Annotated in this window: 50 protein-coding genes and 1 tRNA gene (1 of these 51 only partly in view); 22 read left to right on the top strand and 29 right to left on the bottom strand. The window is 66.6% G+C overall.

What is annotated here, in order from left to right:
• The 10 genes from AC3WRR_RS28255 to AC3WRR_RS28210 form a co-directional block, all read right to left on the bottom strand.
• Positions 1 to 23: the 5' end (the start) of a hypothetical protein gene (locus AC3WRR_RS28255; protein ID WP_058698896.1), read on the bottom strand. Its footprint begins 367 nt before the window's first position; the window shows 23 of its 390 coding nt (coding positions 1–23); its start codon is at positions 21 to 23; its stop codon lies off the left edge, out of view.
• A gap of 211 nt (positions 24 to 234) precedes the next feature.
• Positions 235 to 639: a hypothetical protein gene (locus tag AC3WRR_RS28250; RefSeq protein WP_011615072.1), complete on the bottom strand. Its 405-nt coding sequence runs from the start codon at positions 637 to 639 to the stop codon at positions 235 to 237.
• Between the two features lie 280 nt (positions 640 to 919).
• A complete protein-coding gene (locus tag AC3WRR_RS28245) occupies positions 920 to 2818 on the bottom strand; it encodes a potassium transporter Kup (RefSeq protein ID WP_058698894.1) in 1899 nt (632 codons plus the stop codon).
• A gap of 319 nt (positions 2819 to 3137) precedes the next feature.
• The gene (locus AC3WRR_RS28240; protein ID WP_011615070.1) at positions 3138 to 3863 is read right to left on the bottom strand and encodes an ABC transporter ATP-binding protein; all 726 of its coding nucleotides are present in this window, start codon (positions 3861 to 3863) and stop codon (positions 3138 to 3140) included.
• A complete protein-coding gene (locus AC3WRR_RS28235; protein WP_058698893.1) occupies positions 3860 to 4630 on the bottom strand; it encodes an ABC transporter ATP-binding protein in 771 nt (256 codons plus the stop codon). Before AC3WRR_RS28235 ends, AC3WRR_RS28240 begins: the two co-directional genes overlap by 4 nt.
• On the bottom strand, positions 4627 to 5724 hold the full coding sequence (locus AC3WRR_RS28230; protein WP_011615068.1) for a branched-chain amino acid ABC transporter permease: 1098 nt from the start codon (positions 5722 to 5724) through the stop codon (positions 4627 to 4629). Before AC3WRR_RS28230 ends, AC3WRR_RS28235 begins: the two co-directional genes overlap by 4 nt.
• Position 5725: 1 nt before the next feature.
• The gene (locus AC3WRR_RS28225) at positions 5726 to 6592 is read right to left on the bottom strand and encodes a branched-chain amino acid ABC transporter permease (RefSeq protein WP_018310382.1); all 867 of its coding nucleotides are present in this window, start codon (positions 6590 to 6592) and stop codon (positions 5726 to 5728) included.
• 197 nt (positions 6593 to 6789) lie between these two features.
• Positions 6790 to 7992, bottom strand: coding sequence for an ABC transporter substrate-binding protein (locus AC3WRR_RS28220; protein WP_011615066.1), 1203 nt, complete (start codon positions 7990 to 7992; stop codon positions 6790 to 6792).
• Between the two features lie 120 nt (positions 7993 to 8112).
• Entirely contained in the window at positions 8113 to 8949 is an 837-nt protein-coding gene (locus tag AC3WRR_RS28215; protein WP_058698891.1) for an alpha/beta fold hydrolase, read from the bottom strand.
• A 35-nt stretch (positions 8950 to 8984) separates the two neighbouring features.
• Entirely contained in the window at positions 8985 to 10640 is a 1656-nt protein-coding gene (locus AC3WRR_RS28210; RefSeq protein WP_011615064.1) for a benzoate-CoA ligase family protein, read from the bottom strand.
• A 268-nt stretch (positions 10641 to 10908) separates the two neighbouring features.
• Between AC3WRR_RS28210 and AC3WRR_RS28205 the strand changes: the two genes are divergently transcribed.
• The 15 genes from AC3WRR_RS28205 to AC3WRR_RS28135 all read left to right on the top strand — a co-directional run bounded on the left by AC3WRR_RS28205 (position 10909) and on the right by AC3WRR_RS28135 (position 25600).
• Positions 10909 to 11865, top strand: coding sequence for a helix-turn-helix transcriptional regulator (locus AC3WRR_RS28205; protein WP_492298710.1), 957 nt, complete (start codon positions 10909 to 10911; stop codon positions 11863 to 11865).
• A 107-nt stretch (positions 11866 to 11972) separates the two neighbouring features.
• A complete protein-coding gene (gene boxC, locus AC3WRR_RS28200; protein ID WP_492298708.1) occupies positions 11973 to 13676 on the top strand; it encodes a 2,3-epoxybenzoyl-CoA dihydrolase in 1704 nt (567 codons plus the stop codon).
• A 35-nt stretch (positions 13677 to 13711) separates the two neighbouring features.
• Complete coding sequence (boxB, locus tag AC3WRR_RS28195) at positions 13712 to 15136, top strand: benzoyl-CoA 2,3-epoxidase subunit BoxB (protein ID WP_492298706.1); 1425 nt, start codon at positions 13712 to 13714, stop codon at positions 15134 to 15136.
• Positions 15137 to 15178: 42 nt separating this feature from the next.
• A complete protein-coding gene (gene boxA, locus AC3WRR_RS28190) occupies positions 15179 to 16429 on the top strand; it encodes a benzoyl-CoA 2,3-epoxidase subunit BoxA (RefSeq protein ID WP_011615060.1) in 1251 nt (416 codons plus the stop codon).
• Positions 16430 to 16518: 89 nt separating this feature from the next.
• Positions 16519 to 16908, top strand: a complete 390-nt coding sequence (locus AC3WRR_RS28185) for an MbcA/ParS/Xre antitoxin family protein (protein ID WP_035815700.1) — start codon at positions 16519 to 16521, stop codon at positions 16906 to 16908.
• Positions 16868 to 17620 carry an RES family NAD+ phosphorylase gene (locus AC3WRR_RS28180; RefSeq protein WP_011615058.1) on the top strand — a complete coding sequence of 251 codons (753 nt, stop codon included), beginning with the start codon at positions 16868 to 16870 and terminating at the stop codon, positions 17618 to 17620. The genes AC3WRR_RS28185 and AC3WRR_RS28180 overlap by 41 nt, the downstream gene beginning before the upstream one ends.
• A gap of 122 nt (positions 17621 to 17742) precedes the next feature.
• Positions 17743 to 17818, top strand: a tRNA-Met gene (locus AC3WRR_RS28175).
• Between the two features lie 213 nt (positions 17819 to 18031).
• Positions 18032 to 18616 (top strand): NUDIX hydrolase, encoded by a 585-nt coding sequence (locus tag AC3WRR_RS28170; RefSeq protein WP_011615057.1) that lies wholly within the window; start codon positions 18032 to 18034, stop codon positions 18614 to 18616.
• A 40-nt stretch (positions 18617 to 18656) separates the two neighbouring features.
• Positions 18657 to 19409 (top strand): leucyl/phenylalanyl-tRNA--protein transferase, encoded by a 753-nt coding sequence (gene aat, locus AC3WRR_RS28165; protein WP_011615056.1) that lies wholly within the window; start codon positions 18657 to 18659, stop codon positions 19407 to 19409.
• 68 nt (positions 19410 to 19477) lie between these two features.
• The gene (locus tag AC3WRR_RS28160) at positions 19478 to 20266 is read left to right on the top strand and encodes an arginyltransferase (RefSeq protein ID WP_011615055.1); all 789 of its coding nucleotides are present in this window, start codon (positions 19478 to 19480) and stop codon (positions 20264 to 20266) included.
• An 89-nt stretch (positions 20267 to 20355) separates the two neighbouring features.
• A complete protein-coding gene (locus tag AC3WRR_RS28155) occupies positions 20356 to 21390 on the top strand; it encodes a quinone-dependent dihydroorotate dehydrogenase (RefSeq protein ID WP_492298705.1) in 1035 nt (344 codons plus the stop codon).
• A 32-nt stretch (positions 21391 to 21422) separates the two neighbouring features.
• Entirely contained in the window at positions 21423 to 22481 is a 1059-nt protein-coding gene (locus AC3WRR_RS28150; protein ID WP_058698899.1) for an aldo/keto reductase, read from the top strand.
• Positions 22482 to 22753: 272 nt separating this feature from the next.
• The gene (locus tag AC3WRR_RS28145) at positions 22754 to 23731 is read left to right on the top strand and encodes an ABC transporter substrate-binding protein (RefSeq protein WP_035815710.1); all 978 of its coding nucleotides are present in this window, start codon (positions 22754 to 22756) and stop codon (positions 23729 to 23731) included.
• Between the two features lie 176 nt (positions 23732 to 23907).
• A complete protein-coding gene (locus AC3WRR_RS28140; protein ID WP_492298702.1) occupies positions 23908 to 24804 on the top strand; it encodes an ABC transporter permease in 897 nt (298 codons plus the stop codon).
• 1 nt (position 24805) lies between these two features.
• Positions 24806 to 25600 (top strand): ABC transporter ATP-binding protein, encoded by a 795-nt coding sequence (locus AC3WRR_RS28135; protein WP_492298700.1) that lies wholly within the window; start codon positions 24806 to 24808, stop codon positions 25598 to 25600.
• Positions 25601 to 25664: 64 nt separating this feature from the next.
• On the opposite strand, the gene AC3WRR_RS28130 is transcribed toward AC3WRR_RS28135, so the two are convergent.
• From AC3WRR_RS28130 to AC3WRR_RS28120, 3 genes are read right to left on the bottom strand one after another with little or no spacing between them, the layout of a single operon-like run.
• Complete coding sequence (locus AC3WRR_RS28130; RefSeq protein ID WP_011615049.1) at positions 25665 to 26711, bottom strand: tripartite tricarboxylate transporter substrate binding protein; 1047 nt, start codon at positions 26709 to 26711, stop codon at positions 25665 to 25667.
• Between the two features lie 56 nt (positions 26712 to 26767).
• The gene (locus AC3WRR_RS28125; protein WP_011615048.1) at positions 26768 to 27604 is read right to left on the bottom strand and encodes a phosphate/phosphite/phosphonate ABC transporter substrate-binding protein; all 837 of its coding nucleotides are present in this window, start codon (positions 27602 to 27604) and stop codon (positions 26768 to 26770) included.
• Positions 27601 to 28602 carry an ornithine cyclodeaminase family protein gene (locus AC3WRR_RS28120; protein WP_011615047.1) on the bottom strand — a complete coding sequence of 334 codons (1002 nt, stop codon included), beginning with the start codon at positions 28600 to 28602 and terminating at the stop codon, positions 27601 to 27603. Before AC3WRR_RS28120 ends, AC3WRR_RS28125 begins: the two co-directional genes overlap by 4 nt.
• Positions 28603 to 28753: 151 nt before the next feature.
• Here AC3WRR_RS28120 and AC3WRR_RS28115 point away from each other — a divergent pair, with 151 nt between their 5' ends.
• Positions 28754 to 29641 (top strand): LysR substrate-binding domain-containing protein, encoded by an 888-nt coding sequence (locus AC3WRR_RS28115; protein ID WP_011615046.1) that lies wholly within the window; start codon positions 28754 to 28756, stop codon positions 29639 to 29641.
• An 18-nt stretch (positions 29642 to 29659) separates the two neighbouring features.
• On the opposite strand, the gene AC3WRR_RS28110 is transcribed toward AC3WRR_RS28115, so the two are convergent.
• The 3 genes from AC3WRR_RS28110 to AC3WRR_RS28100 are packed head-to-tail and all read right to left on the bottom strand — an operon-like array spanning position 29660 to position 32093.
• On the bottom strand, positions 29660 to 29929 hold the full coding sequence (locus AC3WRR_RS28110) for a hypothetical protein (RefSeq protein WP_058698886.1): 270 nt from the start codon (positions 29927 to 29929) through the stop codon (positions 29660 to 29662).
• Positions 29926 to 31338, bottom strand: a complete 1413-nt coding sequence (locus AC3WRR_RS28105; RefSeq protein WP_011615044.1) for a LutB/LldF family L-lactate oxidation iron-sulfur protein — start codon at positions 31336 to 31338, stop codon at positions 29926 to 29928. The genes AC3WRR_RS28110 and AC3WRR_RS28105 overlap by 4 nt, the downstream gene beginning before the upstream one ends.
• Before the next feature lie 29 nt (positions 31339 to 31367).
• Entirely contained in the window at positions 31368 to 32093 is a 726-nt protein-coding gene (locus AC3WRR_RS28100) for a (Fe-S)-binding protein (protein ID WP_011615043.1), read from the bottom strand.
• A 235-nt stretch (positions 32094 to 32328) separates the two neighbouring features.
• Here AC3WRR_RS28100 and AC3WRR_RS28095 point away from each other — a divergent pair, with 235 nt between their 5' ends.
• The 3 genes from AC3WRR_RS28095 (at position 32329) to AC3WRR_RS28085 (ending at position 35431) form a co-directional block, all read left to right on the top strand.
• Positions 32329 to 33114 (top strand): IclR family transcriptional regulator, encoded by a 786-nt coding sequence (locus tag AC3WRR_RS28095; RefSeq protein WP_013956405.1) that lies wholly within the window; start codon positions 32329 to 32331, stop codon positions 33112 to 33114.
• 139 nt (positions 33115 to 33253) lie between these two features.
• Positions 33254 to 34003, top strand: coding sequence for a FadR/GntR family transcriptional regulator (locus AC3WRR_RS28090; RefSeq protein WP_011615041.1), 750 nt, complete (start codon positions 33254 to 33256; stop codon positions 34001 to 34003).
• Between the two features lie 15 nt (positions 34004 to 34018).
• The gene (locus AC3WRR_RS28085) at positions 34019 to 35431 is read left to right on the top strand and encodes an FAD-binding oxidoreductase (RefSeq protein ID WP_011615040.1); all 1413 of its coding nucleotides are present in this window, start codon (positions 34019 to 34021) and stop codon (positions 35429 to 35431) included.
• Positions 35432 to 35500: 69 nt separating this feature from the next.
• Here the strand turns inward: AC3WRR_RS28085 and pbpG are convergent, their stop codons facing one another.
• The 5 genes from pbpG to AC3WRR_RS28060 all read right to left on the bottom strand — a co-directional run bounded on the left by pbpG (position 35501) and on the right by AC3WRR_RS28060 (position 40108).
• Positions 35501 to 36724: a D-alanyl-D-alanine endopeptidase gene (gene pbpG / locus AC3WRR_RS28080; protein WP_492298699.1), complete on the bottom strand. Its 1224-nt coding sequence runs from the start codon at positions 36722 to 36724 to the stop codon at positions 35501 to 35503.
• A 283-nt stretch (positions 36725 to 37007) separates the two neighbouring features.
• On the bottom strand, positions 37008 to 37730 hold the full coding sequence (locus tag AC3WRR_RS28075) for a nitroreductase (protein WP_081050391.1): 723 nt from the start codon (positions 37728 to 37730) through the stop codon (positions 37008 to 37010).
• 17 nt (positions 37731 to 37747) lie between these two features.
• Complete coding sequence (locus AC3WRR_RS28070) at positions 37748 to 38206, bottom strand: acyl-CoA thioesterase (RefSeq protein WP_011615037.1); 459 nt, start codon at positions 38204 to 38206, stop codon at positions 37748 to 37750.
• Positions 38207 to 38264: 58 nt separating this feature from the next.
• Positions 38265 to 39191 (bottom strand): DMT family transporter, encoded by a 927-nt coding sequence (locus AC3WRR_RS28065; RefSeq protein ID WP_058698885.1) that lies wholly within the window; start codon positions 39189 to 39191, stop codon positions 38265 to 38267.
• On the bottom strand, positions 39188 to 40108 hold the full coding sequence (locus tag AC3WRR_RS28060) for a histone deacetylase family protein (protein ID WP_041687266.1): 921 nt from the start codon (positions 40106 to 40108) through the stop codon (positions 39188 to 39190). The genes AC3WRR_RS28065 and AC3WRR_RS28060 overlap by 4 nt, the downstream gene beginning before the upstream one ends.
• 357 nt (positions 40109 to 40465) lie before the next feature.
• Between AC3WRR_RS28060 and phaP1 the strand changes: the two genes are divergently transcribed.
• Positions 40466 to 41044, top strand: coding sequence for a TIGR01841 family phasin PhaP1 (gene phaP1, locus AC3WRR_RS28055; protein WP_011615034.1), 579 nt, complete (start codon positions 40466 to 40468; stop codon positions 41042 to 41044).
• A gap of 259 nt (positions 41045 to 41303) precedes the next feature.
• On the opposite strand, the gene AC3WRR_RS28050 is transcribed toward phaP1, so the two are convergent.
• Positions 41304 to 42428: a helix-turn-helix transcriptional regulator gene (locus tag AC3WRR_RS28050; RefSeq protein WP_439668731.1), complete on the bottom strand. Its 1125-nt coding sequence runs from the start codon at positions 42426 to 42428 to the stop codon at positions 41304 to 41306.
• 371 nt (positions 42429 to 42799) lie between these two features.
• Here AC3WRR_RS28050 and AC3WRR_RS28045 point away from each other — a divergent pair, with 371 nt between their 5' ends.
• Positions 42800 to 44914: a hypothetical protein gene (locus tag AC3WRR_RS28045; RefSeq protein ID WP_058696918.1), complete on the top strand. Its 2115-nt coding sequence runs from the start codon at positions 42800 to 42802 to the stop codon at positions 44912 to 44914.
• A 128-nt stretch (positions 44915 to 45042) separates the two neighbouring features.
• On the opposite strand, the gene amrS is transcribed toward AC3WRR_RS28045, so the two are convergent.
• From amrS to aceE, 7 genes are all read right to left on the bottom strand, one after another.
• The gene (gene amrS / locus AC3WRR_RS28040; protein WP_058696844.1) at positions 45043 to 46131 is read right to left on the bottom strand and encodes an AmmeMemoRadiSam system radical SAM enzyme; all 1089 of its coding nucleotides are present in this window, start codon (positions 46129 to 46131) and stop codon (positions 45043 to 45045) included.
• Positions 46128 to 46322 (bottom strand): hypothetical protein, encoded by a 195-nt coding sequence (locus tag AC3WRR_RS28035; RefSeq protein WP_011615032.1) that lies wholly within the window; start codon positions 46320 to 46322, stop codon positions 46128 to 46130. Before AC3WRR_RS28035 ends, amrS begins: the two co-directional genes overlap by 4 nt.
• A gap of 94 nt (positions 46323 to 46416) precedes the next feature.
• Positions 46417 to 46854, bottom strand: coding sequence for a universal stress protein (locus AC3WRR_RS28030; RefSeq protein ID WP_011615031.1), 438 nt, complete (start codon positions 46852 to 46854; stop codon positions 46417 to 46419).
• 315 nt (positions 46855 to 47169) lie between these two features.
• A complete protein-coding gene (gene lpdA, locus AC3WRR_RS28025; RefSeq protein WP_492298696.1) occupies positions 47170 to 48954 on the bottom strand; it encodes a dihydrolipoyl dehydrogenase in 1785 nt (594 codons plus the stop codon).
• 33 nt (positions 48955 to 48987) lie between these two features.
• A complete protein-coding gene (locus AC3WRR_RS28020) occupies positions 48988 to 49665 on the bottom strand; it encodes an MFS transporter (RefSeq protein ID WP_492298694.1) in 678 nt (225 codons plus the stop codon).
• A 73-nt stretch (positions 49666 to 49738) separates the two neighbouring features.
• Positions 49739 to 51415, bottom strand: coding sequence for a dihydrolipoyllysine-residue acetyltransferase (gene aceF, locus AC3WRR_RS28015; RefSeq protein WP_058696846.1), 1677 nt, complete (start codon positions 51413 to 51415; stop codon positions 49739 to 49741).
• 167 nt (positions 51416 to 51582) lie between these two features.
• Positions 51583 to 54270: a pyruvate dehydrogenase (acetyl-transferring), homodimeric type gene (gene aceE / locus AC3WRR_RS28010; protein ID WP_010813072.1), complete on the bottom strand. Its 2688-nt coding sequence runs from the start codon at positions 54268 to 54270 to the stop codon at positions 51583 to 51585.
• Between the two features lie 423 nt (positions 54271 to 54693).
• Between aceE and AC3WRR_RS28005 the strand changes: the two genes are divergently transcribed.
• Entirely contained in the window at positions 54694 to 57279 is a 2586-nt protein-coding gene (locus AC3WRR_RS28005; protein ID WP_037024292.1) for a PAS domain S-box protein, read from the top strand.
• Positions 57280 to 57351: the final 72 nt, after the last annotated feature.

Genomic DNA, 57351 nt, shown 5'->3' with positions numbered 1-57351 from the left:
GTCTTGGCAAGATTCTTATGCATTGCTATCTCCAACAGGGATGCCGGCGGCATTGCCGCGACGGCACTCCTCATGCAGGCGATCGGCTACGAAACGGCACGGGCCGCACGGGATCGCCTCGACCGTGCCAGCCGTTGCCTGGCGCAAGCCGCTGCCATCCCATCATGGGGCTGCGGCGCAGCGCCTGACTCCTGTATCAGTGGTATGCGGATGCGGGGAAGCGGCCGCCGTGCCTCAGTGCAGCCATGCGAGCATCGCGAACAGCGGTGCCAGCGACGGCAGCAGCCGCGCCGGACTGTGCCCGAGTGCCGCCAGGCACGCCGACCCGCGGTCGGCGGCCAGCAGCACCGCGGCGTGCCAGGCAACCGGATCCGTTGCCTGGCGTCCGCGCAGGGAGCGCGCCAGCGACAACGCGCGTCCCAGCTCGCGCGCCGGCGTGCCGTGATCGTGATTCAGCTCACGCAGTGAGGCGAGGCACGATTCCCAGTTCGCATGTGAATGACAGAGGACGTAGAGCAGCAGGAGCGCCGGCAGCAGCGATGGCAGCCACGGCGGCAACGCCCGTTGCAGTCGACGGATGCGACGGGTACCGTCGGCATGCCGGCTGGACTGGCGAGACCACTGCTGCAACGCGCACATGGCACAGGCTCCTTCTGGAAGGGACCGCCATGAAGGCGGTCAGTGACAAGCTGAGGGTTGCATTGTGTGGCGAGGGGCGGTGCGTACGCATGAGGCCGGTGTCCCGGGTCAGCGTCAGCAATGCGCGACTTCCCGGGACAAGCGCCCCGAGGGACGGGCTGCGGGTGGCGCATGGCAGGCAGGCGGCGCAAGCCGGGCAAAAGCAAAACCCCCGGATCGCCTGGCGGCGTGTCCGGGGGTCGCTGAGGCTCGACGGGAGCGGGCGCCGGGGCCCGCGCGTTCAGATCTCGACCTTGGTGCCCAGCTCCACCACCCGGTTGGCCGGGATCTGGAAGAAGTCCGACGGCTTGGCGCCGTTCTGGTGCATCCAGGCGAACAGACTCTCGCGCCACATCGGCATGCCCGGCAGCTTGGACGGAATCACCGATTCGCGCGCGATGAAGAATGAGGTCTCCATCAGCTCGAAGTGCATGCCAAGCTTGCGGTCGGCCAGGTCCAGCACCCTCTGCACATCGGGCGTTTCCTTGAAGCCGTATTCGGACTTCAGGATAAAGACGCCGCCGCCAACGTCCTTGCAGCTCAGGCGATGGTCGTCGTCAACGTAGGGGATGTCGCGCGTGACGAAGGTCAGGAACACCACGCGCTCATGCAGCACGCGGTTGTGCTTCAGGTTATGCAGCAGCGACACCGGCACGGACTCGGTATTGCCGGTCAGGAACACCGCGGTGCCCTCAACCCGGTGCGGCGGATGCGCCAGCAGCCCGGCGATAAAGGGCTCGAGCGGGATGCCGTCTTCCAGGCTGCGCGCGCGCAGCAGCTTGCGGCCGCTGTACCAGGTCATCAGCAGGAAGAACGCGGCGCTGCCCAGCAGCAACGGGAACCAGCCGCCTTCGGCAACCTTGAGCAGGTTGGCGGCAAAGAACGACAGGTCCACCACGATGAAGGCCAGCCCGACCACGGCAACCAGCGCGGGGTTCCACTTCCAGACGCTGCGCATGCACACCGCGGCCAGGATGGTGGTGATGACCATGGTGGTGGTCACGGCGATGCCGTAGGCAGCGGCCAGGTTCTCTGACTTCTTGAACGAGATCACCACGCCGATCACCAGCACCAGCAGCAGCCAGTTGATCACCGGCAGGTAGATCTGGCCGATCTCTGCGGCCGAGGTGTAGCGCACGCGCATGCGCGGCAGGAAGCCCAGCTGGATCGCCTGGCTGGTCAGCGAAAACGCGCCGGAGATCACCGCCTGCGAGGCGATCACGGTGGCGCAGGTGGCCAGCAGCACCATCGGAATCTGCAGCGGCTCAGGCACCATCAGGTAGAACGGGTTCTCGGCACCGGCCGGGTTGTGCAGCAGCATCGCGCCCTGGCCGAAGTAGTTCAGCATCAGGCAGGGCATCACCAGCACGAACCAGCCGATGCGGATCGGGCGCGCGCCGAAGTGACCCATGTCGACGTACAGCGCCTCGGCGCCGGTCAGCACCAGGAATACCGAGCCCAGCACGATAAAGGCCTGCAGCGCGTGCTCCACCAGGAAGGTGATGGCGTAGTACGGGTTGATCGCCTTCAGGATCTCCGGCGCCTGCACCAGGTGGAAGATCCCCAGCGCCCCCAGCGCCAGGAACCAGGCGGTCATGATCGGCCCGAACAGCTTGCCCACGGTGGCAGTGCCATGGCGCTGGATCAGGAACAGCGCCGCCAGGATCACCAGCGTGATCGGTATCACGAACTGCGACAGCTGCGGCGCGGCGATCTCCAGCCCTTCCACCGCCGACAGCACCGAGATCGCCGGCGTGATGACCGCGTCGCCGTAGAACATGCAGGCGCCGAAGATGCCCAGCATCATCAGCACCCTGGCCCTGCCCGAGCGTGGCGCCACGGTGCGCAGCACCAGCGCCATCAGCGCCAGCACGCCGCCTTCGCCGTCGTTGTCGGCCCGCATCACGAAGACCACGTACTTGATCGAGACCACGATGATCATGGCCCAGAACAGCATCGAGATGACGCCCAGCACGGCCTCCGGGCTGAACATGATGCCGTGCTCCTTGCTGAAGCACTCCTTGAGGGCATACAGCGGGCTGGTGCCGATGTCGCCGAAGACGACGCCTACCGCGCCGAGCACCAGGGCGCGCGTGCTCGGGCTCTCGACAAAATAATGGCTGGTTGTGGATTGGGTCATGAAATTGGGTCTGCTCGACCAGGTCGCCGACAGGTTTGTTGGCTCTGCCGCGGCCCGGTCCCATCCAGCGCAACAGCTTGCTGCGCCCGTTTCCGGTTCTGCTTGCGGTTCTTATTGCATTGCACAAACGCGCGCAATTCTAGATGAACTGTCGACTATCGACCACTGCGGCAAACAGGGATGCCGCTTTCGTGACTTCGCAAGGATGGGAGGGAAGCGGCGGATGGTCAAGCCCTGGAAGAGCAAAACAGAGTGTCCTTGCGCCCGCAAGCGGCGTTGCGGCAGGACAACATGAGCGCCTTATGCGGCGCTTTTCATCTCAAACGCCCAGGTAGCGGTCCAGGGCTTCGGGCTTGCCGGCAAGGTCCGACGCGGGGCCGGCCATCACCACCCGGCCCTTCTCCAGCACCACGGCACGGTCGGCATGCGCCAGCACCGAGCGGAAATTGCGGTCGACCACAACCGAGGCGATGCCAGTGCCACGCACGGTGGCGATGACCTCCCAGATCTCGCGCACGATGCGCGGGGCCAGCCCTTCGGTGGCCTCGTCCAGCACCAGGCAGTCGGGATTGGTCATCAGCGCGCGGCCGATGGACAGCATCTGCTGTTCGCCGCCGGACAGCTGCTGGCCGCCATGGGACAGGCGTTCCTTGAGCCGCGGGAACAGGTCGAGCACGCGCGCCTCGTCCCAGTCGTTGCGGCCACTGCAGCCCTTGCGCGCGGCCATCAGCAGGTTTTCGCGCACCGACAGGCTGGGGAAGATGCCGCGGCCCTCCGGCACGTAGGCCACGCCCAGGCGCGCCACCTCGAACGGCTGCGCGCGCGAGACGTCGCGGCCGGCCACGCGGATCTGCCCCTGGCGCTGGCGCACATGTCCCAGCAGCGTGCGCAGCAGCGTGCTCTTGCCCATGCCGTTGCGGCCCAGCAGCCCGACCGTTTCGCCCACGCCCACGGTAAAGTCGACGTCGCGCAGCACGTGGCTTGAGCCATACCAGGCGTTGATGCCGGTGGCCTCGATCATCGGTGAATTGATCGGTGCGTTCATGCGGCCTCGCTCTCTTCCTCGCCCAGGTAGGCGACCTGGACCTCGTGGTTGGTCCGGATCGCCTCGGGGCTGCCCGTGGCAATCACGGCGCCGTTGACCATCACGGTGATGCGGTCGGCAACCGAGAACACCGCGTCCATGTCATGCTCGACCAGCAGGATGGCGTGGCCCTCGCGCAGGCCGCGCAGCAGCGCCAGCATCCGCGCCGACTCTTCCGCGCCCATGCCGGCCAGCGGCTCGTCCAGCAGCAGCGCGACCGGCTGCGTGGCCAGGCACATTGCCACCTCCAGCTGCCGCTTCTGGCCATGGGCCAGGTCGCTGGCAAGCCGGTCCGCCAGCGGCGCCAGGCCGGCCCGCTCCAGCGCCTCGTCGGCCAGCGTGGCGCTGGTGCGGCAGCCCTGGGCGCTTTCCCACAGCCGCCACGCCCGCTGCGCGCGCGATTGCGCGGCCAGCCGGCAGTTTTCGCGCACCGTCAGAGGCAGGAAGATATTGTTGCGCTGGTAGCTGCGCCCCACCCCATGGCGCGCCAGCCGCGGCTGCGACCAGCCGGTCACGTCCTCGCCCTTCAGGTACAGGCGGCCGGACGACGGCGCCAATTCGCCGGACAACATATTGATCAGCGTGGACTTGCCCGCGCCGTTGGTGCCGATCACGGCATGGATCTCATGCAGTGACAGCGACAGGTCGACGCCCGCCACGGCGGTCAGGCCGCCGAAGCGCCGGGTCAGTTGCTGCGCCTGCAGGATCGGCGTTCCTTGCGATATCATGCGGCCTCCGTATTGCGGCGTCCTTCGCTGCGGCTGTCCGCAGTGACCGCGGCCTCATCCGTGCCGGTGCCGGCATCGCCATTGCGGCGCCCGCGGCGGCCGTGCCGCAACACCGACGGCAGGCTGACCAGCCCGCGCGGCAGCAGCGCCACCGCGACGATGATGAAGCCGCCCATCAGCAGCTGCCAGTGCTTGGTCAGCGTACTGAACCACTCGGCCAGCAGCACGAACGAGAACGCGCCCAGCACCGCGCCGGCCAGGCTGCCCACGCCGCCCAGGATCACCATCAGCATGGCGTTGCCGGACTGGTGCCACGACGCGATCTCCGGATTGACGAAGCCAAACTGGATCGCATACAGAAACCCAGCCAGTCCCGCCAGCATCCCGCCCGCGACAAAGGCGCCAAGCTGGTAGCGGTAAGTGGCATAGCCCGCCGCGCGCATGCGCTGTTCGTTGTGGCGGATGCCGACCAGCGCGTGCCCGAAGCGCGAGCGCAGCACCAGCGCCAGCACCGCCACCGTCAGCACCAGCCCGAGCCATACCAGCCAGTAGAAATGCGTGGGATCGTTGACCGTCAGCAGGTGCTCGCCGGGCACCGGGAATTCCGGCCGGAAGTAGATATAGGTGCCATCGCTGCCGCCCGCGATGTTGGTGTCGTGGAAGACGAAATACACCATCTGCGCGAACGCCAGCGTCACCATGATGAAATACACGCCGCGGGTGCGCAGCACCAGCGCCCCCACCACCAGCGCCAGCAGCGCCGATGCCGTCAGCGCACCAGCCAGCAGCAGCCAGCCGTTGCCCGGGCCGGCCTGCGGCGCCAGGATTGCGGTGGCATACGCCGCCATGGCGAAGTACGCGGCATGGCCCAGGCTGACCAGCCCGGTGTAGCCGATCAGCAGCTGCAGCGACAGCGCGAAGATCGCCATGATCATCACCTTGCTGAGCAGCTCGATGTAGAACTTGTTGCTGTCCGCGGTCAGCAGCAGCGGCAGTGCCGCCAGCACCGCGAACGCCGCCAGCCAGCCCAGCCCGGTGGCCAGCGTGGCGTTGCGCGAGGAGTGCCGGCGCGCCGGCAATGTCGTCGGAGTCATGTCATCCTGCCTTGAACAGTCCCTGCGGCTTCCACAGCAGGATCACCGCCATCAGCAGGTAGATCAGCACGCCGGCCGCCTCCTGCCAGAACACCTTGCCGAAGGTATCGACGAAGCCCAGCAGCAGCGACGCCACCAGCGCGCCCTTGACCGAGCCGATGCCGCCGATCACCACCACCACGAAGCAGACGATCAGCACCTGCGCCCCCATGCCCGGATAGACCGACGACACCGGCGCGGCGATCATGCCGGCCAGCACCGCCAGCGCCACGCCCAGCGCGAACACGAAGCGGTACAGCACCGTGATGTTGATGCCCAGCGACTGCACCATCTCGCGGTTGGTGGCGCCGGCGCGGATCATCATGCCCAGCCGGGTGCGCCGGATCACGTAGTACATCGCCAGCGCCACCACCAGGCATATCGCGGAGATAAAGAGGCGGTACACCGGATAGGTCATGTCGTTGCCGATCGCCAACGCTCCGTCCAGCAGCGCAGGCACCTGCACGCCGTGCACGTCATCGCCGACCAGGATGCTGCGCAACTCCTCGAACACCAGGATCAGCCCGTAGGTCATCAGCACCTGCTGCAGGTGGTCGCGTTCATACAGGTAGCTGAAGAAGGCCCATTCCAGCACGTAGCCGAATGCCACCGCCAGCACGATGCCGAGCGGGATGGCGATAAACAGGTTGCCGGTCAGGCCGGCGAGCGTGAAGGCCAGGTAGGCGCCCAGCATGTAGAAGCTGCCGTGGGCGAGATTGATCACGCCCATGATGCCGAAGATCAGCGTCAGGCCGCTGGCCACCAGGAACAGCAGCAGGCCGTACTGGACGCTGTTCAGGCACTGGATCAGGAAGGAGACGATATCCATGCGGGGTAATGCATCAAATTACCTACAGCGCCACACATGCCGGTGGCAGGCCCCCCTCTCCCGCGCGCGGGAGAGGGGTTGGGGAGAGGGCCGGGCTTGCGGGATGCGAAGGCCTTCACTTCGTGGGGACTCCTGCCCTCTCCCCCGCCCTCTCCCGCAGGCGGGAGAGGGGAGCAAACCGACTGGCCGGGATGGCCTTACAGCCGGCAACCGCGCGCAGGATCAGCCAGCGCCTTCACCGCCACCGAGCTGACCTTGTTCTCGCGTCCGTCGACCTTGCGCAGGTAGAAGTCCTGCACCGGGTTATGCGCCTTGGACAGCGTGAAGGCGCCGCGCGGGCTGTCGATCCTGGCGGCGCCCATGGCCTTGTACAGGTCGGCCTTGCGCGTCATGTCGCCCTTCACCGCCGTGGCGCCGGCCGCCAGCAGCTGGGCGGCATCGTAGCCCTGCACTGCGTACACGTCGGGCTGCAGCTTGTAGGTCTTGGCGTAGTCCAGGCGGAAATTCTTGTCGCGCGGGTTGGTCAGGCCATCGGCGTAATGCAGCGTGGTTTCCAGGCCCTGCGCGGCAGTGCCCTGTGCTTCGAGCGTGCCGTCGGTCAGGAAGCCCGAGCCGTACAGCGGGATCTTGTCCTTGAGCCCGGCCGCCGCCCAGTCCTTGACGAACTTGACCGCGCCGCCGCCGGCAAAGAACACGAACACGGCGTCAGGCTTGAGCGACGCCACTTCGGTGATCAGCGCCTGGAACTCGACATTGGGGAACGGCAGGTTCAGTTCCTTCACCACCTTGCCGCCCTTGGCCTCGAACGCCTCCTTGAAGCCCTTCACCGACTGTTCGCCTGCGGCGTACTTCCAGGTCAGCGTCACCACCTTCTTCAGGCCGCGCTCGCCCAGCACCTGGCCCATGGCGTAACCCGGCTGCCAGTTCGAGAACGAAGTGCGGAAGATATTGGGGCCGCACAGCGGACCGGTGGCCTCGTCCACGCCGGCATTAGGAATGATCAGCAGCGTGTTGTTCTCCTTGGCCACCTTGACGATGCCCATCTGCACGCCCGAATGCACCGTGCCGACCACCACGTCGACCTGGTCGCGCTTGACCAGCTTGGTGGCGTTCTCCGGCGCCTTGGCCGGATCGGATTCATCGTCGACCTTGAAGTACTCGATGTCGCGTCCGCCGAGCTTGCCGCCCTGCTGCTGCACGTACATGCGGAAGCCGTTTTCGATGGCCGTACCCAGGGCCGCGTAGGTGCCGGTGTACGGCAGCATGAAGCCGACCTTGATCTTGCCCCCCGGCGCAGCGGGTGCGGGGGCCGCCGGCTGCGCGGACGCGCCGGCCATGGCAAAGACGGTGGCGACGGCAAGGCAGGCAGGCGCAAGCCTGCGCGAGGTGAAGCGACGCATGGTGTCTCCTGGTGGTCAAGCCGGTGGCTCGCTGGACCGTTGCCGGTCACCCCTGCCCTTGCCGTGTCCCGCGCCGGCGCATGCACCGTGAGGACCCTTCGCAACAGGCGGGAAGCCGAATTATTTTAGGTTTGAAGTATATGCGTTTATATGCCGAACCGCGGCCAACGTCAACGGATCTTTTTGGTCGCGATGTGGCGAATGTCCACATCGCGCGAGTTTAAGCAAGGTGGTCTGGGGGGCATATCGATGGATACCCTCGATCTGCGCCATGGTGCCGTATTCGTCGTCCTCGCCCTGCACCGCCAGTACCGGGCAGCGCAGCCCGGACAGCAGCGGACGCAGGTCCCACTGGCGGAATTCGGGGTCGAGCCAGATATCGTTCCAGCCCCAGAAGGCCGAATCGACGTCGTCATGATGGCGCGCCAGCCGCTGGCGCAAGTCGGTTTCCAGGTAAGCCTGGCGCGTGCCCGCGATGCTGCGCACCGACAGGTCTTCCACCACGATATGCGGCGCCAGCACGGTGATGCCGGCAACCGCCTGCGGAAAGCTGGCGGCGTGGATCAGCGCGATCGAGCCGCCGTCGCTGTGGCCCAGCAGCCAGGGCATGCCATGCGCGCGGCCGGGACCGACGTCGAGTGCGTCGAACAATGCGGGCATCGCCTCGCGTGCCTGGCGATGCATGAAGTCGGGACGCCATTTTTCCTCGTGCGGCCGCGGCGTCGAACGTCCGTAGCCATAGCGCGAGAACACCAGGCCGCGATAGTCGCCGGCTTCGCAAAATTCGCGCGGAAAATCGCGCCACATGCTGACCGAGCCCAGCCCCTCATGCAGGAACACCACCAGCGGGCGCCGCGCGCGTTCAGGCCGCAGCCACTGGTACTCGATCCGGATACGGCGGTTGTCGAAGGGAATTTCCACCAGGCTGCTTTGCATGGGCACGTTGTTGTCTTGCATCGGTTCAGAAGGAATGTCCAGAAGCTACGGGCGCTTCATTGCGCCGCCTCCCGCGCGGCCTGCTCGCGCTGGCGCAGGCGGAAGCGCTGGATCTTGCCGGTCGCGGTCTTGGGCAGTTCGGGCACGCATTCGATCTGGCGCGGGTACTTGTACGGCGCGAGGCGCGACTTGATAAAGGCCTGCAGTTCCGCCGCCATGCCGTCATGCCATTGCTGGCCGGGCCGCAGCACGACAAAGGCCTTGGGCTTGACCAGTTCGTCGGCATCGGTGACGCCGATCACCGCCGCCTCCAGCACGGCCGGGTGCTGCGCCAGCGCGGCCTCGACCTCGAACGGCGACACGTAGATGCCGCCGACCTTGAGCATGTCGTCGCTGCGGCCGGCATAGGTGTAGTAGCCATCGGCATCGCACAGGTACTTGTCGCCGCTGCGCGTCCACTCCCCGACAAAGGTATCGCGGCTCTTGTCGCGGTTGCACCAGTACATCAGCGCGGCACTGGGGCCCTTGATATAGAGGTCGCCGATCTCGCCGGGCGCGCACGGCTCGCCGCGCTCGTCCAGCAGCTTCAGCGCGTAGCCTGGCACCGGCTTGCCGGTGGTACCGTAGCGCACCTCACCCGGCCGGTTCGACAGGAAGATATGCAGCATCTCGGTGGAGCCGATGCCATCCAGGATGTCGCAGCCGAAATGCGCCAGGAAGCGTTCGCCGATATCGCGCGGCAGGGCCTCGCCGGCAGAGGTGCATACGCGCAACGCCACCTCGGCGCGCGGCGGCAGCTCAGGCGCCGCCAGCATGCCCGCAAACAGCGTGGGCACGCCGCAGAACACCGTGGGCCGCTGCTCGCGCAGCCGCCTGAACACGGCCGCCGGCGTGGGCCGTTCGGCCATCAGCACGGTGGTGGCGCCGACCGACATCGGAAAGGTCAGCGCATTGCCCAGCCCGTAGGCAAAGAACAGCTTGGCGGCCGAGAACACTACGTCGTCCTCGCGGATGCCCAGCACCTGGCGGGCATACAGGTCAGCCGTATGGAACAGGTTGCCATGCGTGTGCACGGTGCCCTTGGGCCGTCCGGTCGAGCCCGACGAATACAGCCAGAACGCCATGTCGTCCGGGCCGCTGCGCACGGCCTGCGCGGGAGAACGCGTGCGCGCCAGCATCGCGCCCACGCTGCATGCCGGCGCGCCGTCGGCATGCGGCGCCGCCTGGATCACCATCGGCGCCAGCCCGCTCTTGTCGATGGCGGCCTTCATCACCGGCAGCAGCGGCTCCGACACCACCACGGCGCGCGCGCCGCTGTGGCCAAGCATGTAGGCGTAATCGTCCGCGGTCAGCAGGGTATTGACCGCCACCGGCACCACGCCCGCCAGCAGGCAGCCGAGAAATACCGTGGGGAAATCAATGGTATCGAGCGCGCACAGCAGCAGCCGCTCTTCCTGGCGCAAGCCCGCGTCGCGCAGCGCGCCGGCAAAGCGGCGGGCACGGGCATCGAGCTCGGCGTAAGTCAGCGAGGCGGTGTCGTCGATGTAGGCTGTCCTGGCCCCGCGCCCGGCCGCGAGATTGCGCGACAGCAGGTCCTCGGCGGCGTTGTAGCAGGTGGGCAGTGCCGCCACGGCATCGGTAGCGGGTGGAACAGCCGGCGGCACGGGCGATGCTGCCGCTGGCATGCCGGCGGCGGTATTGGGGGGCGTCATTGTCTCCACTCCTTGGGGTCGCGCCGCGGGCCATGGGCGCCGCGCCAGCGTCAGTCCAGTCGCTGTTCTGCTTGCCGATGTCCGCCAACGTGCATGCCGGCATCCGCTTGTTGATGCATTTTATTTCATATCAACTATTATGCAAGCGAGGGGATGCACTATAGGACAGGCTTTATCGAAGCGACTGCCTGCCGCGCCACTTGGCTCACCAAGGCTGCTCGTATAATGCGCCCTTGCTTTTTCTGCCGGTCAACCCGAAACCACCACCATGCGCCGCGATCCCGCCCCGCTGCCCACCAACGAGACCGAAGCCGACACGCGCCCCGCCGGGGATGCGCCCGCAGCCGCCAACGCCGAGCGCGACCCCTACCTGACCCTGCTGGGCGAGCGCATCCGTTCGCTGCGGGCCTCGCGCGGCATGTCGCGCAAGGACCTAGCGCGCGGCGCCGGCGTGTCCGAGCGCTACCTGGCTAACCTGGAAACCGGCACCGGCAATGCGTCGGTGCTGCTGCTGCGCCAGGTGGCGCGCGCGCTCGACGTGCCGCTGCCGGTGGTGCTGGCCGAAGTGGACGGCCTGAACGGCGAGCAGGCCACCGAGTTTGCGCAGATGGTGCAATGGCTGGCGCAGTTGCCCGCGGGCGACCTGGCGCGCGTGCGTGAAGCCTGCCGCCATGCACTGGCCCCCGCAGAGTCCGGCGATGCGCGCCACCGCCGCATCGCGCTGATCGGCCTGCGCGGCGCCGGCAAGTCGACCCTGGGCCGCGCGCTGGCAGCGGCCAGGGACGTGCCCTTTGTCGAACTGAACACCGTGATCGAGCAGGAGGCCGGCGCCAGCCTGTCGGAAATCCATTCGCTCTACGGCCAGGCGGCCTACCGCCGCTACGAAATGCGCGCGCTGGAACGCACCCTGCGCGAGCACGACCGCCTGGTGCTGGCCACGCCGGGCAGCCTGGTCTCTGAACCCGCCACCTTCAACCTGCTGCTGTCGCAGTGCTACACCATCTGGGTGCGCACCTCGCCGGAGGAACACATGGCGCGCGTGGTGGCCCAGGGCGACATGCGGCCGATGGAAGGCAACCGCGAGGCCATGGCCGACCTGCGCCGCATCCTGCAGGCTCGCGCGCCGCTCTATGACCGCGCCGATATCTCGATCGACACCAGCGGCCAGGACGCCGCCGCCTCGCTGCAACAATTGCGCGCCCAGCTCCAGGCCGCCGGCGCGTGACTACCCCGCCGGCCGCGCGCGGGTGACAAAGACATTGCGCCAGCCGTCTCCATGCACTATATTTCATCAAAAGCCGCAAGGCACTATAGTGCACTCAGGAGACAGCCATGTCCGCGCCGGCAACCGCCCCACTGCGTCCTGACCAGTCAGCCGCCCCGTCAGACGCACCCATCACCTTCGAGCGTCATCCCGACCAGTATCGCCACTGGAAACTGAGTTTCGACGGCCCCGTCGCCACGCTGGCGATGGACGTCGACGAGGAAGGCGGACTGCGCCCCGGCTACGCGCTGAAACTCAATTCCTACGACCTTGGCGTCGATATCGAACTGCACGACGCGCTCCAGCGCATCCGCTTCGAGCACCCCGAAGTGCGCACCGTGGTGCTGACCAGCGCGCGCGACCGCATCTTCTGCTCGGGCGCCAATATCTTCATGCTGGGGCTGTCGTCGCATGCGTGGAAGGTCAACTTTTGCAAGTTCACCAACGAGACCCGCAATGCCATCGAGGATGCCAGCCGGCACTCAGGGCTGAAGTTCATTGCCGCCTGCAACGGCACCACCGCCGGCGGCGGCTATGAACTGGCGCTGGCGTGCGACGAGATCGTGCTGGTCGATGACCGCTCGTCCGCGGTAAGCCTGCCCGAGGTGCCGCTGCTGGGCGTGCTGCCCGGCACCGGCGGCCTGACCCGCGTGACCGACAAGCGCCACGTGCGCCGCGACCACGCGGATATCTTCTGCACCACCACGGAAGGCGTGCGCGGCCAGCGCGCCAAGGACTGGAAGCTGGTTGACGAAGTGGTCAAGCCGGCGCGCTTTGCCGAGCATATCGCCGAGCGCGCGGCGGCGCTGGCGGCCACCAGTGACCGGCCGCAGGGCCACCACGGCATCACGCTGACACCGCTGTCGCGCACCATCGAGCCCGACGGCTACCGCTACGAGACCGTGCGCGTGCATGTCGATGCCGCGACGCGCAAGGCCACGCTGACCGTATTCGGGCCCGACAAGCACCAGCCCGCGGATCTCGCCGGCGTGGTCGCGGCCGGCGCGCAATGGTGGCCGCTGAAGATGGCGCGCGAGCTTGACGACGCCATCCTGACGCTGCGCGCCAACCATCTGGATATCGGCATCTGGGTGCTCAAGACCGATGGCGACGCGGCCGCGGTGCTGGCGGCCGATGCCCTGCTGCAGGCGCATGCCGGCCACTGGTTCGTGCGCGAGACCATCGGCATGCTGCGCCGCACGCTGGCGCGGCTGGATGTATCGTCGCGCAGCCTGATCGCGCTGATCGAAGCCGATTCCTGCTTTGCCGGCACGCTGCTGGAACTGGCGCTCGCCGCCGACCGCAGCTATATGCTGCACCTGCCCGACGCTCCGGACGACGCGCCGCGCGTGTTTGCCTCCGCGCTCAACTTCGGCCACTACCCCATGCCCAACGGGCAAACCCGGCTGGCGGCGCGCTTCTATGGCGACGAGGCCGCGCTCACCGCGGTGCGCGAGCATATCGGCGCGCCGCTGGATGCGCTCAGCGCCGACTCGCTCGGGCTGATCACCGCCGCGCCCGACGATATCGACTGGGAGGACGAAATCCGCATCGCCCTGGAAGAACGCGCCAGCCTGTCGCCGGATGCACTGACCGGGATGGAAGCCAATTTGCGCTTCGGCGGCGCCGAGACCATGGAAACGCGCATCTTCGGCCGCCTGACCGCATGGCAGAACTGGATCTTCCAGCGCCCCAACGCCGTCGGCGAGAACGGCGCGCTGAAGGTCTTCGGCAGCGGCAACAAGGCACGCTTCGACTGGGACCGGGTGTAGCGCCCGCCCCGCGCCAGACAACAAGGAGACAGCACGTGAGCATCGACTACAGCCAGAAGATCCCCAACAACGTCAGCCTGTCCGACGACCGTGCGCTGCAGCGCGCGCTGGAACACTGGCAACCGGCGTTCCTCGACTGGTGGCGCGACATGGGGCCGGACGGCTCGCACAACTTCGATGTCTACCTGCGCACCGCGGTGTCGGTCGATCCATCGGGCTGGGCGCACTTCGACCACGTCAAGATGCCGGACTACCGCTGGGGCATCTTCCTGCAGCCGGCCGACCCCGAGCGCAGGATCCACTTCGGCGAGCACAAGGGCGAAGCCGCCTGGCAAGATGTGCCGGGCGAGCACCGCGCCAACCTGCGCCGCATCATCGTGACGCAGGGCGACACCGAGCCCGCCTCGGTCGAGCAGCAGCGCCACCTGGGCCTGACCGCGCCGAGCCTGTACGACCTGCGTAACCTGTTCCAGGTCAATGTGGAGGAAGGCCGCCACCTGTGGGCGATGGTGTACCTGCTGCACCGCTATTTCGGCCGCGACGGCCGCGAGGAAGCCGAGGCGCTGCTGGAGCGCCGCTCCGGCGACCAGGACAACCCGCGCATCCTCGGCGCCTTCAATGAGCGCACGCCGGACTGGCTGGCGTTCTTCATGTTCACCTACTTCACCGACCGCGATGGCAAGTTCCAGCTGTGCGCGCTGGCCGAATCCGGCTTCGATCCTCTGGCGCGCACCACGCGCTTCATGCTGACCGAGGAAGCGCACCACATGTTCGTGGGTGAATCGGGCGTGTCGCGCGTGCTCCAGCGCACCTGCGAGGTGATGCGCGAACGCGGCATCGAAGACCCCGCCGAAGTGCGCGCCGCCGGGGTGATCGACCTGGAGACCATCCAGCGCTACCTGAACTTCCACTACAGCGTCACCATCGACCTGTTCGGCGCCGACCAGTCGTCCAACGCCGCCACCTTCTACAGCGCCGGCCTGAAGGGCCGCTTCGAGGAAGGCAAGCGCGCCGACGACCACGTGCTCAAGAGCGATGTCTACCGCGTGCTGGAAGTGCGCGACGGGCACCTGGGCGAGCGCGAGGTGCCGATGCTCAATGCGCTCAATGAAGTGCTGCGCGACGACTACATCAAGGACAGCTTGGGCGGCGTGGCGCGCTGGAACAAGGTCATCGAAAAGGCCGGCATCGCATTCCGACTGACCGTGCCGCACAAGGCCTTCAACCGCAAGATCGGCACGCTGGCCAATGTGCATGTCTCGCCCGAGGGCCAGCTGATTTCCGAAGCGGAATGGCAGGCTAACGAACGCAAGTGGCTGGCCACCGACGAAGACCGCGCCTTTGTTGCCTCGCTGATGGGCCGCGTGGTGGAGCCCGGCAAGTACGCCAACTGGATCGCGCCTCCGGCGGTGGGCATCAACCGCCAGCCGATGGATTTCGAGTACGTGCGTTTCAACTGAACCAGAAGCACAGGACAGGCCAGGAGCCACCGGAGACACGCCATGGGCGCCCCCGACATCATCAAGCAGCACCTGATCGATCCGGAAATCTGCATCCGCTGCAATACCTGCGAGGACACCTGTCCGATCGACGCCATCACCCACGACGACCGCAACTACGTGGTCAGGGCGGACGTGTGCAACGGCTGCAACGCCTGCCTGTCGCCCTGTCCGACCGGAGCCATCGACAACTGGCGCACCATGCTGCGCGGCCAGGCCTACCCGATCGAGGCGCAACTGCTGTGGGACGAGTTGCCGGCCGAGGTGCCGCTGCCGGAACTGGCCGACCTGGGCGAGGCGCCGCAGGCAACCCTCGGCACCGGCACGGCAAGCGGCGCCGCACCCGACGCCGCCATCCAGTCCGTGGAAACCAGCCGCCACACCTCGCCGCGTGCGCCGTGGTCGGCGGCCCATCCCTATGTGAACCTGCATGGCGTGCGCGCGCCGGTCACGGCGACCGTGGCCGGCAACTACCGGCTGACCGCAGAAGACGCATCCAGCGACATCCACCATATCGTGCTGGATTTCGGCACGCACTTCTTCCCGATCCTGGAAGGCCAGTCGATCGGCATCGTGCCGCCCGGCACGGATGCGTCGGGCAAGCCGCACTACATTCGCATGTACTCGGTGGCCAGCCCGCGCGACGGCGAGCGCCCGGGCTACAACAACCTGGCGCTGACCGTCAAACGGGTCGACCAGGACCACGATGGCAAGCCGGTGCGGGGCGTCGCGTCCAACTACCTGTGCGACCTGGCCAAGGGCGACAGCGTACACGTGGTGGGCCCGTTCGGATCGACCTTCCTGATGCCCAACCATGCCGAGGCCAGCATCATGATGATCTGCACCGGCACGGGCTCAGCCCCGATGCGCGCCATGACCGAGCGCATGCGCCGCAACATGGCGCACTTCGGCGGGCGCCGGCAGCTGTTCTTCGGTGCGCGCAACGCCAACGAACTGCCCTACTTCGGCCCACTGCTGAAGCTGCCCAAGGATTTCCTCGACATCCATTTCGCCTTCTCGCGCGATCCCGCCGCGCCGCGCCGCTACGTGCAGGACGCGATCCGCGAAGCGGCTGACAGCGTCGCCGCGCTGCTGGCCGATCCCAACGGCCATGTCTATATCTGCGGACTGAAGGGCATGGAGGCAGGCGTGCTCGAGGCATTCGAAGCGGTGTGCGCCGGCTCCGGGCACGCGTGGCCCGAGATCGAGGCCGCAATGAAGGCGGAGGGCCGGCTTCATATCGAGACCTACTGACGCCGCCGTAGTTTGCTGGTTTTTCAGCAATCGCTTCCCTTCTGAAAGGCATCGCCTATAATATTTCTGAAGAAACAGGAGTGATGGCGATGCAATCCAGGCGGATTCCGGAAACCGATCCCGCCGGCGGCCCCGACCCCGGCACCACGCTGACCAAGGCGGTGATGCGCGCCGCCGGCTTCCTCGGCATCAGCCAGGCCGTGGTGGCAAGCGTGCTGGGCATCAGCACGGCATCGGTATCGCGCATGGCATCTGGCGGCTATGTGCTCGATGCGCACCGCAAGGAGTGGGAATTCGGCGTGCTGTTCGTGCGCCTGTTCCGATCGCTCGATGCCATCCTGGGCCACGGCGACCAGGCCCGGCTATGGCTGACCAATGAAAACCTGGCGCTGGGCGGCAAGCCCCTTGAAATGATCCGCACAACGGAAGGTCTGGTCCGTGTCGTTCACTACCTGGACGCCACCCGCGGTCGCATCTGAGCGCAGGCAGTTCGCGCTCACGCTGTGGCGGGCGGTGGAGGCCCAGCACGTCGTATCCACCATGCCGCTGGTCGACAGCCTGGAAGAACAGGCTGTGCTGGAAGCCGTGCTCGACGCCGGCAAACCCGCAGTGCCCGCCGAGGCACGCCATCTGCACTACCTGCTGTTCACCCCGTTCCGCTATCCGCCCTCGCCCTGGGGCTCGCGCTTTCGCGCCAGCCAGGATCCGGGCGTGTTCTACGGCGCCAACGAGATCCGCACCGCCTGCGCCGAACTCGGCTACTGGCGCTGGCGCTTCCTCAACGACAGCCCCGCGCTGCCGCGCATCGACGCCCGCGCGCAGACGTTGTTCGAAGTGCGCGTCGATACCTGGGGCGTGGCACTGGACACACCGCCGTTCGACCAGGACCATGCCATCTGGACCGATCCCGACCACCACGAGCCCTGCCAGGCCTTCGGCCGCATCGCGCGCGAGGCCGGCCTAGGCATGATCCGTTACACCTCCGTGCGCGATCCCCGGCATGGCCCCTGCGGCGCGGTGCTGACCCCGCACGCGTTCTCCCACCCGGCGCCGCTGGCCACCACCACCTGGATGCTGACGGTGCGCCGCGACCGCGTGATCTGGCAGCGCGACGACCTGCAGCAACGCGACAGCTTCGAGTTCGAGGCCGCGCTGTGGCAGCGCACAACCGATAGCACTGGCACGGGCTGAACCTCTGCCCCGTGCCGGCGATCTAATCGTTATGGCAGGCGGCGATGCGCACCACTGGAAGGTATTTTTAAACAGGTGTTGCATTGCGCAACCAGATGCCATATAATTTTTTCTTCGACGGACGCGGGGTGGAGCAGTTGGCAGCTCGTCGGGCTCATAACCCGAAGGTCGCAGGTTCAAGTCCTGCCCCCGCAACCAACCGCATGATGCGTATCATGCGGCACCGTCAAAGCAGATAAACCCGCCTCTGGCGGGTTTTTTGTTTTCTGCTGCTCCGGCACTGGCACCCCGATGCTGCCCTCCGTGCAGCACCAGACTGCGTTGACCGATGGTGCCCCACCGCCCCAATCATGCCTGCCGGCCCCCTCTGCGAGGGTGATACACTTTCGCCATTCCTCCCGGACGCCCCTCATGAAATTCTGCTCGAACTGTGGTCATGCGGTCGTGTTGCGCGTGCCTGACGGCGACAACCGCCCGCGCAGTGTTTGCGACAACTGCGGCACCATCCACTACGTCAATCCACGCAACGTCGTTGGCACGATTCCGGTGTGGGAAGACAAGATCCTGCTGTGCAAGCGCGCCATCGAGCCGCGCTACGGTTTCTGGACCCTGCCTGCGGGCTTCATGGAGATTGGCGAAACCACCGCGCAGGCTGCCTCGCGCGAGACACTGGAAGAAGCCGGCGCGCGCGTGCAGGTCGGAGAACTGTTCTCGATCCTGAACGTGCCGCATGTGCACCAGGTGCATCTTTTCTACCTGGCCACGCTGGACGACCTGGATATCGCCCCCGGCGAGGAAAGCCTGGAGGTCAAGCTGGTCGAAGAGGCCGATGTGCCCTGGGATGAACTGGCGTTCCCCACCGTGATCCACACCCTGCGCTGCTTCTTTGCCGACCGCGCCGCCGGCCGGCTGCAGGACGGCAGCTTCCGGCTGCACAGCCTGGATATCGACAAGCCCATGCGCCCGCTGACCAGCCGGGCCACGGTCACGCCCTGAGCGGCGCGGCCGCCGCGCATCGCCCTACGGCGCAGCCCGCATGATTGCCTGGCTGGACCCGCAAGACCCGTTTCCGCCGGTTGACGAGGCGCTCGGGCCCGATTCCGAAGCCCCCGGCCTGCTGGCGGCCAGCCGCGACCTGTCGCCCCAGCGGCTGCTGCTGGCGTACCGCCAGGGCATCTTCCCGTGGTATTCGAGCGGCCAGCCGGTGCTGTGGTGGAGCACCGATCCGCGCATGGTGCTGGCCCCGCCGGCGCTGCGCGTCTCGCTCAACCTGCGCAAGACCCTGCGCCGCGTGCTGCGCGACGCTGACTGGGAGATCCGCGTCGACGACGACTTCCTGGCGGTGATGCGCGCCTGCGCGACCACCCCGCGCGACGGCCAGGACGGCACCTGGATCACCGACGATATCATTGCCGCGTACGGTACGCTGCACCGCAACGGCATGGCCCATTCGGTCGAAAGCTGGTACCGCGGCGAACGCGTGGGCGGCCTGTATGGGGTGGCGCTGGGGCGGATGTTCTTCGGCGAATCGATGTTCGCGCACCGCACCGATGCCTCAAAGATCGCACTGGCGGCACTGTGCGCGTTCCTCGGCAATCACGGCGTGGCGATGATAGACTGCCAGCAGGAAACCGACCACCTGGCCTCGCTGGGTGCGCGCCCGATCCCCCGCGCAGAGTTCGTGGCCCATGTGCGGGCGGCGACGGCGCTGCCGGCGATCAGTCCGTGGCGGTTCGACAAATCGGTGCTGGAGCGCTGGGCCGGGACGCCAGCCGCGCCGGCCGGCTGAAACCTGGCACGGGACGCCCCGCTGACTGCGCGTCCGGCCGCATCGTCCCGCCCGGAGCCCCCTGAGTCATGAGCAAGCTGAAGGAACTTCCGCTCTCCGCGCTGCAGTTCTATGCCACGGCGCCCTACGCTTGCAGCTATCTCGACGGCCGCATGGCACGCTCCCAGGTCGCCACCCCGGCGCACCTGATCAATGCCGACGTCTATTCACGCCTGGTGCGCGCCGGCTTTCGCCGCAGCGGCATCTTCACCTACCGGCCGTATTGCGACGAATGCCACGCCTGCACGCCATGCCGCGTGGTGGTGGACCAGTTCGTGCCCGACCGCTCGCAGCGCCGCGCCTGGAGCCGCCACCAGCACCTGCAGGCACTGGTGGCACCGCTGACCTATGTCGAAGAGCATTATTCGCTGTACCTGCTGTACCAGTCGATGCGCCACGCCGGCGGCGGCATGGACCAGGACAGCCGCGACCAGTACGAACAGTTCCTGCTGCAGAGCCGCGTCAACTCGCGCCTGGTGGAATTCCGCGAACCGCCGGGCTCGCCCGAGGCCGGGCGCCTGCGCATGGTCAGCATGATCGACGTGCTCGACGACGGGCTGTCGTCGGTCTACACCTTCTACGATCCGCTCGAACGCAACGCCAGCTACGGCACCTACAACATCCTGTGGCAGATCCGCCAGACGCGCGAGCTGGGCCTGCCGCACCTCTACCTGGGCTACTGGATCGCCGACAGCCGCAAGATGGCCTACAAGGCACGCTTCCGGCCGCTGCAGGTGCTGACCGGCAACCACTGGCATGCGTTCGAGGACGAGGCCGGGGATGCGGCCAGCCCCGCGCCTGCATCCAACCGGGACTAGCCGGGTCGCGGCATCCGGCCGCGCACCGACCGGGTATGCGGCCCAGCCGCTACAATGCGGGCCTGGTATTCACTCTGCCCTGCCCCCCCGTGCTCAACGCGCTCTACCCCCTGGTTCGCCCCGCCCTGTTCTCGATGGATGCCGAGGACGCCCACCATTTCACGCTGAACAACCTGCTGCGCGCCCATCGCATGGGCCTGGCGGGCTGCATCGGCAACAGGATTGCCGACGACCCGCGCACGGTCATGGGGGTGCGGTTCCCCAACCCGGTCGGCCTGGCCGCGGGGCTGGATAAGGACGGCGCCTATATCGACGGGCTGGCCGCGTTCGGCTTCGGCTTTATCGAGGTGGGCACGGTCACGCCGCGCGCGCAGCCGGGCAACCCGCGCCCGCGCATGTTCCGGCTGCCGCAGGCGGATGCGCTGATCAACCGCATGGGCTTCAACAATGGCGGCGTCGATGCCTTTGTCGCCAATGTGCGGGCCTCGCGCTGGAAGGCCGAGGGCGGCGTGCTGGGGCTGAACATCGGCAAGAACGCCGATACGCCGATCGAGCGCGCCAACGACGACTACCTCTACTGCCTGGAACGCGTCTACCCGCACGCCAGCTACGTGACGGTCAATATCTCGTCGCCCAACACCAAGAACCTGCGCCAGCTGCAAGGCGCGAGCGAGCTGGACAGCCTGCTGTCGACGCTGAAGGATGCGCAGCAGCGCCTGGCCGACCAGCACAAGCGCTACGTGCCGCTGGCGCTGAAGATCGCGCCGGACCTGGATGCCGACCAGATCGGTAATATCGGCGACGCGCTGGTGCGGCACAAGATCGACGGCGTGATCGCCACCAACACCACCATCTCGCGCGAGGCGGTCAAGGGCCTGCCGCATGCCGAGGAAGCCGGAGGCCTGTCCGGCCGCCCGGTGTTCGAGGCCTCGACCCAGGTGGTGCGCGCGCTGCACGGCGTGGTCGGCGACGCGGTGCCGATCATCGGCGTGGGCGGCATCTTCGGCGGCGCCGATGCGCGCGCCAAGATCGACGCCGGCGCGAAGCTGGTGCAGGTCTACAGCGGCCTGATCTACCGCGGCCCGGCGCTGGTGCGCGAGTGCGCCGCGGCGCTGCGCGGCTGAGTCCCTCCTGCGCCAACGACACGCAAACCGCCATGGAAACCATCCGACTCGGCCGCAGCGACCTGCAGGTCTCGCGCATCTGCCTGGGCACCATGACCTTCGGCGAGCAGAACACCGAGGCCGAAGGCCACAGCCAGCTCGACTACGCCTTCGCGCGCGGCATCAATTTCATCGACACGGCCGAGATGTACCCGGTCAAGCCGAGGGCCGGCACCTACGGCCAGACCGAGCGCATTGTCGGCACCTGGCTCAGGCGCCAGCCGCGCGACCGCGTGGTGCTCGCCACGAAGGTGGCCGGCCCGGGCCGCATGCCGTGGATCCGCAATGGCGACGACCTGACGCCGGCTGGCATCCGCGCCGCGGTGGACGAATCGCTGCGCCGGCTACAGACCGACTATATCGACCTGTACCAGATCCACTGGCCGGCGCGGAATGCGCCGATCTTCGGGCAGCTCAGCTTCGATCCTGCCAAGGAGCGCGAGTGCACCTCGATCCAGGCCCAACTCGAAGTCATGGACGAACTGGTGCGCGCCGGCAAGATCCGCTACGTGGGCGTGTCGAACGAGACCCCGTGGGGCGTGGCCGAATTCGTGCGCCTTGCCGAGCAGCACGGCCTGCCGCGCATCGCCACCGTCCAGAACCCGTACAACCTGGTCAACCGCAGCTTCGAGCAGGGACTGGATGAAGCGTGCTTCCGTACCGATGTCAGCCTGCTGGTGTACAGCCCGCTGGCGTTCGGGCAACTGACCGGCAAATACCTGGCGGGCGATGCGGCCAACCCGGTCTTCAATGCCGAGGCCAAGGGCCGGCTGTCGCGCTTCCCCGCCGACTGGAGCCCGCGCTACATGCGCCCCGAGACCATGGCGGCCTCGGCCCGCTATGTCGAACTGGCGAAAAGCGCCGGCCTCTCCCCTGCCACGCTGGCGCTAGCCTGGTGCTACTCGCGCTGGTTCGCCGCCAGCACCATCGTCGGCGCCACCACGCTGGCCCAGCTCGAGGAAAACCTCGACGCCTGGAACGCGCAATTGCATGAAGACCTGGTCGCCGCAATCGGGGTAATCCACAAGCAAATCATGAATCCCGCGCAATAAAATGCGCCTCGATGGCGGATAGTGGGCGTCTGGCAGCATCCGATGCCCCACTTCCGCATGATGACTGTCCATATCGTGCGCGAGAAATGGTATCCTCGCAGGCTTATCGCTGTCGCATCCGACGCGCCCGCGCACGCTCCCTCCAGCCGCAGGAAGCCGCCGCGCCCGCCCGGACCGGCCCCGTACGCCAGCATGCGCGCGGGCCAGGACGGCGGACCGAACCATCCGCGGCCGTATCCAATCCAGAACCGAGTTTCGGGGGAGAACAGACAATGAAGTCCATCAAGGGTCTCGCAGCAACCAAGTCCATCCTGGGCGGCGCCGTGGCGCTGGCACTGCTGTACGGCGGCGCCGTGCAGGCCCAGACCGTCAAGGTGCTGTCGATCGTCGACCATCCCGCGCTGGACGCCATCCGCGACGGCGTGCGCGCCGAGCTGAAGGCCGCCGGCTATGACGCCGACAAGAGCCTGAAGTGGGAATACCAGAGCGCCCAGGGCAACACCGGCACCGCGGCGCAGATCGCCCGCAAGTTCGTCGGCGACAACCCGAACGCCATCGTTGCCATCGCCACCCCGTCGGCCCAGGCCGTGGTTGCCGCCACCAAGAGCGTGCCGGTGGTGTACTCGGGCGTGACCGATCCGGTCGCCGCGCAGCTGGTCAAGAGCTGGTCGGCCTCGGGCACCAACGTTACCGGCGTGTCGGACAAGCTGCCGCTGGACAAGCAGGTCGCGCTGATCAAGCGCGTGGTGCCCAAGGCCAAGACCGTGGGCATGGTCTACAACCCGGGCGAAGCCAACTCGGTGGTCGTGGTCAAGGAACTGAAGGAGCTGCTGGCCAAGGACGGCCTGACGCTCAAGGAAGCTGCCGCGCCGCGTACCGTTGACATCGGCCCGGCCGCCAAGAGCCTGATCGGCAAGGTCGACGTGATCTACACCAACACCGACAACAACGTGGTGTCGGCGTATGAGTCCCTGGTCAAGGTCGCCAACGAATCCAAGATCCCGCTGGTGGCCGCCGATACCGACAGCGTCAAGCGTGGCGCCGTGGCCGCACTGGGCATCAACTATGGCGACCTCGGCCACCAGACCGGCAAGGTCGTGGTGCGCATCCTGAAGGGCGAGAAGCCGGGCGCGATCGCCTCGCAGACCAGCGACAACCTGGAGCTCTTCGTCAACACGGGCGCCGCCGCCAAGCAAGGCGTCACGCTGTCGCCGGAGCTGGTCAAGGAAGCCAAGACGGTCATCAAGTAAGCAACAGCGAAGCACTGCCCCCTGCCGCCACACGACGGCGGGTGCCCCGTCGGGCCTATCCGCCCCGACGGGACAGAACAGGGCGAGGCGGCCGGCAGCCCCACACAGGCGCGCCGGCCCACCCGCCCCGAAGGCGGCGCCAAGGCAGCCGCCAGCCCCTGCAACAGGATTCCCCCATGTCCCTCTTTTCCCTTCTGGGCGCCCTGGAGATCGGCCTGATCTTCAGCCTGGTGGCGCTCGGGGTGCTGATCTCCTTCCGCATCCTCAACTTTCCCGACCTGACCGTTGATGGCAGCTTTCCGCTCGGCGGCGCCGTCGCCGCGACGCTGATCGCCACCGGCCAGGACCCGTTCATGGCCACTGCCGTTGCGATCGCTGCCGGCGCGCTGGCAGGCTTCATCACCGGCTGGCTCAATGTGCGCCTGAAGATCATGGACCTGCTCGCCAGTATCCTGATGATGATCGCGCTGTACTCGATCAACCTGCGCATCATGGGCCGCCCCAATGTGCCGCTGATCACCGAGCCCACGCTGTTCACCATCCTGCAGCCCGAATGGCTGCCTGACTACGTGCTGCGCCCGCTGGTGCTGCTCGTGGTGGTGGTGGTGGCCAAGGTCGGCCTGGACTGGTTCTTCAGCTCGCAGCTGGGCCTGGCGATGCGCGCCACCGGCGCCAACCCGCGCATGGCCCGCTCGCAGGGCATCCCCACCGGCCGCGCCACGCTGGCCGGCATGGCGCTGTCCAATGCGCTGGTGGCACTGGCCGGCGCGCTGTTCGCGCAGACCCAGGGCGGCTCCGATATCTCCATGGGCATCGGCACCATCGTGATCGGCCTGGCCGCGGTGATCATCGGCGAAACCATCCTGCCGGCACGCCGCCTGATCTGGACCACGCTGGCCGTGGTGCTGGGCGCCATCCTGTACCGCTTCTTCATCGCGCTGGCGCTGAACAGCGACTTCATCGGCCTCAAGGCGCAGGACCTGAACCTGGTGACCGCCGCGCTGGTGACGATCGCGCTGGTGCTGCCGGCGACCCGCAAGAAGCTGTTCGCCCGCAAGAACGGAGGTGCCTGAGATGCTGCGCGCACAAGACCTGAAGCTCACCTTCAACCCGGGCACCCCGATCGAGACCCGCGCCTTGCGCGGCCTCAGCCTGGAGATCCCGAGCGGCCAGTTCGTGGCTGTTGTCGGCTCCAACGGCGCCGGCAAATCGACCTTCCTGAACGCGATCAGCGGCGACCAGATGGTCGACTCGGGCCGCATCACCATCGATGACACCGACGTCACGCGCCAGCCCGCATGGGACCGCGCCCACCTGGTGGCCCGCGTGTTCCAGGACCCGATGGCCGGCACCTGCGAGGCGCTGACGATCGAGGAGAACATGGCCCTGGCCATGGCCCGCGGCAGCCGCCGCGGCTTCCGCCCGGCGCTGAACCGCACCTCGCGCGAGCTGTTCCGCGAGAAGCTGCGCCTGCTCAACCTGGGCCTGGAAAACCGCCTGACCGACCGCATCGGCCTGCTCTCCGGCGGCCAGCGCCAGGCGGTGAGCCTGCTGATGGCTTCGCTGCAGCCGTCGCGCATCCTGCTGCTGGACGAGCACACCGCCGCGCTGGACCCGAAGACCGCCGCCTTCGTGCTGGAGCTGACCGCGCGCATCGTCGAGGAAAGCAAGCTGACCACGATGATGGTGACGCACAGCATGCGCCAGGCACTGGACTATGGGCAGCGCACGGTGATGCTGCACCAGGGGCAGGTGGTGCTGGACGTGTCGGGCGACAAGCGCAAGGGCCTGGATGTGCCGGACCTGCTGAAGATGTTTGAGCAGACGCGGCACGAGCAGCTGGATGATGATGCGCTCTTGCTGGGTTGAAGACGGCGGGCAATGAAGACGGGGAGCCAGGCGGCTCCCCTTTTTCATGCCAGTGCGCGACGCTTCAGTCGATAGTGATATGCCGCTGCCGAATCACGCCGGCCCAGCGCGCGCTTTCCTTCTGGATGGTGGTGGCAAGCTGCTGCGGCGTGCCGCCGGCCGCTTCCATCCCCAGCGTTGCCAGCTTTTCCTTCAGCGTCGCATCAGCCAGCACTGCATCAACATGCTGACTGAGCTTGCGCACGATCTCCGCGGGCGTACCGGCCGGGGCCATCAGCGCATACCACGACAACGCCTCGAACTTCGGAAAGCCCTGTTCGGCGATGGTCGGTACATCGGGCAGCACCGCCGAGCGCTTGGCGCTGGCCACACCCAGCGGGCGCAGCTTGCCGGCCTTGATATAGGGCAGCGCCGCCGACATCTGCGCGAACATCATCGTCACCTGGCCGCCGACCACATCGGTCATGGCCGGGCTGATGCCCTTGTACGGCACGTGGTTCAGCTTGACATGGGCATCCAGCTGCAGCAGTTCGCCGGCCAGGTGCGCCTGGCTGCCGGCGCCGGGCGAAGCAAAGCTCAGCTCACCCGGCTTCTGCCCGGCCAGCTTGAGCAGTTCCGCCAGCGATTTGACTGGCGTGGCCGCATTGACCACCAGCACGTTCTCGGCGGTGGCCAGCATCGCCACCGGCGCCAGATCGGCCGGCTTGTACGGCAGGTTCGGCATCAGCGTGGGGTTCACCGCGATATTGCCGACCGGCACCAGCGCCAGCGTATAGCCGTCGGGCGCGGCCTTGGCCACCATGTCGACGCCGATGGTGCCGGCAGCGCCGGCCTTGTTCTCCACCAGCACGCTCTGGCCGGTGGCCTTGGCGATGCCTTCGCCAACCGCGCGGCCGAGCACATCGGCGGGCCCGCCGGCGGCGAACGGCACCACGATGCGCACCGGCTTGGCGGGGTACCCAGGCGGCTGGGCCAGCGCGGGTGCGGCAGCGAGCCACGGGGCGCAGGCCGCGATGCAGGCAAGCATGCAGCGCATGGCCATGCGTCGAAGGACAGGTTTTACGGCGGGCTTCACGGCAGCTTCCACATCAGGTTTCACAGCGGTCTTCATGACGGTTTCCCCTATTTGGCAGTGATCAGGCTTGGCTCCCCCACCGCGCCGGCAGTCTAGTTATCGTGCTTGGCCGTGCCCGGTCCGGCATCGGTCAGCGCAAACCCCGCCTGGTCCGCTTCGCGTGCGAGTTCAGGCAGAACGGCATAGTCGGCCGGTTGCACCGGCGCAAAGCGCGCCAGCCCCAGCATGGACAGCAACGCGGTCCCCGTTGCACCCTCATGCAGCGTCAGCAGCGCGGCACGCACGTACGCGCACTCGTGCGGGTCGGCCTGCGCCGAGGCGACCAGCGGCGGGATCGGCGCGGCCGGGGTCACCTCCAGCGTTTTCAGCCGGCCCGCGAGCCCGGGTTCGAAGCGGCGCAGCAGGTCCAGCACATAGCTATCGACCACTCCCGCCTCGGCGTCCCCGCCGATGACCGCGTCAATGACCTCGCGCGGTGTCGGCGTGGGTGCGGCGGCAGGCCGGTACAGCGCACGGGTGCCGGCCGGCGCCAGCCGCATCAGGTGATGGCGCGGCGCGTTGTAGCCCGAGTTGGACTCAGGCAGCATGCATGCCAGCCGAGCGCCGAAGGTCTGCGCCAGCGCCTGCACCGGCGCGTCAGCACGCACGATGAATTCGCTGAAGTAGACCGGGCGCCCGCCGTAGCGCGCCAGCGCCGGCACCGGCGCGGCCAGCAATTGCGGCGTTACCGGCGCGCTGGCATAGGGATAGCCGCACATGAATACGCAGCCGCAGTCCGGCCGCGCCCACAACGCGTTGACCGGGGCCGGCGCGGGATGTTCGACATACGGCAGGTCCACGCCTGCGCGGTCGGCCACGTGCACCAACAGCGCTCGCCACGCCTGCTCCACCGGCGCGCTGACCGAGTACATGCGGGCGTTGGCGATCATGCGTAGAGCAACCTCTGGCCCAGGCCGCGGCTCTCGGCCTTCTTCAGGATGGCGTGGCCCAGCGCGATATCGCTCAGCGACAGGCCGCGGTGCCAGAACAGGTTGGTCTCGTCGTCGCTCTGGCGGCCCGGCTTGCGCCCGGCGACGATCTCGCCCAGCTCGGCATAGAGCGTCTGTTCCGACAGCTTGCCGGCTTCCACATGCGCGCGCAGCGAGCCGAACATGCCGCCCTTGCACTGGCCCCAGTCATCCACCACCATCCTGGTCATGATGTCGGTCAGCGACAGCTCGACCGCGCTCATGGTGCCGTACGGCACGACAAAGGCGCCGGGCTTGATCCACTCGGTCTTCAGCATCGGCGTCGGCCGCTCCAGGCGCGAAGCCTCGATCACGATATCGGCACCGCGCACGCACGACTCCCAGTCTTCGGTGACGACGATCTTCTTGCCGAGATCGCGCTCCAGCCTCGCGGCGAAGGCATTGCGGCTTTCGGGGCGGCGCGAGTGCACGCGGATCTCGTCGAAGTCGAACAGGCTGTCGAGCAGGCGCACATTCCAGTAGGAGGTGCCGCGCGCGCCGATATGGCCCAGCACCTTGCTGTTGCGGCGCGCCAGATGCTTGGCGCCGAGCGCGGTCAGCGCGCCGGTGCGGGCATCGGTAATGAAGGTGGCATCGATCATCGCCACCGGCATGCCGGTGCGCGGATCGAACAGGTTGAGCATCGCCATTTCCGATGGCAGCCCGAGCTTGTAGTTGTCGACGAAGTCGCCGACGATCTTGACGCCTGCCAGCCCCAGCGGCGCCACATAGCCGCGCAACACGTTGAAGTGGCCGTTGAAGGCGGGGTCGGGAATCAGGTGCACGCGTGGCTCGATCACGGTCTGGCCGTTGCCCTGCGCCACCAGCGCCTGCTCGACCGCGTCGAGGATCTCGGCGTCGGTCATTTCCAGGCGCGCGATGTCCTTGCCGTTGATGTAGGTGAGATGGATGTCGCTCATACAGTCTCCTGCCTCCGGGATGGAAAACCCTGCACATCGCTGGTGCGTGCCCTGCGGCGCGCGGCGTGTGTCGATGGAGTTCAGTGTAGGTATGGCGCCATTGACTGTCATATGCTTATATGTCCGCCAGCCTTAACATCAGGTTAATGCCATGAAAATGAACCTGCGCCAGATCGAGGTGTTCCGCGCGGTCATGCTGACCGGCTCGATCAGCGGTGCGTCCAAGCTGCTGTACGTGTCGCAGCCGGCCATCAGCCGGCTGATGTCGCACACCGAGCAACGCCTCGGCCTGGAGTTATTCCGCCGCACCAAGGGGCGCCTCTACCCTACGCCGGAAGCGCGGCGCCTGCTGGGCGAGGTGAATGCGGTCTACGAAGGGATCGAGCGCGTCAACGAGATCGCCGAGGACCTCGCGGCCAACCGCACCGGCAGCCTGCGCCTCACATGCAGCCCCAACCTGGGCCAGACCGTGCTGCCGCGCGCCATCGCGAGCTTTCGCGCCGCGCACCCGGCGGTGCGCGTGGTGGTGCGAACGCAGATCCCCGGCAATATGCTGCGCGCGTTACTGTCGGGACAGGTGGACCTGGCCGTGTCGAACATGCCGCTGGTGCACCCCAACCTGGAGGCGCGCCTGCTGGTAAAGAACGCGATCGTGGCACTGGTGCCGGTGGATCACCGGCTGGCCACGCGGACTTGGGTGCGCCCGGCCGAGCTGGTCGGAGAAGACCTGATCGGCTACGGACCGGACGTCCCGTTCGGATTGCTGGTCCGCGAGATGTTCGGCAGCGAGGGCAACCAGCCCGATATGCGGGTGCAGGTGGAGCAGGCGCACGTGGCGCGCGCGCTGGCGCAGGCCGGCGCCGGCATCGCGCTGGTCGATGCCATGACCGTGTTCGGCCAGAGCTGGCCCAATATCGTTGCGGTGCCGATACGCACCAAGGTCAATGCCTCGGTGCAGATCTTCCATGTGCAGACCGAACCGCTGTCGCGGCTGTCGCTGGAATTCGTGGATACGCTGACGGGGATGATGAAGGGCTAGTGGTTCTTTACTGAAGCCTCAGACCGTTGCCGCCTTGTCCAGCCAGCGCGTCAGCTGGTCCGTCACCGCCGAACTCGAAAACGAGCAGCTATCCTGCGCGAACACTGCCGACATCTCGAGCCGGCGCAGCAGCTCTTCCATCGCCTGCCCGTAGACCGGCGGCAGCGCCAGCCCGGTACCGGCTTCGCGCCATGCGCGCACCAGGTCGCCAGCGGGCATCGATCCGGCCAGGTGCTGGTCCAGTGCGGCACGCATGCGCGCCAGTGCTTCGTTGTTGGTGGCGCTCATAAACGTGCCCTCCTTTCCTTGTACAGTTCGCGGAACGTGCGGCCCGACGGGGCCGGCATGTCGCGGGTTTCGGTCCAGCCCTTGCCCGCCATCGGCAGGCTGGCAATCAGCTTGTTGCTGCCACCCATGCGGCCCAGCAGCCAGGCGCCGATGCGGGTGGCAAAGGCATACAGCTCCGGGCGTTTGGCGACGTAGCCCCACGCCTGCAGCGCGAAGCGCTCCTGCCATGGGCGCAGCCCGCGCTCCATCTGCTTCTCGCGCAGCTTGCGCAGCAGGTCCGACAGCGGGATCGATGCCGGGCACACGCGGTTGCACTCGCCGCACATGGTCGCCGCCTGCGGCAGGTCGATCGCATTGGCCAGGCCGACGTAGCTGGGCGTCAGCACGCTGCCCATCGGGCCCGGATAGACCCAGCCATACGCGTGGCCGCCGATCTTCTGGTAGACCGGACAGTGGTTCATGCAGGCGCCGCAGCGGATGCAGCGCAGCATCTCCTGGAAGTCGCCGCCGATCAGCCCGGTGCGGCCGCCATCGACCAGCACGAAGTACATGTGCTCGGGGCCGTCGCGCTCGCCCTCGGCGCGCGGGCCGGTCAGCAGCGAGAAGTAGTTCGAGATGGCCTGGCCGGTGGCCGAGCGCGGCAGCAGGCGCATCACCGTGGCCAGGTCTTCCAGCGTCGGCAGCACCTTTTCGATGCCGGTCACGGCCACGTGCACGCGCGGCATCACCGTGCACATGCCTTCGTTGCCCTCGTTGGTGACCACCGCCACCGAGCCGGTCTCGGCAATGATGAAGTTGCCGCCGGTGACGCCCATGTCAGCGCTCAGGAACTCGGGGCGCAGCACTTCGCGCGCCTCGCGCGTCATCTCCGGGATCTCGGTCAGCCGCGGCTTGTGGTGGACCCTGGCGAACAGGTCGGCGATCTCGTCCTTGTCCTTGTGCACCACCGGCGCAATGATGTGCGACGGCGGTTCCGAGTCGTTGATCTGCAGGATGTATTCGCCCAGGTCGGTCTCGATGCTCTGCACGCCCATCTCGCCCAGCACCTGGTTCAGCCGCATTTCCTCGGTCACCATGGACTTGCTCTTGATGACCTTCTTCACGCCATGCTTCTGCGCGATCTCGGCCACCAGGCGCGCGGCATCGGCAGTGGTCTCGGCAAACAGCACCGTGGCGCCGCGCTTCGTCGCGTTCTCTTCGAAGGTGGCCAGCCAGACGTCGAGGTTTTCCAGCGCGCGGTCGCGGCGCTCTTTCAGGGCCTCGCGCGTGGCGTCGAAGTCGATATCGCGGATCGCGTCGGCGCGGGCCGTGACGAACTTGGTCGAAAGCTTCTTCAGGTTCTGCTGCAGGCGCTGGTCGGCCAGCTTCTGGCCGGCGCGCGCCTTGAATTCCATGCTGTGGACTTGCATCGTGGCGATTCCCCGGATTTCAGCGGATGTCAGGCGTCGCCCGCCAGCACCTGGGCGATATGCAGCACGCGCGTGCTGCTGTCGCCGGTGCGGCGCAGGCGGCCTTCGATATTGAGGATGCAGCCCAGGTCGCCCAGCACCACCGTATCGGCGCCGCTGGCCTTGATGTTGGCGCACTTCTCGTCGACGATCGCGGTCGAGATATTGCCGTACTTGACCGAGAAGGTGCCGCCAAAACCGCAGCAGGCTTCGCAATCCTTCATTTCGGTCAGCTGCACGCCCGGCAGCCGCGACAACAGCTCGCGCGGCTGCTGCTTGACGCCCAGCTCGCGCAGGCCGGAACAGGAATCGTGATAGGTGACATGGCCCGAGAACGACGACGGCAGCGTCTGCACCCTGGCCACGTTGACCAGGAAATCCGTCAGCTCGAACACGCGTTCGCGCAGGCGCTCGTAGCGGCCGTTGAGTTCGGGATCGTTGTGCAGCAGGTCGCCGTAGTGCTGGCGGATCATGCCGCCGCAGCTGCCCGACGGCACCACGATGTAGTCGAACATCTCGAACTCGCGCAGGAATTTCTCCGCCAGGTCGCGCGACACGGCGCGCTCGCCCGAGTTGTAGGCCGGCTGGCCGCAGCAGGTCTGCGCCTCGGGCACCATGACCTCGTAGCCGGCGGCTTCCAGCAGCTTGAGCACCGAAAACCCGATTTCCGGACGCATCAGGTCCACCAGACAGGTGGCGAACAGACCAACTCGCATTGTCGACTTCTCCAGACCCCGAAACCCCGCAATTATGCGCGTTTGCGTCGCGCGTGGCGCACAAACCGTTCAGCAAGGGCGTGAATCCGGTGCAATGCACATCACTTCCGGTGAGCAACATCACCAGCCGTTTCTTACGGTAATGTCATTTCACCCATTGAAATTTTCACAATGCGAGATAGAATCGGGCAGACGCTTAAAAATGCCGCAAGCAACATTTCTCTTTTTTCCATCTATGTCCGACGCAGACAAGTCACCCGGCAAGACGTCCATCCAGGTCATCGAGCGCATGATGACCCTGCTGGACGCGCTCGCGCAGCACGCCGACCCGGTCAGCCTGAAAGAGCTGTCACTGGCCACGGGGCTGCATCCCTCCACCGCCCACCGCATCCTCAACGACATGGTGGCCTGCCGCTTTGTCGACCGTTCCGATCCCGGCAGCTACCGGCTCGGCATGCGGCTGCTGGAACTGGGCAACCTGGTCAAGGCACGCCTGTCCGTGCGCGACGCGGCGCTGGCGCCGATGCGCGCGCTGCACCGCGTCACCGGCCAGACCGTGAACCTGTCGGTGCGCCAGGGCGACGAGATCGTCTACATCGAGCGCGCCTACAGCGAGCGCTCGGGCATGCAGGTGGTGCGCGCCATCGGCGGCCGCGCGCCGCTGCACCTGACCTCGGTCGGCAAGCTGTTCCTGGCAGCGGACGAAGCCGCGCGCGTACGCAACTACGCCACCCGCACCGGGCTGGCCGGACATACCCGCACCTCGATCACCGACCTGACCAAGCTCGAGCGGGAGCTCAGCTGGGTGCGCTCCAACGGCTATGCGCGCGACAACGAAGAGCTGGAACTGGGCGTGCGCTGCATTGCCGCCGGCATCTATGACGACTCGCGCCGGCTGGTGGCCGGGCTGTCGCTGTCGGCACCGGCCGACCGGCTGCAGGACAGCTGGCTGCAAAACCTGAAGGACACGGCGCTGCAGATCTCGCGCGGCATGGGCTACGTGACCGAAGCCGCCGCCTGAAGGCCGAATCGCCAGCCGCCGCCAACGCGCGGGCTGCCATCATGGCAGTCCGCGCGTTTTGCTTTGGGACTGCGGTCGTCTCAATTCCATGGTTTACCCTTAGTTTTCAGATAACCAGCAAACCATATAATTGGCACCCATGCGAACCCGTGCCGTCACCCTCACCGAACAGGTCACCCGCCAGCTGCGCGCCGATATCGAAAGCGGCGCCTACCCGGTCGGCAGCCGGTTGCCGACCGGCAGGCAGCTGTCCGAGCAGTACGGCGTCAGCGCCGCGGTGATCCGCGAAGTCACCGAGCACCTGCGTTCGCAGGGCTTCGTCGAGTCACGCCAGGGCGTCGGCTGCACGGTGCGCTCGCGTACCGGCTCGGCGGGATTCCAGCTGCCGCGCGAACCCGATATCGACGCCAGCGGGCTGGCCGACCTGTACGACCTGCGCATCGACCTGGAAGGCGCCGCCGCGGCGCTGGCCGCCGTGCGCCGCACCGATGAGGACGTGGCCGCACTGAGTGCACTGCTGCAGCGGCTGCGCGCTCATCTCTATGACCCGCAGCCGGCCGCCGATATCGACGCCGCCTTCCATATCGGCATTGCCGCCGCCACGCACAACCCCTACTACCGCCAGCTGCTGCAGTACCTGAACCTGCAGCTGCACCAGGCCGTGGCCACCGCGCGCGCCAATACGCTGCGCCAGGCAGGCCTGGCCGAGACCGTGCATGCCGAGCATGAAGCGATCGTCGATGCCATCCGCCGTGGCGATGCCGCGGCAGCCCGCGCGGCCGCGGTGACGCACCTGCAATGCGCGGCGCGCCGGCTTGGCTTGGTGCTGCGCACGCGCGCCGATGAAGCGTCGACAGCGCGCGTAGCCAGCTCCCCTTCCCTTTCCTGAGACGACACCACCATCATGCAAACCGGCCAATTCGCCCAGCGGCTCACCGAGGCCCTCGGCGCCGACACCGTCCTGACCAACCCCGACGACATCGCCCCGTGGCTGTCCGACTGGCGCGGCATCTACCGCGGCCAGGCCCAGGCCGTGCTGCGGCCGCGCACCGTGGACGAAGTCTCGCGCGCCCTGGCGTTGTGCCAGCAGGCCGCGGTGCCGGTGGTGCCGCGCGGCGGCAATACCGGCCTGTGCGGCGGCGCCACGCCCGATGCGCAGGCGCAGAACGTGGTGCTGAGCCTGGACCGCATGAACGCGGTGCGCTCGCTCGACACCATCGCCAACACCATGGTTGCAGAGGCCGGCTGCATCCTCGGCAACCTGCGCCGCGCGGCGCAAGACGCCAACCGGCTGCTGCCGCTGTCGCTGGCCGCCGAAGACTCATGCCAGATCGGCGGCAACCTTGCGACCAATGCCGGCGGCGTGAACGTGGTGCGCTATGGCATGGCGCGCGAACTGGTGCTGGGCGTGGAAGCGGTGCTGCCCAACGGCGAGGTCTTCCATGGCCTGCGCACGCTGCGCAAGGACAATACCGGCTATGACCTGAAGCAGCTGCTGGTCGGCTCCGAAGGTACGCTCGGCGTAATCACCGCGGCCGCGCTGCGGCTGTTCCCGCGTACCGACACGCGCAGTGTGGTGCTGGCGGCGGTGGCCTCGCCGGCGCAGTCGCTGGCACTCTATGAACTGCTGTTTGAACAATGCGGCGCGCGCCTGCAGGCGTTCGAATTCTTTACCGGCGATTGCCTGGACTTGGTGCTCACGCACGCAGAGGGCGTGCAGGAGCCGTTCGCGCAACGCTACCCCGCCTACGTATTGGTGGAACTGGCCGACACCACGGACGAAGATGCGCTGAACGCGCTGCTCGAACGCGTTATCGGCGAAGCGCTGGAGCGCGAGCTGTGCCTCGATGCAGCCGTGTCTGCCTCGCTCGCACAATTGCAGGCGCTGTGGAAACTGCGCGAGGAAATCTCCGAGGCGCAGCGCGCCGACGGCCCGCACCTGAAGCACGACATCTCGCTCCCGATCGAGCAGATTCCGGCCTTCATGACCTCGATGGAAACGCGGCTGCGTGGGCTCGATCCCGCCATCCGGCCCTTTATCTTCGGGCACTTCGGCGACGGCAACCTGCACTACAACCTGTCGCGCCCGGCCGGCGCGCCCAAGGACTGGGCGGCCACGCAAGGCGATGCGGTGACCGACGCGGTGCTGGACGAAGTGATGCGCTACGGCGGCAGCATCAGCGCCGAGCATGGCATCGGCCAGCTCAAGCGCCATGCCTTCCTGACCATGAAGGACCCGCTGGAACTGCGGCTGATGCGCGAGATCAAGGCCGTGTTCGACCCGGCCGGGATCATGAACCCAGGCAAGCTGCTCTGACGGCCGCGGCCGCCAGAACGAAAAACGCGCCGTGGCACGGCGCGTTTTTTCCCGGTCAGGCGTTCCGTATCAGATGCCGCGCGACTGTTGCGAGGCCAGGATCGCGTGCGCGCCGCCCGGAGCCTGCGTCAGGTTCGGCGACGACGGGAAACCACGCTGCGGCGACGATGGCGACGGCGCATGCTCCAGCCAGTCCTTGACGCGGTTGGCATCGGCAAAGCGCGACAGCTTGCCGGCCGAGTCCAGGAACACCATCACCACGTTGCGGCCCTGGACCTTGGCCTGCATCACCAGGCACTGGCCGGCCTCGGAGATAAAGCCGGTCTTCTGCAGGCCGATCTCCCAGTTGCCGCCGCGCACCAGGCGGTTAGTGCTGACGTAGTGCTGGGTGCGGCCCAGCACGTTGACCTCATGCTCGGTCTGCGTCGAGAACTCGCGGATGGTCGGGTTGCGATACGCCGCGTTGACCATGCGCACCAGGTCCGTCGCGCTCGACACATTGCTGCTCGACAGCCCGCTGGAATCGACGAAGTGGCTGTCGTTCATGCCCAGCTCGCGGGCCTTGCGGTTCATCGCCTGGACAAAGGCCGGCAGGCCGCCCGGGTAGTTGCGGCCCAGCGCCGACGCGGCGCGGTTCTCGGACGACATCAGCGCCAGCAGCAGCAATTCCTGGCGCGTCAGCTGCGTACCAAAGCGCAGGCGCGAGCCGCTGTGCTTTTCGGTGTCGCGGTCTTCCTCGGAGATGGTCAGCACTTCGTCCATCGGCAGGCGGGCGTCCATCACCACCAGCGCGGTCATCAGCTTGGTGATCGAAGCGATCGGCAGCACCGCACTGGCGTTCTTCTGGAACAGCACCTCGTTGGAATTCTGGTCCATCACCAGTGCCACGCTGGAGCGCAGTGCCAGCGCGTCGTCAGTGTCACGCAAGCCCATGGCTTCGCCCAGCGACGGCTTGGCCGGGGTGAAGGCGGCGCGCACGGGTGCGGCACGCTGGGCTACGATGGTATGGCGCTTGCCATTTTTCAGCACCACCACTTTGCGTGTGCTGCTTGCTTCGCGCTTGGCGACCTTGCCGCTACGCGAGCTCTTGGCAACAATCTTCGAAGCACCCTTTTTCTCGGCGTTAACCGATTTTGCCTGCTTTTTCGACGTTTTTTGGGTAGTTGCGGACTTGGTGGCCGCTTCGGCCACAGGTGCCGCGACCATCGACACCGATACCAGGACCGCGGTGGCAACAGCGGACAGGGGTGCGGAGCCGAAGAATCTGGAAAAAATGGAATCAGACCGGAACATGATTCGTTCAGCGCATAGGAATGGCGCTAGTGTAGGAAAGAAAGAAATTGTTAGCAAGATTAAAGACTTACAGACGCTCCTTAAAGTTCGATTTGCAAACATTTCCACATTGCGGAAAAAGCAACCAAAAGGTCACGTTTGCATGCGAACCGCCTCTGGCTTGCCCCAGGCGTACCCGGGTTCACCTTGCTGCCCCTTGGAACACTCCCAGCCAATACACGGACGTCGTCTTGTATATCGGCACTCATCGTTACACATTGATACAAACTTTTCTCAAACTTTGCTATGAGAGGAAACGCGCGAACCCGCTGACCGGCTCACGTTCCGTGGTCAGCTGGTTCTCGATCGCTTCCGGGTCGGCAAAACCCAGTGACATGCCGCATACCACCATTTCCTCCGGTGGCAGCCGCAGGTGGCTGCCAATAATCTTGTGGAACTGCGTGAACGCCGCCTGCGGACAGGTATCAAGCCCGCGCGCCCGGGCGGCGACCATGATGCTTTGCAGGAACATGCCGTAGTCCAGCCAGCTGCCCTGCTCCATGATGCGGTCGATGGTGAAGATCATCCCCACCGGCGCATCGAAGAAACGGAAATTGCGCGCGTGCTGCTCATGCATGCGCGCCTTGTCTTCGCGGCTGATCTCAAGCAGCCCGTACAGGTCCCAGCCCACCTTGCGCCGCCGCGACAAGTAGGGGTCGGCCCACTCGCGCGGGTAGTACGGATACTCTTCCAGGTACTTGCTGTCGCGCTCGGGGTCTTCGTAGGCGCCCAGCACATCGGCGCACAGCTTGGCCTTCGCCTCGCCGGACAGCACATAGACGCGCCACGGCTGCGTATTGGTGCCCGACGGCGCACGGCTGGCTACGGCCAGGATTTCCTCGACGGTCCGGCGCGGCACCTGCGTATCGAGAAAGGCCCGCACCGAACGCCGCGTCAGGATCGCGCGATCCACGCAGTCCACGGCATCCTGCGAACCGAATTGCACCTCGTGGGACATCTTGTTCATCTCCTGTTGCCCCGTTCTTACCCTTGCCCGCCCGTCACCGCGTCGGCCATCACCAACGGCAGCAGCGCCTCGCGCAGCGGCTCCGGCAACGGCACCGGCCGGCGCGTGGCGCGATCGACATAGACGTGGATGAAATGCCCCTGCGCGGCGGCAGTCTCGTTGTCGCCGCTGAACAGCCCGACCTCATAGCGCACGCTCGACGTGCCCAGTCTTGCCACGCGCAGGCCGGCCACCACGGTCTCGGGAAAGCTCAGCGACGAGAAGTAGTTGCACTGCGTCTCGATCACCAGCCCGATCGTGTCGCCCGACGTGACATCGAGCACGCCCTGCCGGATCAGGTAGGTATTCACCACGGTATCAAAGTAACTGTAGTAGACAACGTTGTTAACGTGGCCATAGACATCGTTATCCATCCAACGCGTGGTGATCGGCTGGAAGTACGGATAGGCACTGCGCGACTCGGCTTGCGGTTTCATGAGACGTGGACGGGACAGGATGGGATAGGAATATTCTGAAGTAGCCGCATACGCGACACTACCGGCGGATGACAAGTGCGACACCAAGCGCCGCGAGCACCATGCCGGCAGCGGCCAGCGGCGGAAAGCGCTCACCGAAGAGCAGCCACGCCATCACCGCGGTAGTGGGCGGCGTCAGGTACATCAGGCTCGACACCTTGGTGGCTGCGCCCCGCCGGATCAGCAGGAACAGCAGCGAGATGGCGCCGATCGACAGCGCCACCACCGACCACGCCATGGCACCAAGCATCGCGGCACTCCACTGCACCGCGCGGGTCTCGAACAGGAACATGAACGGCACGCACGCAAGTGCCGCCGCGGCGAACTGGATCACCGAGCCCATGCGCAGGTCGAACACCGGGCAGAAGTGCTTCTGGTAGACCGTGCCGACGGTGATGCTGAGCAAGGCGCCACCCGCCAGTGCCAGGCTTGCCGGCGTGAGTCCGCTGGCACCCAGCTTGTTGGCCACCACCAGCGCCACGCCGGCGATGCCGAGCAGCAGGCCCAGCCACGCGCGCGCGCCGATGCGCTCACCCATGCGCGTGGCGATCAGCGCGGTCAGGATCGGCTGCATGCCGACGATCAGCGCCGATACGCCGGCAGGCATGCCAAGCTTGATCGCAGCCCAGACGCCACCCAGGTAGCCCGTCTGCAGCAACAGCCCCGCTACGGCGATATGGCCGACCGCGGACCAGTCCGTTTGCGCCTTGCCCGGCAGGCGCGGCAGCGGCACGCGCGCCAGCAGCACGAATGGCACCATCAGCACCACCACGCCGGCAAAGCGCAGGAACAGGAAGGTCATCGGCTCCGCGTACGGCATGCCGTATTTGGCAACGATAAAGCCGGTGCTCCAGATCAGAACGAACAGCCACGGCATCGACGCCACCCACAGCGTGGCGCGGGCGCTTGACGCTGCTGCGCCGCCTTGCTCCATCACGCCGCTCATGTGGCCAGCAGCGCCTGTGCATGGCGCGCGTGATATTGTGCGGCCAGGCTTACGGTCTGCGCGTGGACCGCAACCGTGTCCTCGATCTGGTTGCCGTAGCCGCCCGCCATCGCCACCGCCACCGGCAACTGGCGTGCATGCGCGGCATCGAACACCAGCCGGTCGCGCCGTGCCAGGCCCGCCAGGGTCAGCCTGAGCCGCCCGAGGCGATCGCCCTCATGCGGATCGGCGCCGGCCAGGTAGATGATCAGCTCGGGATCGAAGCGGCTGAACAGCGTGTCCAGCGCCGCCTGCAGCGCCTGCGCATAGGTATCGTCGTCGCAGCCGTCCGGCAGGCCGACGTCCAGGTCGCTGGCCTCTTTGCGGAACGGATAGTTCTTCTCGCCATGCAGCGACAACGTGAACACGGACGGATCGCCTTGCAGGATCGACGCGGTGCCGTTGCCCTGGTGCACATCCAGGTCGACCACGGCCACGCGGCGCACGGCGCCATCGCGCTGCAGCACGCGCGCCGCAATCGCGGCATCGTTGAACACGCAGAAGCCGCCGCCCTTGTCGGCATACGCATGGTGGGTGCCGCCCGCCAGGTTCACGGCAATGCCTTCGCGCAGCGCCGTCCGGCAGGCCTCGATGGTGGCGCCTGCGGAGCGCCGCGAGCGTTCCACCATGGCCTCGGACCACGGGAAGCCGATCTCGCGCTGGCGCGCCGCGTCGAGGGTGCCGGCTGACGCGGCCTGCACGTACCCGGGCGTGTGCGCCAGCAACAAGGCATCGTCGCCCGCGCGCGGCGCCTCAACCAGGCGCAGCCCCGGCACCTGCGCCGCGACGGCATCGCGCAGCATGCTGTACTTGCGCATCGGGAAACGGTGCCCGGGTGGCAGTGGCAGCACAAAATGGTCGGCATAGAAAGCGAGCATGGAAGTGGCCTGGGCGGTTCTGTTCACGTCTTTGTTGGTTCCCGGCGCGGCCATCCGTGCGGGCGCGGGCAATCCGCGATGGTAGCACCCCTGCATGGCCCTCGCCGGAGCGCCCCGGAGTGGCGTCACAGCCGCTCCCGTGTATCGCCAGCAACGTTGTTTGTGCATTGCACAAAATCCACTTGACATTGGATCTGGCGCCCCTAAAATAGGAATTGTTGCGGCGCACCAAATAAGAAATGCGCCTTGACCCACCCACACGCCTGGGCTGGCCGAATCGGGCACAACACCGTCACGGCCCTGACATCTAGGCGGCTTAATTTGCTAGACCTTGAAGTTCACCACTGGAGACCAGCAATGATCCTCACCCCGGAACAAGTTGCAGCAGCGCAAAAGGCCAACCTCGAAACGCTGTTCGGCCTGACCACCAAGGCGTTTGAAGGCGTCGAAAAGCTCGTCGAGCTGAACCTGCAGGTCGTCAAGACTTCGTTCGCAGAAGGCGTTGACAACGCCAAGAAGGCGCTGTCGGCCAAGGACGCACAGGAACTGCTGGCCATCCAGGCCGCAGCCGTGCAGCCGGTTGCCGAAAAGACCCTGGCCTACACCCGCCACCTGTATGAAATCGCTTCGGAAACCCAGAGCGAGTTCACCAAGGTAGCCGAGGCTCAACTGGCCGAAGGCTCGAAGAACGTGCAAGCGCTGGTCGAGAACCTCGCCAAGAACGCCCCGGCCGGTTCGGAATCGACCGTGGCCATCGTGAAGTCGGCGATCTCCGCTGCCAACAACGCCTACGAGTCGGTGCAGAAGGCGACCAAGCAAGCGGTCGAAATCGCTGAAACCAACTTCCAGGCTGCGGCTACGGCTGCCACCAAGGCTGCCCAGCAAGCCAGCGCCACGGCCCGTACGGCCACGGCAAAGAAGACGACGGCTGCCTGATAGCTGCCTGCGTTGAAGATGGACCGGCTGCGGCCGGTCCGTTGGCAAAGCATATCGACGCCTGGCGTTTGCGGTGTGTTTTGCCAACGATGAAGGTAGTGCCCTGACTGAGTTGCATCGGTGCTGCCTTGTCCGCCGATGTCTCCTCGGTACCGCGGTCTCCTTGTCCAAAGGTATCGTTAAACCCGACCTCTACAGGTCGGGCTTTTTTTTGCTCTTCACCTTGGCTTTTTGCCGCTTTGCGCGGCATCGGCAAACGCTAGCGGTCCCGCTCGTGCTGCGACAGGACCCATAGCATGGTTCCGACGGCCTCGGCCTGGGATCGCGCGCAGGTCTTGTCGAAGATGGCCCGCAGCTGCGTGCGCACGGTGGCCAGGGAAACTCCGGCAAGGGCTGCGTACTCGTCGGGGGTTTTGCCGCTGATCAACGCTTCGGCCACTGCCGCCTCGGCAACCGACAGCCTGAACGCCTGCTGCAGCGCCTTCGCGGCGACCATCGGCGCCGAGCCACGCCGCCTGGCAGTCAGCAGCAGCGTTGCCTCACCAAATGCCGCGCGCGTATCGTGCCCCGGCAGGCACGCGATACAGACGAAGATTTCGGGCGGCGCGCCCGCCGTGGTCCGCAGCGCCAGGCTCTCCGCCTTGCGTGTCTTTTCCACGCGGGCCATGGCGGCTTTCATGCCTTCGTTCTCCGCGGCGCTGCTGGCCGCGAGCCGGCCATGCTCGAGCCGCAGGCAAGTGGTGGCGCGCAATATGGCTTCGCCAGCGTGGTTGGCAAACATCACCCGCCCACGCCGGTCGAGCGCGAACACGGCCAGGCCGAGTTGCGCCATCAGTTCGGTGCCCACGGCGGCATCGCGATGCAGGACCCGGGCGTCCTGCCAGAGGTTGATGGCACGCTGCAGGTGTCCGGCCATGCCGGCCGCGGCGACGCGTTCCTGCATGGTGTAGGGCGGCCGGCCCTTGGCCCTGATCAACCCCAGCAGGATATCGTCGCTGCCGGGCCGGGCCAGCCGCAGGCCCATCAGGTAACGCAAGCCCGATGGCAACTGGTAATCCTGGAAAAACTCGCTGCGAGCAATATCCTGCTCACTGAGGTAATCCTGACAGCAGACCAACTCGCCAATGCCGGCCTTTTCGACAAAACTGCGACGCGGATCGAGTGCGCCGTAATACTGGTCGTAGCGCTGCACCACCGTATCCAAATCGACATCGGGCGTATAGATGGAAAGGTGGGGCGCATTGCGCAATACATCCCAGCTGAACATGTGGAATACATTGGCGCCCACGCTTTCGGCGACGCTTTGAAAAACGTCCAGGAAGCCCTCCTGCCGCAGCGCAGCCTCATAGAGGTCCCCGATAAGGTGTTCCTTTTCCGTCTTCAATTACCCGCTCCCCAAGGGCATTATTCATCAGGCGCTTAATTGATGTTCTGCGGCGCCGACAGTCTCTTACGGACCGGCATCAGCTTTGCATAAAGCGCGACCGAATGAGTGCCCCTCGCATTGGGGGTATTTCAAAGTTTCATCCAAATGAATGATGCGGCGCGCCCGGGCGATTCCGGAAAATCCCGCCAGCCAGGCGAATTGAAATCGACCCGCAGCACAAGAAAGCTCGCCCGAGGTTTGGGGATAAACGGGAATCAACTGTTGTATTGCATTGGGCGCTTTTCCTGAATTTCCTGGCCAATCAGGCGGCATCGGTCTTCGACCTGCCTGATGGTTTGCAGTCCATCACAGCAATAACCGGGGAAATCATGAAGCTCACACCTGTTGCGCTCGGCATCGCCGTGTTCGCATTGTCGGCTTGCGGCGGCGGCGACTCGTCCGACAGCGGCGCCGGCACCACTACTACCACCACGACGCCGCCTGTCACGTCGACACCCGCCAAGCAGACCGTCACTGGCGTCGCGGCCACCGGCGCAGCCATGCAGGGCGCCACCGTGACCCTGACCGACGCCGCCGGCAAGTCCGTCAGTTGCCCGGCGGACGCCACTACCGGCTCGTTCCAGTGTGATGTGACGGGACTCGCCGCGCCCTTTGTGCTGGCGGCCACCGGCAATGTCGCGGATTCGCAGGCCACGCTGATCAGCCTGAGCGCCACCGCGGGCACACAGACCATCAACATCACGCCGCTGACCAACGCGATTGCGGCAACCATCGTCGGCGACAACCCGACCAAGCTGCTTGCCGATACCGGCCTGCTGCAGTCGAAGATCACCGCGTCGGCGATCAGCACCACCGTGAAGGCCTACTCGGATGCGCTAGCCGACCTGCTGAGCGCCACCGGCAACGCCGGCGTGGACCTCATCTCCGGCCCGCTGACGGCGGGGGCGCCCGGCCTGGACCGCCTGCTCGACCAGTTGAAGGTCAACGTGCTGCCGGACGGTGCCGTGCAGCTCTCATCGGTGCCCGGCGCCTCCAGCGATACGCCTGCCCTGCTCCAGCTGGCACCCGGCGTGGCGCCGACAGCCAGCGATGCTGCGAGCCTGCCGAGCGTCGCTACCATCGGCGGGGTACCGGTACCCGTATCCGCCCTCCCGGCGGCCAGCAACCTGGCAGCGCTGCAAGCCGCCTTCAACCAATGCTTCGGTGGCAGCTCGACGGCCACCGCCCGCCTGAATGGCGAGGTAGCCGCGTGCGGCAAGATCTTCGTCGATGACGTGGATTCCGGCGTGCGGCAAGCCGGCGTGCCCTCGGCCTACCTGAACAACGGCGCGAGTGCCGAGAGGGAGTTCGCGCAGGGCGGCAGCGCGCCCGGTATCTTCGCCGACGACATGATGAACGGCGCCGCCTTCAGCCTGCCGGAAGTCATCCGCGTGCAGGCAACAGACAAGCTCTGGATCAAGCTGTCGTGGACCCGCACCGACGGCCTGCGCGACGGCACCCAGGCGATCGTGCAGGTGGCGCTGCAAGACAGCGCCCGCACCAACGACGACAACGGCTGGCGCATGGTCGGCAACCAGCGCAAGGTGCTGACCCGCGTCGGCGCCCTTGCCCAGAAATGGGACTGGCTGAATCCGGCAAAGGCGACCGCGGGCACCAACGCCTTTGTGAGTTCGCTGAGCCTGCAAGTCGCCAACGTCGACAACCAAGGGGTGCCGGTCGATTTCGCCATCGTGAAGGGGCCGGGCTTGCGCAACGGCATCTTCCTGCAGCCGGTGGCCCAAGGCGGGGTCTGCGATACGCTGAACATCCGCGCACAGCTCGGCGCCTCGCAGACGCCGACCCAGGCCGCATCGCTTGGCCGCCTGACCTCCTGCCGCAGCAGCTACCGGCTCGCGGGCGTGGCACAGGACGTGTCGGCGCAAGCGCAGCTCGCCTGGCCGGTCGGCAACGCGGCCTGGGCCAGCCCGCAACTGAGCAGCGCGGAAATTGCCGCGATCACGCCGTTCAGTGTCTACACCTTTGACATCTACCAGGGCGGCAATACCACCACGCCGGCGTACACGTACCAGGTCAGGTTGCGCACCCCGCCGCCGGCGCCGGAATCGCTGCGCCAGTATGCGTGGCAACAGGTCAGCCAGAGCGTGCGCGACTTGATCACGCCGACCTCCGCCACCGCATTCACGGGCGGCCCGACCTTCCCGGTCAGCTGGACTTCCGCCTCGGGCGTGCCCTTCGTCAAGCGGAGCAACGTGCAGGTCCGCTCCACCGTCGGCGCCACGCCTACGGTCTTCGTCAGCGGGTCGGCACAGGCCAGGCCGGTGGCCCCGGGCACGACAGTCACGCTGGACGTGCGGGGCGACCAGGGCACGGCCTTCCCCTCCGTTGCCGCGGCAACCGGCACAAACGACTCGTCGTTCGTCAACGTGACGTGGTCGGACGCCTTCGACCTGTCTTTCAACCACAGCGTCGAATACAACCACTGAAAGGCTGCGTGCTGCCACGCCCCGGGGAAGCGCCATGCTTCCTCTCGGCGTGGTTTTTTTGTTCTTCACCTTTCCATCAGGTTGGTCCCGGTGAACAGCGGCCGTGGGCCCCGAGCATGCATGCCGGCCTATTCTCCGATGCGCACAGGAATTCGCCGCCGCCCGAACTGACGCTCAAAATTCCCGAAACGTCCCGCAATCTGTGCAAAGCAGTCCGGGCAAGTTCCCGTGGGAGTCAGGCGATAGCTTTCGATCGCGTGCCAGTCGCGCACGATGAGCTGCGCGCGGCAAGCGGGGCAATGGGTGGTGGCACCGGCGGTGTCGTGCACGTTGCCGGTGTAGACGTAATGCAGTCCCTCCGCCAGCGCGTGCTTGCGGGCGCGCGCAAGGGTGGAACATGGTGTCGGCGGCACGTCGCGCATCTTGTAGTCCGGATGGAATGCGGTGAAGTGCAGCGGCACGTCGGGACCAAGCTCCCTGGCGATCCACCGGGCCTCGGCGCGAATCTCGTCATCGCTGTCGTTCTTGCCGGGAATGAGCAGCGTCGTGATCTCGAGCCAGACATCGGTTTCGTGCTTCAGGTACTGGAGCGTCTCCAGTACCGGCTGCAGGTGCGCCCCGGTGAAGGCAACATAGAACGCGTCGCTGAAGCCTTTCAGGTCGACGTTTGCCGCATCCATCCTGGCGTAGAAATCACGCCGCGCCTCGGCGCCCATATATCCTGCGGTCACCGCCACCGTCCTGATGCCCAGTTGGTGGCAGGCATCGGCTACGTCCATGGCGTACTCGGCGAAGATCACCGGGTCGTTGTAGGTGAAGGCCACGCTTTTGCAACCGTGCGCCGCCGCCGATGCGGCGATCGCTTCGGGCATGGCCGCATCGGCCAGGGTCTCCATCTCGCGCGATTTACTGATATCCCAGTTCTGGCAGAACTTGCAGGCCAGATTGCAGCCGGCTGTGCCGAACGACAGGACGGCGGAGCCCGGGTAGAAGTGGTTGAGCGGCTTCTTTTCGATCGGGTCGATGCAGAAGCCCGACGAGCGGCCATAGGCGGTCAGCACCATCCGATCGCCGACCCGCTGGCGCACGAAGCAAGCGCCGCGCTGCTCGCCATGCAGGCGGCAGTGGCGCGGGCACAGGTCGCATTGCATGCGGCCGTCATCCAGGAAATGCCAGTAGCGGCCGGCATAGCTCCCTGAACCGGGCACATCCTTCATGAATGGTCCTTGTGCGGCTTGCTGATCACGGTTACCGACAATACATCCAGGTCGAAGAACGGGCTGTCAGCCGGAGGCGGAGGCAATCCGGCACCCCATCCGGCGATGGCATGCTTGATGTACTCTGCCATCTGCTCGTCGGCAACGTCCCTGGGCTGGTCGATCATCACGACATAGCGGCGAGTGCTCATGGCAGATCCTTTATGGCGCCCATGACAGGCAACCATGGTGGCATCACGAACGTATCCGGTGTCATCAATGCCGGCGACCCCATTCACGCGACGTCTAGCGATAGACCAGCACCGGAATCTTGCTGTGGGTCAGTACCTTCAGGGTTTCGCTGCCGATCAACAGCGCCTTCACACCCCGGCGCCCATGAGACGCCATGACAATCAGGTCACAATCGTTTTCTTCTGCAGCCTTGATGATGGCATCGTAGGGATGATCGTCGACCACGCTGCTGGTGTCGCAGGGCACGCCTGCCGCGGCGGCCTCTCGCGCGATGCCGTCGAGGTATTTCGATGCGTCCTCGAGGACAGCCTCTTCGAACTGCTCTCGCGTGTCGGTGAGCATTTCGGTGTGGTAAGTCGTGACGTGGAAATCCGGGCAGGCGCGCAGCGCCGTAATGCTGGCCTGCGTCTCCTGCGCGAACTCCAGTGCCTTGCGAAAGGCCGCTTCGGCCAGAGCGGAGCCATCCACCGCAACAAGAAGATGCCTGAACACGTCGTGCCTCCTTGTCAGCTGAACGGTAGCCACCGGGGGCCACCGGATCCCGCCAGCAGACATCCGGCAGCGATCGGCCGCGCGCGAGTATGCAGCGCCGGCCTCGGTCGCCTTGGGGTGCATGGCGGCTGAATTCAGTATAGGCAGCGAAGGTCTTGCACCGCTCCTGTCGCAATCTGCACATTGGCTGCCGACGCGAGCGGTACTGGCAGGCAGACCTCGCGGACGCCGGCAAATTCTGGCGGTTAATTGCATAATTGGCAATGAGAAAGCCCGCCTGGGCGGGCGGGCTTTCTCGCTTGCAGCGAACGGCGCTCAGCGCTTGCGCGGCGGCGGCACGTCAGTACACGTGCCTTCATAGATCTCCGCCGCCATGCCGATCGATTCACCCAGCGTCGGGTGCGGATGGATGGTCTTGCCGATATCCACCGCATCGGCGCCCATCTCGATCGCCAGGCAGACCTCGCTGATCAGGTCGCCTGCATGCGTGCCGACGATGCCGCCGCCGATCACGCGATGGGTTTCCTCGTCGAAGATCAGCTTGGTGAAGCCTTCGTCGCGGCCGTTGGCGATGGCGCGGCCCGATGCCGCCCAGGGGAACACGCCCTTGCTGTACTTGACCCCCTTCTCCTTGCACTCGTCTTCGGTCAGGCCGGCCCAGGCCACTTCCGGATCGGTGAAGGCCACCGACGGGATCTGCTTGGCATCGAAGTAAGCCTTCTCGCCATGCGCGGCCTCAGCGGCAACGTGGGCTTCATGCACCGCCTTGTGCGCCAGCATCGGCTGGCCGACGATATCGCCGATCGCAAAGATATGCGGCACATTGGTGCGCATCTGCTTGTCGACGTTGATAAAGCCGCGCTCGCTCACGGCCACGCCGGCCTTCTCTGCGCTGATGCGCTTGCCGTTGGGCGAGCGGCCCACCGACACCAGCACCAGGTCGTAGCGCTGTGGCTCGGCCGGCGCGGCCTCGCCTTCGAACTTGACGTAGATGCCGTCCGGTTTGGCTTCCACGCCGACGGTTTTGGTCTTCAGCATGACCTTGCCGAAGCGGTCCTTGTTCTTCTTTTCCCAGACCTTGACCAGGTCGCGGTCAGCACCGTTCATCAGGCCGTCGAGCATTTCCACGACATCGATGTCGGCACCCAGCGTGCTGTACACCGTGGCCATTTCCAGGCCGATGATGCCGCCGCCGATGACCAGCATCTTGTTGGGCACTTCGGGCAGCTCCAGCGCGCCGGTCGAGTCGACGATGCGCGGATCTTCCGGGATGAACGGCAGTTTCACCGCCTGGCTGCCGGCAGCGATGATGGCCTTCTCGAAGCGGATCACGGTCTTCTTGCCGGTGCTGCGCTTGCCCTCGCCTTCGGTCAGCTCGACCTCCATGTGATGCGGGTCGAGGAAGTTGCCGATGCCGCGCACCACCTGCACCTTGCGCGCCTTGGCCATGCCGGCCAGGCCGCCGGTGAGCTTGCCGACCACCTGGTTCTTGTAGTGGCGCAGGCCGTCCAGGTCGATCTTGGCTTCGCCGAACAGGATGCCGTGGGCGGCCAGCGCCTTGGCTTCGTCGATCACGGCGGCGTTGTGCAGCAGCGCCTTGGACGGGATGCAGCCCACGTTCAGGCAGACGCCGCCAAGCGTGCTGTAGCGCTCCACCAGCACGGTATTCATGCCCAGGTCTGCGGCGCGGAAGGCGGCCGAGTAGCCGCCGGGGCCGGCGCCCAGCACCAGCATCTCGCACTGGATATCGGCGCCACCGCTGTGGCTGGCGGCAGCAGGAGCCGGTGCCGGAGCCGCCGCCGCGGGTGCGGGAGCCTGCGCCGGTGCCGGAGCTTGCGCGGGCGCCGGGGCGGCCGCGGCCTGCTGGGCCTCGATGGTGCAGATCACCGCGCCCTGGCCGACCTTGTCGCCGACCTTGACCTTGACCTCAACCACCTTGCCGGCGGCCGACGACGGCACGTCCATGCTGGCCTTGTCGGATTCCAGCACGATCAGGGACTGTTCCACCTCGACCGTGTCGCCGGCCTTGACCAGCACCTCGATCACTTCCACCGCGTCGAAATCGCCGATATCCGGCACCTTGACTTCGATCACACTCATGTTTGCTCCTCTATGCGCGCCCGCCTCTCGGCTTCAGGGCGCGCCGTCGTTGTTGGTTGCCGCGCTGTCGGGTGCCGTACTGCCGGTTGCCGGATTGCCGCCCGTGGCACCGCCAGCCGGCGGTGCCGGCGCGGTGTCACCCTCGTGCAGCCGCACGGTGTGCACCTCGATCGGCCCCGCCGAACTCTTGTCGAACTCCACGCCCGCATCGACGCCGATGCGCGCGATCTCGCCCGCATCCAGGTCCGACCGGTCATAGACCGCATGCATCGCGCCCAGCGCGTAGTTGCGGCCCGAGCCGATACCCCAGAAGCGGTCGAACGAAAACACCTCGCGGTACGAGTAGACGCCGAAGATGCCCGCCGGATTGGCGATCAGGCATACGATCTGCGACGACTCGTAGGGATCGTCCTCGTCTTCCTTGGTGTTGACGAAGTAGTCCGACTTCAGCTTCTCATGCACCTTCAGGAAGGTGCGGAACACGTCATCGCGCGAGCCCAGCCGGCACTCTTCGCCAAGCCCCGCCAGCAGCGTGCGCATGACCGGGAAGTGCGCGGTGGTCCCGGCCAGCGCGATGAAGCCGTCGCCTACCGGGAACACCTTCTGGTTGCGCTCGTAGGCGCGCGACAGGCGCGTGTCGCCAAAGGTCACCAGCGCGTCTGCCGCGATGGCCACCTCGGCGCCCTTCCTGACGACCACGCAGGTAGTCATGGCTCGCTCCCGGTTGCGCGTGGTGCGCCGGGCAGGCCAGGCCGTCGGCCTGGCCTGCACGGCGCAACCCCGCTTACAGCAGGATGCGGCGGAAATCCGCCAGCAGTTGCCCGAAGTACGTGTTGAAGCGCGCCGCTTCGGCACCGTCGATGACGCGGTGGTCCCACGACAGCGACAGCGGCAGCGTCAGGCGCGGCGCGAACTGCTTGCCGTCCCACACGGGCTTCTGGTACGACTTGCACACGCCCATGATGGCCACTTCCGGCGCGTTGATGATCGGCGTGAAGTATGTGCCGCCGAGGCCGCCCAGCGAAGAGATCGAGAAGCAGCCGCCCTGCATCTGGTCCGGCTTGAGCTTGCCGTCGCGGGCCAGCTTGGCGAGCTCGCTCATTTCCTGGCTGATCTCCAGCACGCCCTTCTTGTCGGCGTCCTTGATCACCGGCACGACCAGGCCGTTCGGGGTGTCGGCGGCAAAACCGATGTTGAAGTACTTCTTCAGCACCAGGTTGTCACCATCGAGCGACGCGTTGAAGTTCGGGAACTTCTTCAGCGCCGCCACCGTGGCCTTGATCATGAACGCCAGCATCGTCACCTTGATGCCGGACTTCTCGTTTTCCTTGTTCAGCTGCAGGCGGAAGGCTTCCAGCTCGGTGATGTCCGCTTCGTCATGGTTGGTGACGTGCGGGATCATGACCCAGTTGCGGTGCAGGTTGGCACCCGAGATCTTCTTGATGCGCGACAGCGCCTTGCTTTCGACCTCGCCGAAGCGGGTGAAATCGACCTTCGGCCACGGCAGCAGGCCGAGCTCGCCACCACCGGCGCCAGCCGCGGCGGCCTGTGCGGGCGCGGCGGCCTGGCCGCTCATCACGCCCTTGACGTAGCCCTGCACGTCTTCCTGGGTGATACGGCCCTTGGGGCCGGTGCCCGGCACGCGCGACACGTCCACGCCCAGCTCGCGTGCGAACTTGCGCACCGAGGGGCTGGCGTGGGCGGCCTTGCCGGTTACGCCAGCGGCGGCCGGCGCGGCAGCAGGTGCTGCGGCCGGTGCCGGGGCGGCGGCTGCGGGGGCCGGTGCCGGTGCCGGTGCGGGCGCGCTGGCAGCCGGGGCCGGAGCCGGAGCCGCGGCGGCAGCTGCCGGGGCGGCGGCTGCGGCGGCGCCTTCCAGGATCAGCAGCAGCGTGCCTTCGGCGACGTTGTCACCGACCTTGACCTTGACTTCCTTGACCACGCCGCCTTGCGGCGACGGCACGTCCATGGTGGCCTTGTCGGACTCCAGCGTCACCACGGCGTCTTCGGCGTTGATGGTGTCGCCCGCCTTGACGTGGACTTCGATGACCGGCACGGCGTCGTAGTCGCCGATATCGGGCACCTTGACTTCGATGGTGCCGCCACCGCCAGCGGCCGGGGCCGCGGCTGGGGCTGCTGCGGGGGCAGGAGCCGGTGCGGGGGCTGCGGCGGCCGGCGCCGGTGCTGCGGCAGCAGGGGCAGGTGCGGCGGCGGCGGGCTCGTTGGCCGCCTCCAGCATCACCAGCACCGAGCCTTCGGACACGTTGTCGCCCACCTTGATGCGGACGTCCTTGACCACGCCGGCCTGCGGCGAGGGCACGTCCATGGTGGCCTTGTCCGATTCCAGCGTCACCAGCGCGTCTTCCGCGTTGATGCTGTCGCCGGGTTTCACATGCACTTCGATGACGGGAACGGCGTCATAGTCGCCGATATCCGGCACCTTGATTTCAATCGCTTGACTCATTCAGTGTCTCCTGGGCAGGCCGGCACGCGCGACATCCGCAAGCGGCGAGATTACCTTCGCCGCCCGCTTCTGTCACGCCGCCATGCCGCAAGGCGCCGTCCGGGCTCTGGCCGGGGCGCCCGCGGCACGGCGTTGCCGTACTGCGGGGGTTGGTGCTGGCTGCCGGATCAGACCGACATCGGGTTGGGCTTGTTCGGGTCGAGGTTGTACTTCTTGATGGCCTCGGCAACCTTGTCGCGGCCGATCGCACCCTCGTCGGCCAGCGCCTTGAGCGCGGCCAGCGTGACCCAGTAGCGATCCACTTCAAAGAAGTGGCGCAGCTTCTCGCGCGTGTCCGAGCGGCCGAAGCCGTCGGTGCCCAGCACCACGTAGCGGCGCGGCACGAACGGACGGATCTGCTCGGCAAACGCACGCACGTAGTCGGTGGAGGCGATCACCGGGCCGCGGGCCGACTTCAGGCTCTTGGCCACGTGCGATTCGCGCGGGGTCTCGGTCGGGTGCAGCAGGTTGAAGCGCTCGACGTCGTGGCCTTCGCGGGCCAGTTCGGTGAAGCTCGGGCAGCCCCACAGGTCCGACTCCACGCCCCAGTCCTTCTTGAGCAGGTCGGCAGCGGCGATCACCTCGCGGAAGATCGTGCCCGAGCCCAGCAGCTGCACGCGCGGCGCGTTGCTGTTCTCGACGCCCTTGCGGAACTGGTACATGCCCTTGACGATGTCCTGCTCCACGCCAGCCGGCATTTCCGGATGCTCGTAGTTCTCGTTCATCACCGTCAGGTAGTAGTAGACGTCTTCCTGCTCGGCGTACATGCGGCGCAGGCCGTCCTGCATGACCACCGCCAGTTCGTACTGGAAGGTCGGGTCGTACGAGATGCAGTTCGGGATCGCGGCGTGGAACACGTGCGAGTGGCCGTCTTCATGCTGCAGGCCTTCGCCGTTCAGCGTGGTGCGGCCGGCGGTGCCGCCCAGCAGGAAGCCGCGCGAGCGCATGTCGGCAGCGGCCCAGCACAGGTCGCCGATACGCTGGATGCCGAACATCGAGTAGTAGATGTAGAACGGGATCATCTGCACGCCGTGCGTCGAGTACGACGTGGCGGCCGCGATCCAGTCGCACATGGCGCCGGCTTCGTTGATGCCTTCCTGCAGCACCTGGCCAGTCTGCGATTCCTTGTAGAACATCAGCTGGTCATGGTCTTCCGGCACGTACTTCTGGCCTTCCTGGTTCCAGATGCCGACCTGGCGGAACAGGCCTTCCATGCCGAAGGTGCGCGACTCGTCCGGCACGATGGGCACCACGTGCTTGCCGATCTGCTTGTCTTTCAGCAGCGTGTTCAGGATCCGCACGAAGGCCATGGTGGTGGACACTTCGCGGCCTTCGCCGGTGGCCTTCAGCAGCGCGTCGAACGCGGACAGCTGCGGGACCGGCAGCGCTTCGGCCTTCTGGCGGCGGGCCGGCAGGTAGCCGCCCAGGTTCAGGCGCGCCTGGCGCATGTATTCCAGTTCCTTCGAACCTTCCGGGAAGGTGATGTACGGCACATCTTCCAGCTGGTCGTCGGCAACGGGGAGATTGAACTGGTCGCGGAACTTGCGGATCGCGTCCACCGGCATCTTCTTCTGCTGGTGGGCCACGTTCATGGCCTGGCCGGCGTCGCCCATGCCATAGCCCTTGATGGTCTTGGCCAGGATCAGCGTGGGCTGGCCCTTGTGCTCGCTGGCGGCCTTGTAGGCGGCGTAGATCTTGTGCGGATCGTGGCCGCCGCGGTTCAGGCGCCAGATGTCGTCGTCGGACCAGTCGGCCACCATCGCCTTCAGCTCAGGCGTGTTGAAGAAGTGCTCGCGGACATAGGCGCCGTCCTTGGCCTTCATGGTCTGGTACTCGCCGTCGACGCATTCCATCATGCGCTTCATCAGCAGGCCCTTGGTGTCGCGCGCCAGCAGCGAATCCCACTTGCTGCCCCACACCACCTTGATCACGTTCCAGCCGGCACCGCGGAATTCGGATTCCAGTTCCTGGATGATCTTGCCGTTGCCGCGCACCGGGCCATCCAGGCGCTGCAGGTTGCAGTTGATGACGAAGACCAGGTTGTCGAGCTTCTCGCGGCCGGCCATGCCGATCGCACCCAGCGATTCCGGCTCGTCGGTCTCGCCGTCGCCCAGGAAGGCCCAGACCTTGCGGTCGCCGGCCTTGGCCAGGCCGCGGCTGTCCAGGTACTTCATGAAGCGGGCCTGGTAGATGGCCATGATCGGGCCCAGGCCCATCGACACCGTCGGGAACTGCCAGAAGTCCGGCATCAGCCACGGGTGCGGGTAGGACGAGATGCCCTTGCCGTCCACCTCCTGGCGGAAGTTGTCGAGCTGGTCCTGGGTCAGGCGGCCGAGCAGGAAGGCGCGCGAATACACGCCCGGAGCCGAGTGGCCCTGCACGAACACCAGGTCGCCGCCGCCGGCTTCCGACGGGGCGCGCCAGAAGTGGTTGTAGCCGACGTCATACAGCGTGGCCGCCGAGGCGAACGACGAGATGTGGCCGCCGACGTTGGTGTGCTTGTTGGCGCGCAGCACCATCGCCATGGCGTTCCAGCGGGTGTACGAGCGGATCCGGTGCTCGATGTCCTGGTCGCCGGGGATGCGGGCCTGCTGCTCGACCGGAATCGTGTTGATGTACTGCGTCTCGGCGTGGAACGGCTGGGTCACGCCGTTCACGCGTGCGTATTCGATCTGCTTGTCGATCAGGAAAGCGGCGCGCGCCGGACCTTCGGCGGCCAGGACGCCCTGCAGGGCGTCGAGCCATTCATGGGTTTCCTGGGGATCGGCGTCGTTGGCGCTCGAGGCGCCGAGAATCTGCTCTGGTACGGCGGACATGACTGTCTCCTGGGTGAATTCTTTGCATCCGCGCCCGCGCTGGCAGCGCCCGGACACGACTTTACGTATGACTCGCACCGACTTGCGGATCCGGCACCATGCCGCCTTGCATCGGGGCCGCCGCCGGGAAACCTGTTCCGGTTTCTCCGCGCGGCAGGCGCATGGCTGCCGCCCGCATTCTTGGGTCGAACCGATTCTATGGAAGCCCAAAGTCCAGCACAAGTGAAATTTTCAAATTGCGGTATCGTTTTTTATAATGTGGAATTATGCGGCGGCGCACCAAGAATCACTGCCCGGCTGCCCCGCCATGCGCCATAAGCCTGCCCGCCCCGGCCGCAGCAGCAATGTTTTCATTGGCGCTTTCCCCAAGCGACGCACCGCAATAATCTCGGTACACTGGTCGGTCAGCCGTCAATCCCTCCCATGCCGTTTTTCGACCGACTCCTTTCCAGCCTGCGTGCAGCCATGCTTCCTCCCGACGCGTCGGGGTCAGCCAAGGCGGCCGGAGGCGATCCCGCGCACGCCCCTTCGCCGGCTGCCGGACTGGGGCCGATCGAGGCGCTGGGCCCCGACGACGGCGCCCCCGTGGCCGCACCGCGCGGGCTGTGGTGGCTGCGCTGGCGCAACCTGGTGGCCACCAGCTGGTTCATGTTCATCCCGCTGGTTGCCATCGTGCTGTTCACGGTGGCCATGGGCGTGATCCTGTGGTCCCTGCACGAGACCGAGCGCCAGCAGCAGCGCGACGCCCTGTACCGCGACGCCGCCTGGGCGCAGCAGCGCGTGCGCCTGTCCCTGCTGAGCAACCAGGACCAGCTGGCCTCGCTGGCGCGCGACATCGCCGCCGCGCAGCTTGAGCAAGGCGCCTACCGCACCGCGGCGCAGGAAATCCTGCGCGAAAACCCCGAGATCGTTTTCATCAACTGGCTCGATGCCACCAAGCGCGGCCGCTGGTCGTTGCCATCGACCTCGGAATTCGCCAGCCGCCTGCGCGAGAACCAGGACCAGCCGCTCGAACCGGAAGTGCTCGACACCTTCGACGCCGCGCGCGAGACCCAGCGAGTGGTCTATTCGCGCCCGCTGGTCAACGAGCGCGGCGACAGCTTCATGCTGATGGAAGTGCCGATCGTGCGCGACAACGAGTTCCTCGGCACGCTCGGCGCGCTGTACTCGATCAACGGCATCCTGACGCACCTGCTGCCGCCCGAGCTGACCGAGCGCTACCGCTTCTCGCTGATCGACAAGAACAACCAGACCCGCGCCAGCACCTCATTGCGGCCGGTGCCGGGCAACGCGCTGTCGTACGAGGTGCTGCTGGATCCGCCGGGCCACTCGCTGTCGCTGCGCGCCGATGCTTACCCGCCGGCGTCGAACCTGCCCAACAACATGCTGCTGTGGCTGGTGGTGGGGCTGTCGTGCTTCCTGCTGTGGAGCCTGTGGAGCATGTGGCGCCACACCAGCCGCCGCTCCGAGGCGCAGCGCGCGCTGCTGGCCGAGACCTCGTTCCGGCGCGCGATGGAAAACTCGATGCTGATCGGCCTGCGCGCGCTCGACCTGAACGGCCGCATCACCTATGTCAACCCGGCCTTCTGCCGCATGACCGGCTGGCAGGAGAACGACCTGGTCGGGCGCCTGCCGCCCTTCCCCTACTGGCCGCCCAACGACCAGCAGGAGATGCAGAAGCAGATCGACCTGACGCTGCAGGGCAAGTCGCCCGCCGGCGGCTACGAGATGCGCGTGATGCGCCGCGACGGCAGCAGCTTCTACGCGCGCATGTACGTGTCGCCGCTGGTGGACAGCCGCGGCCGCCATACTGGCTGGATGAGCTCGATGACGGACATCACCGAGCCCAAGCGCGCGCGCGAGGAACTGGCCGCGGCGCATGACCGCTTCACCACGGTGCTGGAAAGCCTGGATGCCGCGGTGTCGGTGCTGGCCACCGACAAGGCGGAGCTGCTCTTTGCCAACCGCTATTACCGCCAGCTGTTCGGCTGGGAGGCCGAGGGCCACCTCAAGCTGGCCGGCGACGACCTCGACAAGGACCAGGTCTCCAGCGACAACACCGACTATGTCGACGCCTATGCCGGCCTGCCGGCGTCCGAGCTGATGCCGTACGCATCGGACGCGCGCGAAGTGTTCGTGCCGGACATGCAGAAATGGTTCGAAGTGCGCCGCCGCTATATCCAGTGGGTCGACGGCCACCTGGCGCAGATGCAGATCGCCACCGATATCACGGTGCGCAAGGCCGCCGAGGAAATGGCGCGCCAGCATGAAGAGCGCCTGCAGTTCACCAGCCGCCTGACCACCATGGGCGAGATGGCCTCGTCGCTGGCGCATGAGCTGAACCAGCCGCTGGCGGCCATCAACAACTACTGCATGGGCGCGGTGGCGCGGCTGCACTCGGGCCGCAGCACGCCGGAGGACCTGATCCCGGTGCTGGAGAAGACCTCGGCCCAGGCGGTGCGCGCCGGCACCATCATCAGCCGCATCCGCGGCTTCGTGAAGCGCAGCCAGCCGCAGCGGCGCGAGGCCGCGCTGCACGACATCGTCGCCGACGCGGTAGGCCTGGCCGACCTGGAGGCCACGCGCCGCCGCGTCACCATCCTGACCCGCCTGCCGACCCCGCCGCTGACGGTCTATGTCGACCCGGTGCTGATCGAGCAGGTGCTGGTGAACCTGCTCAAGAACGCGGTCGAGGCCATGGCCGGCCTGCCCGCCCTGCACGCCGGCGGCGTGGTGCGCCTGCACGCGCGGGTGGAGCCGGGCGAGATTGGCGACAGCGTCCATATCGACGTGATCGACCAGGGCCCGGGCGTGGACGAAGCCACCAAGGAGCGCCTGTTCGAGCCCTTCTTCAGCACCAAGTCCGACGGCATGGGCATGGGGCTGAACATCTGCCGCTCGATCATCGAGTCGCACCAGGGCCGCCTGTGGGTGGAGAACAATGCCGACGGCATCGGCTGTACATTTAAAATCATGCTGCCGCTGCAATCGGCGCTGGCCGAGCATTAAGCCGAAGCACAGGCCCTGTTGCCGAGGCCTTCGCGCCCGGGCATGCCCAAGGATTCCAGAAAAAGCCCGCCC

It is taken from the genome of Cupriavidus sp. FW305-3-2-15-C-LB2, assembly GCF_058787575.1.
This window is presented reverse-complemented; position numbering and strand designations above follow the sequence as displayed.

Excerpts from the sequence above, each read along its gene's own strand:
- AC3WRR_RS28210 (WP_011615064.1), bottom strand. The coding sequence starts at position 10,640 with ATGACGCCCCCCAATACCGCCGCCGGCATGCCAGCGGCAGCATCGCCC.
- AC3WRR_RS28145 (WP_035815710.1), top strand. The coding sequence starts at position 22,754 with ATGAAGTCCATCAAGGGTCTCGCAGCAACCAAGTCCATCCTGGGCGGC.
- aceE (WP_010813072.1), bottom strand. The coding sequence starts at position 54,270 with ATGTCCGCCGTACCAGAGCAGATTCTCGGCGCCTCGAGCGCCAACGAC.
- amrS (WP_058696844.1), bottom strand. The coding sequence starts at position 46,131 with ATGAAGGATGTGCCCGGTTCAGGGAGCTATGCCGGCCGCTACTGGCAT.
- AC3WRR_RS28075 (WP_081050391.1), bottom strand. The coding sequence starts at position 37,730 with ATGAACAAGATGTCCCACGAGGTGCAATTCGGTTCGCAGGATGCCGTG.
- AC3WRR_RS28150 (WP_058698899.1), top strand. The coding sequence starts at position 21,423 with ATGGAAACCATCCGACTCGGCCGCAGCGACCTGCAGGTCTCGCGCATC.
- AC3WRR_RS28020 (WP_492298694.1), bottom strand. The coding sequence starts at position 49,665 with ATGACTACCTGCGTGGTCGTCAGGAAGGGCGCCGAGGTGGCCATCGCG.
- AC3WRR_RS28045 (WP_058696918.1), top strand. The coding sequence starts at position 42,800 with ATGAAGCTCACACCTGTTGCGCTCGGCATCGCCGTGTTCGCATTGTCG.
- AC3WRR_RS28135 (WP_492298700.1), top strand. The coding sequence starts at position 24,806 with ATGCTGCGCGCACAAGACCTGAAGCTCACCTTCAACCCGGGCACCCCG.
- AC3WRR_RS28215 (WP_058698891.1), bottom strand. The coding sequence starts at position 8,949 with ATGCAAGACAACAACGTGCCCATGCAAAGCAGCCTGGTGGAAATTCCC.
- AC3WRR_RS28235 (WP_058698893.1), bottom strand. The coding sequence starts at position 4,630 with ATGATATCGCAAGGAACGCCGATCCTGCAGGCGCAGCAACTGACCCGG.
- AC3WRR_RS28185 (WP_035815700.1), top strand. The coding sequence starts at position 16,519 with ATGCAATCCAGGCGGATTCCGGAAACCGATCCCGCCGGCGGCCCCGAC.
- AC3WRR_RS28085 (WP_011615040.1), top strand. The coding sequence starts at position 34,019 with ATGCAAACCGGCCAATTCGCCCAGCGGCTCACCGAGGCCCTCGGCGCC.
- boxC (WP_492298708.1), top strand. The coding sequence starts at position 11,973 with ATGTCCGCGCCGGCAACCGCCCCACTGCGTCCTGACCAGTCAGCCGCC.
- AC3WRR_RS28120 (WP_011615047.1), bottom strand. The coding sequence starts at position 28,602 with ATGAGCGACATCCATCTCACCTACATCAACGGCAAGGACATCGCGCGC.
- AC3WRR_RS28205 (WP_492298710.1), top strand. The coding sequence starts at position 10,909 with ATGCGCCGCGATCCCGCCCCGCTGCCCACCAACGAGACCGAAGCCGAC.
- AC3WRR_RS28065 (WP_058698885.1), bottom strand. The coding sequence starts at position 39,191 with ATGAGCGGCGTGATGGAGCAAGGCGGCGCAGCAGCGTCAAGCGCCCGC.
- aat (WP_011615056.1), top strand. The coding sequence starts at position 18,657 with ATGATTGCCTGGCTGGACCCGCAAGACCCGTTTCCGCCGGTTGACGAG.
- AC3WRR_RS28070 (WP_011615037.1), bottom strand. The coding sequence starts at position 38,206 with ATGAAACCGCAAGCCGAGTCGCGCAGTGCCTATCCGTACTTCCAGCCG.
- AC3WRR_RS28095 (WP_013956405.1), top strand. The coding sequence starts at position 32,329 with ATGTCCGACGCAGACAAGTCACCCGGCAAGACGTCCATCCAGGTCATC.
- AC3WRR_RS28240 (WP_011615070.1), bottom strand. The coding sequence starts at position 3,863 with ATGAACGCACCGATCAATTCACCGATGATCGAGGCCACCGGCATCAAC.
- AC3WRR_RS28125 (WP_011615048.1), bottom strand. The coding sequence starts at position 27,604 with ATGATCGCCAACGCCCGCATGTACTCGGTCAGCGCGCCGGTGGAGCAG.
- pbpG (WP_492298699.1), bottom strand. The coding sequence starts at position 36,724 with ATGTTCCGGTCTGATTCCATTTTTTCCAGATTCTTCGGCTCCGCACCC.
- AC3WRR_RS28170 (WP_011615057.1), top strand. The coding sequence starts at position 18,032 with ATGAAATTCTGCTCGAACTGTGGTCATGCGGTCGTGTTGCGCGTGCCT.
- AC3WRR_RS28105 (WP_011615044.1), bottom strand. The coding sequence starts at position 31,338 with ATGCAAGTCCACAGCATGGAATTCAAGGCGCGCGCCGGCCAGAAGCTG.
- AC3WRR_RS28090 (WP_011615041.1), top strand. The coding sequence starts at position 33,254 with ATGCGAACCCGTGCCGTCACCCTCACCGAACAGGTCACCCGCCAGCTG.
- AC3WRR_RS28060 (WP_041687266.1), bottom strand. The coding sequence starts at position 40,108 with ATGCTCGCTTTCTATGCCGACCATTTTGTGCTGCCACTGCCACCCGGG.
- AC3WRR_RS28140 (WP_492298702.1), top strand. The coding sequence starts at position 23,908 with ATGTCCCTCTTTTCCCTTCTGGGCGCCCTGGAGATCGGCCTGATCTTC.
- AC3WRR_RS28100 (WP_011615043.1), bottom strand. The coding sequence starts at position 32,093 with ATGCGAGTTGGTCTGTTCGCCACCTGTCTGGTGGACCTGATGCGTCCG.
- AC3WRR_RS28110 (WP_058698886.1), bottom strand. The coding sequence starts at position 29,929 with ATGAGCGCCACCAACAACGAAGCACTGGCGCGCATGCGTGCCGCACTG.
- phaP1 (WP_011615034.1), top strand. The coding sequence starts at position 40,466 with ATGATCCTCACCCCGGAACAAGTTGCAGCAGCGCAAAAGGCCAACCTC.
- lpdA (WP_492298696.1), bottom strand. The coding sequence starts at position 48,954 with ATGAGTGTGATCGAAGTCAAGGTGCCGGATATCGGCGATTTCGACGCG.
- AC3WRR_RS28115 (WP_011615046.1), top strand. The coding sequence starts at position 28,754 with ATGAAAATGAACCTGCGCCAGATCGAGGTGTTCCGCGCGGTCATGCTG.
- boxA (WP_011615060.1), top strand. The coding sequence starts at position 15,179 with ATGGGCGCCCCCGACATCATCAAGCAGCACCTGATCGATCCGGAAATC.
- AC3WRR_RS28160 (WP_011615055.1), top strand. The coding sequence starts at position 19,478 with ATGAGCAAGCTGAAGGAACTTCCGCTCTCCGCGCTGCAGTTCTATGCC.
- AC3WRR_RS28245 (WP_058698894.1), bottom strand. The coding sequence starts at position 2,818 with ATGACCCAATCCACAACCAGCCATTATTTTGTCGAGAGCCCGAGCACG.
- AC3WRR_RS28130 (WP_011615049.1), bottom strand. The coding sequence starts at position 26,711 with ATGAAGACCGCTGTGAAACCTGATGTGGAAGCTGCCGTGAAGCCCGCC.
- aceF (WP_058696846.1), bottom strand. The coding sequence starts at position 51,415 with ATGAGTCAAGCGATTGAAATCAAGGTGCCGGATATCGGCGACTATGAC.
- AC3WRR_RS28225 (WP_018310382.1), bottom strand. The coding sequence starts at position 6,592 with ATGGATATCGTCTCCTTCCTGATCCAGTGCCTGAACAGCGTCCAGTAC.
- AC3WRR_RS28005 (WP_037024292.1), top strand. The coding sequence starts at position 54,694 with ATGCCGTTTTTCGACCGACTCCTTTCCAGCCTGCGTGCAGCCATGCTT.
- AC3WRR_RS28250 (WP_011615072.1), bottom strand. The coding sequence starts at position 639 with ATGTGCGCGTTGCAGCAGTGGTCTCGCCAGTCCAGCCGGCATGCCGAC.
- AC3WRR_RS28220 (WP_011615066.1), bottom strand. The coding sequence starts at position 7,992 with ATGCGTCGCTTCACCTCGCGCAGGCTTGCGCCTGCCTGCCTTGCCGTC.
- AC3WRR_RS28035 (WP_011615032.1), bottom strand. The coding sequence starts at position 46,322 with ATGAGCACTCGCCGCTATGTCGTGATGATCGACCAGCCCAGGGACGTT.
- AC3WRR_RS28230 (WP_011615068.1), bottom strand. The coding sequence starts at position 5,724 with ATGACTCCGACGACATTGCCGGCGCGCCGGCACTCCTCGCGCAACGCC.